Origin of the sequence: Kitasatospora sp. NPDC052868 (assembly GCF_044547105.1) — a bacterium.
Taxonomy (GTDB): domain Bacteria; phylum Actinomycetota; class Actinomycetes; order Streptomycetales; family Streptomycetaceae; genus Kitasatospora.
Genome location: NZ_JBITZW010000010.1, coordinates 125,284 through 182,954, shown reverse-complemented (window position 1 = coordinate 182,954; position 57,671 = coordinate 125,284). Strand labels below are relative to the sequence as shown.

General features: G+C 72.2%; 46 protein-coding genes and 1 tRNA gene (1 of these 47 running past the window's edge). 16 read left to right on the top strand and 31 right to left on the bottom strand.

The features are described 5' to 3' along the window. From ACIGZJ_RS19230 to ACIGZJ_RS19215, 4 genes are all read right to left on the bottom strand, one after another. Positions 1 to 1,110, bottom strand: partial view of an MFS transporter gene (locus tag ACIGZJ_RS19230; RefSeq protein WP_396458310.1) — the 5' portion only. 231 nt of this gene lie to the left of the window's left edge; 1,110 of the gene's 1,341 nt are visible here — the first part of the coding sequence; the start codon lies at positions 1,108 to 1,110; its stop codon lies off the left edge, out of view. A gap of 106 nt (positions 1,111 to 1,216) precedes the next feature. Beyond that, positions 1,217 to 2,686, bottom strand: a complete 1,470-nt coding sequence (gene mycP, locus ACIGZJ_RS19225; protein ID WP_396458309.1) for a type VII secretion-associated serine protease mycosin — start codon at positions 2,684 to 2,686, stop codon at positions 1,217 to 1,219. A 101-nt stretch (positions 2,687 to 2,787) separates the two neighbouring features. After that, complete coding sequence (locus ACIGZJ_RS19220; protein ID WP_396458308.1) at positions 2,788 to 4,434, bottom strand: WXG100 family type VII secretion target; 1,647 nt, start codon at positions 4,432 to 4,434, stop codon at positions 2,788 to 2,790. Between the two features lie 43 nt (positions 4,435 to 4,477). Further along, the gene (locus ACIGZJ_RS19215; RefSeq protein WP_396458307.1) at positions 4,478 to 5,050 is read right to left on the bottom strand and encodes a hypothetical protein; all 573 of its coding nucleotides are present in this window, start codon (positions 5,048 to 5,050) and stop codon (positions 4,478 to 4,480) included. Between the two features lie 506 nt (positions 5,051 to 5,556). On the opposite strand from ACIGZJ_RS19215, the gene ACIGZJ_RS19210 reads away from it, so the two are divergent. Further along, on the top strand, positions 5,557 to 7,395 hold the full coding sequence (locus ACIGZJ_RS19210) for an FUSC family protein (RefSeq protein WP_396458306.1): 1,839 nt from the start codon (positions 5,557 to 5,559) through the stop codon (positions 7,393 to 7,395). Positions 7,396 to 7,409: 14 nt separating this feature from the next. Here the strand turns inward: ACIGZJ_RS19210 and ACIGZJ_RS19205 are convergent, their stop codons facing one another. The 7 genes from ACIGZJ_RS19205 to rsmI form a co-directional block, all read right to left on the bottom strand. Next, positions 7,410 to 9,212: an ABC-F family ATP-binding cassette domain-containing protein gene (locus ACIGZJ_RS19205; RefSeq protein WP_396458305.1), complete on the bottom strand. Its 1,803-nt coding sequence runs from the start codon at positions 9,210 to 9,212 to the stop codon at positions 7,410 to 7,412. A gap of 153 nt (positions 9,213 to 9,365) precedes the next feature. Next, entirely contained in the window at positions 9,366 to 10,298 is a 933-nt protein-coding gene (locus ACIGZJ_RS19200; RefSeq protein WP_396458304.1) for a 4-(cytidine 5'-diphospho)-2-C-methyl-D-erythritol kinase, read from the bottom strand. Then, entirely contained in the window at positions 10,295 to 11,176 is an 882-nt protein-coding gene (gene rsmA / locus ACIGZJ_RS19195; protein ID WP_396458303.1) for a 16S rRNA (adenine(1518)-N(6)/adenine(1519)-N(6))-dimethyltransferase RsmA, read from the bottom strand. Before rsmA ends, ACIGZJ_RS19200 begins: the two co-directional genes overlap by 4 nt. A gap of 200 nt (positions 11,177 to 11,376) precedes the next feature. Next, positions 11,377 to 12,255, bottom strand: coding sequence for a TatD family hydrolase (locus tag ACIGZJ_RS19190; protein ID WP_396458302.1), 879 nt, complete (start codon positions 12,253 to 12,255; stop codon positions 11,377 to 11,379). Next, positions 12,255 to 13,874 carry a methionine--tRNA ligase gene (gene metG / locus ACIGZJ_RS19185; protein WP_392928528.1) on the bottom strand — a complete coding sequence of 540 codons (1,620 nt, stop codon included), beginning with the start codon at positions 13,872 to 13,874 and terminating at the stop codon, positions 12,255 to 12,257. Before metG ends, ACIGZJ_RS19190 begins: the two co-directional genes overlap by 1 nt. Positions 13,875 to 13,992: 118 nt before the next feature. After that, positions 13,993 to 14,418 carry a hypothetical protein gene (locus ACIGZJ_RS19180; RefSeq protein WP_396458301.1) on the bottom strand — a complete coding sequence of 142 codons (426 nt, stop codon included), beginning with the start codon at positions 14,416 to 14,418 and terminating at the stop codon, positions 13,993 to 13,995. Between the two features lie 276 nt (positions 14,419 to 14,694). After that, the gene (gene rsmI, locus ACIGZJ_RS19175) at positions 14,695 to 15,594 is read right to left on the bottom strand and encodes a 16S rRNA (cytidine(1402)-2'-O)-methyltransferase (protein WP_396458300.1); all 900 of its coding nucleotides are present in this window, start codon (positions 15,592 to 15,594) and stop codon (positions 14,695 to 14,697) included. Between the two features lie 106 nt (positions 15,595 to 15,700). On the opposite strand from rsmI, the gene ACIGZJ_RS19170 reads away from it, so the two are divergent. Beyond that, positions 15,701 to 17,527, top strand: coding sequence for a phospholipid carrier-dependent glycosyltransferase (locus ACIGZJ_RS19170; RefSeq protein ID WP_396458299.1), 1,827 nt, complete (start codon positions 15,701 to 15,703; stop codon positions 17,525 to 17,527). Positions 17,528 to 17,689: 162 nt separating this feature from the next. After that, on the top strand, positions 17,690 to 19,456 hold the full coding sequence (locus ACIGZJ_RS19165) for a penicillin-binding transpeptidase domain-containing protein (protein WP_396458298.1): 1,767 nt from the start codon (positions 17,690 to 17,692) through the stop codon (positions 19,454 to 19,456). A gap of 34 nt (positions 19,457 to 19,490) precedes the next feature. On the opposite strand, the gene ACIGZJ_RS19160 is transcribed toward ACIGZJ_RS19165, so the two are convergent. From ACIGZJ_RS19160 to ACIGZJ_RS19130, 7 genes are all read right to left on the bottom strand, one after another. After that, the gene (locus ACIGZJ_RS19160) at positions 19,491 to 20,906 is read right to left on the bottom strand and encodes a glycosyltransferase 87 family protein (RefSeq protein ID WP_396458297.1); all 1,416 of its coding nucleotides are present in this window, start codon (positions 20,904 to 20,906) and stop codon (positions 19,491 to 19,493) included. A gap of 124 nt (positions 20,907 to 21,030) precedes the next feature. Further along, a complete protein-coding gene (locus ACIGZJ_RS19155; protein ID WP_396458296.1) occupies positions 21,031 to 22,518 on the bottom strand; it encodes an amino acid permease in 1,488 nt (495 codons plus the stop codon). A gap of 247 nt (positions 22,519 to 22,765) precedes the next feature. Continuing rightward, the gene (locus ACIGZJ_RS19150; RefSeq protein ID WP_396458427.1) at positions 22,766 to 24,226 is read right to left on the bottom strand and encodes a peptidoglycan D,D-transpeptidase FtsI family protein; all 1,461 of its coding nucleotides are present in this window, start codon (positions 24,224 to 24,226) and stop codon (positions 22,766 to 22,768) included. Positions 24,227 to 24,288: 62 nt separating this feature from the next. Then, on the bottom strand, positions 24,289 to 25,623 hold the full coding sequence (locus tag ACIGZJ_RS19145; RefSeq protein ID WP_396458295.1) for an FtsW/RodA/SpoVE family cell cycle protein: 1,335 nt from the start codon (positions 25,621 to 25,623) through the stop codon (positions 24,289 to 24,291). Positions 25,624 to 25,753: 130 nt separating this feature from the next. Continuing rightward, on the bottom strand, positions 25,754 to 26,266 hold the full coding sequence (locus ACIGZJ_RS19140; RefSeq protein ID WP_396458294.1) for a DUF1269 domain-containing protein: 513 nt from the start codon (positions 26,264 to 26,266) through the stop codon (positions 25,754 to 25,756). Positions 26,267 to 26,418: 152 nt separating this feature from the next. Continuing rightward, complete coding sequence (locus ACIGZJ_RS19135; RefSeq protein WP_396458293.1) at positions 26,419 to 27,102, bottom strand: ABC transporter; 684 nt, start codon at positions 27,100 to 27,102, stop codon at positions 26,419 to 26,421. After that, a complete protein-coding gene (locus ACIGZJ_RS19130; protein ID WP_396458292.1) occupies positions 27,099 to 27,971 on the bottom strand; it encodes an ATP-binding cassette domain-containing protein in 873 nt (290 codons plus the stop codon). The genes ACIGZJ_RS19135 and ACIGZJ_RS19130 overlap by 4 nt, the downstream gene beginning before the upstream one ends. Positions 27,972 to 28,182: 211 nt before the next feature. Here ACIGZJ_RS19130 and ACIGZJ_RS19125 point away from each other — a divergent pair, with 211 nt between their 5' ends. The 3 genes from ACIGZJ_RS19125 to ACIGZJ_RS19115 all read left to right on the top strand — a co-directional run bounded on the left by ACIGZJ_RS19125 (position 28,183) and on the right by ACIGZJ_RS19115 (position 30,963). Then, on the top strand, positions 28,183 to 29,499 hold the full coding sequence (locus tag ACIGZJ_RS19125; protein ID WP_396458291.1) for a VWA domain-containing protein: 1,317 nt from the start codon (positions 28,183 to 28,185) through the stop codon (positions 29,497 to 29,499). A gap of 11 nt (positions 29,500 to 29,510) precedes the next feature. Then, a complete protein-coding gene (locus ACIGZJ_RS19120; protein WP_396458290.1) occupies positions 29,511 to 30,395 on the top strand; it encodes a peptidase in 885 nt (294 codons plus the stop codon). Between the two features lie 133 nt (positions 30,396 to 30,528). After that, positions 30,529 to 30,963 (top strand): universal stress protein, encoded by a 435-nt coding sequence (locus ACIGZJ_RS19115; protein ID WP_392928507.1) that lies wholly within the window; start codon positions 30,529 to 30,531, stop codon positions 30,961 to 30,963. A gap of 663 nt (positions 30,964 to 31,626) precedes the next feature. On the opposite strand, the gene ACIGZJ_RS19110 is transcribed toward ACIGZJ_RS19115, so the two are convergent. Next, positions 31,627 to 32,688 (bottom strand): DNA cytosine methyltransferase, encoded by a 1,062-nt coding sequence (locus ACIGZJ_RS19110; protein ID WP_396458289.1) that lies wholly within the window; start codon positions 32,686 to 32,688, stop codon positions 31,627 to 31,629. Positions 32,689 to 32,840: 152 nt separating this feature from the next. Here ACIGZJ_RS19110 and ACIGZJ_RS19105 point away from each other — a divergent pair, with 152 nt between their 5' ends. Both ACIGZJ_RS19105 and ACIGZJ_RS19100 read left to right on the top strand, forming a co-directional pair. After that, positions 32,841 to 34,022 carry a restriction endonuclease, SacI family gene (locus ACIGZJ_RS19105; protein ID WP_396458288.1) on the top strand — a complete coding sequence of 394 codons (1,182 nt, stop codon included), beginning with the start codon at positions 32,841 to 32,843 and terminating at the stop codon, positions 34,020 to 34,022. A gap of 509 nt (positions 34,023 to 34,531) precedes the next feature. Next, the gene (locus tag ACIGZJ_RS19100; RefSeq protein ID WP_396458287.1) at positions 34,532 to 34,885 is read left to right on the top strand and encodes a hypothetical protein; all 354 of its coding nucleotides are present in this window, start codon (positions 34,532 to 34,534) and stop codon (positions 34,883 to 34,885) included. 137 nt (positions 34,886 to 35,022) lie between these two features. On the opposite strand, the gene ACIGZJ_RS19095 is transcribed toward ACIGZJ_RS19100, so the two are convergent. Beyond that, entirely contained in the window at positions 35,023 to 37,533 is a 2,511-nt protein-coding gene (locus tag ACIGZJ_RS19095; RefSeq protein WP_396458286.1) for an AAA family ATPase, read from the bottom strand. Between the two features lie 271 nt (positions 37,534 to 37,804). Here ACIGZJ_RS19095 and ACIGZJ_RS19090 point away from each other — a divergent pair, with 271 nt between their 5' ends. Next, positions 37,805 to 38,524 (top strand): hypothetical protein, encoded by a 720-nt coding sequence (locus ACIGZJ_RS19090; RefSeq protein ID WP_396458285.1) that lies wholly within the window; start codon positions 37,805 to 37,807, stop codon positions 38,522 to 38,524. 235 nt (positions 38,525 to 38,759) lie between these two features. Here the strand turns inward: ACIGZJ_RS19090 and ACIGZJ_RS19085 are convergent, their stop codons facing one another. Beyond that, positions 38,760 to 39,131: a helix-turn-helix domain-containing protein gene (locus tag ACIGZJ_RS19085; RefSeq protein WP_396458284.1), complete on the bottom strand. Its 372-nt coding sequence runs from the start codon at positions 39,129 to 39,131 to the stop codon at positions 38,760 to 38,762. A gap of 54 nt (positions 39,132 to 39,185) precedes the next feature. Between ACIGZJ_RS19085 and ACIGZJ_RS19080 the strand changes: the two genes are divergently transcribed. Continuing rightward, positions 39,186 to 40,097 (top strand): hypothetical protein, encoded by a 912-nt coding sequence (locus ACIGZJ_RS19080; protein WP_396458283.1) that lies wholly within the window; start codon positions 39,186 to 39,188, stop codon positions 40,095 to 40,097. Beyond that, positions 40,094 to 41,902 carry a hypothetical protein gene (locus tag ACIGZJ_RS19075; protein ID WP_396458282.1) on the top strand — a complete coding sequence of 603 codons (1,809 nt, stop codon included), beginning with the start codon at positions 40,094 to 40,096 and terminating at the stop codon, positions 41,900 to 41,902. The genes ACIGZJ_RS19080 and ACIGZJ_RS19075 overlap by 4 nt, the downstream gene beginning before the upstream one ends. Positions 41,903 to 42,161: 259 nt before the next feature. On the opposite strand, the gene ACIGZJ_RS19070 is transcribed toward ACIGZJ_RS19075, so the two are convergent. From ACIGZJ_RS19070 to ACIGZJ_RS19035, 8 genes are all read right to left on the bottom strand, one after another. Next, a tRNA-Ala gene (locus ACIGZJ_RS19070) sits at positions 42,162 to 42,235 on the bottom strand. A gap of 72 nt (positions 42,236 to 42,307) precedes the next feature. Then, positions 42,308 to 43,405 (bottom strand): gephyrin-like molybdotransferase receptor GlpR, encoded by a 1,098-nt coding sequence (gene glpR / locus ACIGZJ_RS19065; protein WP_396458281.1) that lies wholly within the window; start codon positions 43,403 to 43,405, stop codon positions 42,308 to 42,310. 150 nt (positions 43,406 to 43,555) lie between these two features. After that, entirely contained in the window at positions 43,556 to 44,182 is a 627-nt protein-coding gene (locus ACIGZJ_RS19060; RefSeq protein ID WP_396458426.1) for a GNAT family N-acetyltransferase, read from the bottom strand. Next, positions 44,179 to 44,685, bottom strand: coding sequence for a molybdenum cofactor biosynthesis protein B (locus ACIGZJ_RS19055; RefSeq protein WP_396458425.1), 507 nt, complete (start codon positions 44,683 to 44,685; stop codon positions 44,179 to 44,181). The genes ACIGZJ_RS19060 and ACIGZJ_RS19055 overlap by 4 nt, the downstream gene beginning before the upstream one ends. Before the next feature lie 11 nt (positions 44,686 to 44,696). Beyond that, positions 44,697 to 45,137, bottom strand: a complete 441-nt coding sequence (gene moaC / locus ACIGZJ_RS19050) for a cyclic pyranopterin monophosphate synthase MoaC (RefSeq protein WP_396458423.1) — start codon at positions 45,135 to 45,137, stop codon at positions 44,697 to 44,699. A gap of 171 nt (positions 45,138 to 45,308) precedes the next feature. Then, positions 45,309 to 46,655: a gephyrin-like molybdotransferase Glp gene (gene glp, locus ACIGZJ_RS19045; RefSeq protein WP_396458280.1), complete on the bottom strand. Its 1,347-nt coding sequence runs from the start codon at positions 46,653 to 46,655 to the stop codon at positions 45,309 to 45,311. 26 nt (positions 46,656 to 46,681) lie between these two features. Further along, entirely contained in the window at positions 46,682 to 47,602 is a 921-nt protein-coding gene (gene galU, locus ACIGZJ_RS19040; protein ID WP_396458279.1) for a UTP--glucose-1-phosphate uridylyltransferase GalU, read from the bottom strand. A gap of 51 nt (positions 47,603 to 47,653) precedes the next feature. Beyond that, positions 47,654 to 48,523, bottom strand: coding sequence for a GGDEF domain-containing protein (locus tag ACIGZJ_RS19035; protein ID WP_396458278.1), 870 nt, complete (start codon positions 48,521 to 48,523; stop codon positions 47,654 to 47,656). Positions 48,524 to 48,584: 61 nt separating this feature from the next. Between ACIGZJ_RS19035 and ACIGZJ_RS19030 the strand changes: the two genes are divergently transcribed. Continuing rightward, positions 48,585 to 49,160: a 5-formyltetrahydrofolate cyclo-ligase gene (locus ACIGZJ_RS19030; protein ID WP_396458277.1), complete on the top strand. Its 576-nt coding sequence runs from the start codon at positions 48,585 to 48,587 to the stop codon at positions 49,158 to 49,160. Between the two features lie 78 nt (positions 49,161 to 49,238). On the opposite strand, the gene ACIGZJ_RS19025 is transcribed toward ACIGZJ_RS19030, so the two are convergent. Beyond that, the gene (locus tag ACIGZJ_RS19025; RefSeq protein ID WP_396458276.1) at positions 49,239 to 51,956 is read right to left on the bottom strand and encodes a penicillin acylase family protein; all 2,718 of its coding nucleotides are present in this window, start codon (positions 51,954 to 51,956) and stop codon (positions 49,239 to 49,241) included. Positions 51,957 to 52,296: 340 nt separating this feature from the next. Here ACIGZJ_RS19025 and ACIGZJ_RS19020 point away from each other — a divergent pair, with 340 nt between their 5' ends. The 4 genes from ACIGZJ_RS19020 (at position 52,297) to mscL (ending at position 57,109) form a co-directional block, all read left to right on the top strand. Further along, entirely contained in the window at positions 52,297 to 53,781 is a 1,485-nt protein-coding gene (locus tag ACIGZJ_RS19020; RefSeq protein ID WP_396458275.1) for a potassium/proton antiporter, read from the top strand. A 363-nt stretch (positions 53,782 to 54,144) separates the two neighbouring features. Continuing rightward, on the top strand, positions 54,145 to 55,569 hold the full coding sequence (locus tag ACIGZJ_RS19015; protein WP_396458274.1) for an MFS transporter: 1,425 nt from the start codon (positions 54,145 to 54,147) through the stop codon (positions 55,567 to 55,569). 181 nt (positions 55,570 to 55,750) lie between these two features. After that, positions 55,751 to 56,083, top strand: a complete 333-nt coding sequence (locus ACIGZJ_RS19010) for an FmdB family zinc ribbon protein (protein WP_396458273.1) — start codon at positions 55,751 to 55,753, stop codon at positions 56,081 to 56,083. Positions 56,084 to 56,689: 606 nt separating this feature from the next. Beyond that, complete coding sequence (mscL, locus tag ACIGZJ_RS19005) at positions 56,690 to 57,109, top strand: large conductance mechanosensitive channel protein MscL (protein ID WP_396458272.1); 420 nt, start codon at positions 56,690 to 56,692, stop codon at positions 57,107 to 57,109. 72 nt (positions 57,110 to 57,181) lie between these two features. Here the strand turns inward: mscL and ACIGZJ_RS19000 are convergent, their stop codons facing one another. After that, positions 57,182 to 57,454 carry a hypothetical protein gene (locus ACIGZJ_RS19000; RefSeq protein ID WP_396458271.1) on the bottom strand — a complete coding sequence of 91 codons (273 nt, stop codon included), beginning with the start codon at positions 57,452 to 57,454 and terminating at the stop codon, positions 57,182 to 57,184. Between the last annotated feature and the right edge of the window lie 217 nt (positions 57,455 to 57,671).

Genomic DNA, 57,671 nt, shown 5'->3' with positions numbered 1-57,671 from the left:
CGTCAGCGCGGCCCCCGTGTACCGCACCCGGGTCGGGAACAGCTCCGGCAGATACGCCGCCAGCGGCCCCAGCAGACCGCCCAGCACCACCATCGACCCGGCCAGCGCCACGAACATCAGCGGTCGGCGCACCGTCTCCAGCAGCGGGAACAGCACCAGGGACCAGAGCATCGCCAGACCGGTCGCCAGCTGCAGCATCCGCCGGCGCCCCCACCGGTCACTGCGGCGGGCGCTCACCCAGACCGTCACGCCCTTCCCCACCGCGCCCACCAGCAGCATCGACAGCACCAGCGTGCTCGGCACCCCCAGCCCGGTCGTCGCGTACGCCAGCGCGTAGGTGGTGGTCAGGTAGAACAGCGCGTACCCGACGGTGATCGCACCGCATCCGAGCAGCACCGTCCGCCAGTGCCCGCGCAGCACCTCCGCCACCGGCGGCCGCTCCCGCCGCTCCCCCGCCCGGAACAGCGGCGTCTCGGTGATCCGCAGCCGGACGAACAGGCCCACCGCCACCAGCGCCAGCGAGGCCAGGAACGGCACCCGCCAGCCCCAGGTGTCGAACGCCCGCTGGTCCAGCACCAGTTGCAGGACCAGGAACACCCCGTTGGCGAGGACGAACCCGCTGGTCGGTCCGAGCTGCAGAAACGCCCCGTACCGCCCGCGCCGCCCGGCCGGCGCGTTCTCCGCGATGAGCAGCGCCGCCCCGCCCCACTCCCCGCCCAACCCGACGCCCTGGCACACCCGCAGCACCACCAGCGCCACCGGCGACCACCACCCCCAGGCCTCGTACCCCGGCAGCACGCCCACCGCGGCCGTCGACAGCCCCATCAGCAGCAGCGACACCACCAGCGTCACCTTGCGCCCCAGCCGGTCCCCGAAGTGGCCGAACACCACCGCCCCCAGCGGGCGCGCCAGAAACGCCACCGCGTACACCGAGAACGCCGCCAACAGCGCTCCGACCGTGCCCAGTTCGGGAAAGAACACCTTGCCGAAGACCAGCGCGGCCGCCGTCCCGTAGATGAAGAAGTCGTAGAACTCGATCGCCGTGCCGATCAGCGCGGCCGCCGCCGCTCGGTGCAACTGTGGTGCCTGCCGGGCTTCCTGCGTATCCATACCGCCACAGTGCCGACCCGGCCACCCGCCGCACAGCGCCCACCCGAGTGACACGGTCGCACCCCCGGGGCGCGCGCCCCCTACCAGAGCGCCCGGCTCCTCCCTGCTACCTCGCGTACGGGTTGTCGCTCGGCGGAGCCGGCGGCTCGTACGACGGCGGCCCGTACCCCGGCGGCGGCGGAACCCCCGGCCCAGGCTGCTGCGGCGCCTGCCCGGGCACGTTCGGATACCCCGCCGGAGCCGGCGGCACCACACCCGCAGGCAGCCCGACCGGCACCTCCCGCGAGGCGGACCGCCGCCGCAGGACGAAGAACACCACACCCGCCACCAACACCAACCCGACCACCACAGCGGCCACGACCGGCACCAGACTCCCGGAATCCGACCCCTCATCGGCCTTCGGCTGCGCAACCGGCGACCCGACCGGCTCACCACCCTCCGACGGCACCGGGGACGCAGAAGCGGAAGGGGCCGAGGTGGGCGCCGCACTCGACGGCTTCGGCGACGCCGCCGAAGCCGAGGGCGCGGGCGTCGCCACGACCGGCTCCGGAATCGGGCTCACATCCGCAGGCCCCGGGTCACCGGGCTCCGTCACCGCCACTCGGGGCCGGACGATGCCGTACCCGACGACGTCATTGCGGTTGGAGCCGTCCGTCGGCTTGCCGGCCGTGTTGACGAGGACGCGCGTGATCTGGTTCGCCGTCCACTCGGGGTGCACCGACCACACCAGCGCCGCCGAGGCGGAGACGAGTGCGGTGGCATCGGACGTTCCGTGTCCCTTGCAGTAACCCGACGCCGCAGTACAGGCGTTGTAGATCTCGATACCCGGCGCGGCCAGGTCGACCTGCGGCCCCTGCTCCGACTCCGCGGTCACCGTTCCGTCGCGACCGACCGCACCCACGCCGACGACACCGGGGAGTGCCGCCGGGTACTGCAGCGGATTGCCCGACTGGGCCGCGTTCCCGACGCCTGCCACGACCAGAGAGCCCTTGGAGGTCGCGTGCGCCACCGCGGCCTTGAGGGCGGTGACGTCATCGGCCGACACCCGCGCCGCCGAGGTCGCCTGCGAGATGCTGATCACCTTCGCGCCCTGGTCGGCCGCGTAGACGATGCCCTGGTCGATCTGGTTGAGGAACTCCGAGGAGCTCACGCCCGTCGCGTTGTCATTGTTCTTGATCTTGATCGGCAGGACCTTGGCCCCCGGGGCGAGACCGTAGGCACCGCTGCCGTTCATGCCCTTTCCGGACCCCGCGACGAGCGCCGCCATCTCCGTGCCGTGGCTCTCCGTGAAGGCTCCGACGCCGCCTGGGAGACCACTGAAGTCCTTGCCCGGCAGCAACTGCCCGACCAGGTCCGGATGATCCAGCTTGAACCCGCTGTCGATCACCGCGACGGTGACGCCCTGGCCCTTGGTCTTCTGCCAGATCTCGGACGCCTTCATGACGTCGAGATGCCATTGCTGATCCCGGATGGAGTCCGCCGCAGCCGGCACCACCGCCGGCCCCGCAACGACACCGGCCGCCAGCAGTAGTGCGGCGAACCCCCGCCCGCGCGCCAGTACGTCCGTCCGCCGCATCCCAGCTCCCTCGTCAGTCTCCCCGTCGGCCGAGGACCGCGCCCCGGACAGGTCTGCCCGGCCACCGGGGTGCACCCAGTGGCCGGGCAGTTGTTCCAGTCCTACTCAATCACGCCCGGGTTGCTCTGCGGCGTTCCGTTGGTCCAGGTCTCATCGTCCTCGTGCAGGTAGTCGGCGCGCTTGCGCCGGTCGCGCTCGCTCTTGCCGGCGCCACCTGCCGCCCCGCCGCCCATCATGCCGTTCTGGCCGGAACGAGACCCGCCCTCGGGACCGGTACCACCGGCACCACCGGCGGCACCCGCACGGTTGCGCAGACCGCTGCCGCCCGGAGTGAACTCACCGCCGGCCGTCGGCCCCTTGCGTCCACCGACCGTACCGCCGCCGGTGGAGGTGAGACCCCGACCGCGCGAGCCGCCGGCGGCACCGCCGCCACCCGCACCGCCGTGCATACCGCCGGCGCCCATGCCGCCCGGGCCACCGGGCGCACCGCTCCGACCGGACTGGGCCTCGCGCGAGCCGAAGACCGGCCCGCCGCCCGTCGCCGGCGCACCGTTCTTCGACGAGGCCGGGCCACCACCGAAGGTGCTCGGACGGCTCGGGTTCACGCTGCCGGTCCTGCTCTGGGTCGACCCGCCGCCCCCGCCGGGGAATCCGGGGAAGACCGTCGGACCGGTACCGGGGAAGCCGGGACCGCCACCGGGACCACTCGGAGTGCCCGGGACACCGGGACCGCTGGGCGGCACGATGCCCGGAACGCCCGGGGTGGTCGGCCCCGGCACGGTCGGCAGCGTCGGCACACTGTTGATGTCGGTACCGGGCAGCGGCGGAAGGCTCGGGTGCGTCGGCACCGGCCCGGGCACGACACCCCCGGGATCGGTCGGCAGCGGCGGCAGGGTGCGCGGCGGAACCGGACCCGGAGTCGGAGTGGGTCCGGGATGAACCGGATACTGCGGGCCGGGCGTGGGCGGCACACTCGGCGGGGGCAGACCCGGGCCCCGGTTGCGGTCGCCGCCGCTGGGCGGTCCGTAGCTTCCACTGCCTCCGTCGACCTTCGGGCTGCGGACGCTTCCGCCACCCGAGCCACGGCCTCCAGACCCCCCGACAGCGACCTCCTCGCTGCCACCGACGCCGCTGCCGTCCCCGGGCGTACCCGGCAGCTCAGGCAGCTTCAGCCCGTTCAGCTTGGTGGTCGCGGCCTCGTACGCCTGCCCCAGCTTCTCCATCTGGTGGATGGCTTCCTGGTGCGCGACCTCGACCCGCTTCTGCGCCGCCTGGGCCTCGGCGGAGGACACCCAGGTGGGGTCCTCCTTCTTCATGATCGCGTCGGTGATCGCGGTCGGGTTCCCGATGCCGAGCAGACTCATCGACGACGGCTTCAGGCTCGGCTGCTTGCCGTGCCGGTCGACGGTCGCGATGTCGGTCTTCGGGACCTCGGGCACACCGGTCTTGGCGCTGCTGAGCGCCTCGCCCGCCTCGACCATCGCCTCGCCGGCGCCCTTGGAGTACTCGCTGATCATCGCGGCCGACTTGTTCAGGTCGGTCGCCCAGGCCTTGAAGTTCTCGGCGGCCGGGCCCTCCCACTGGATCTGGCCCAGGTGAGCGGCCAGTGCACGGCTCAGGTCGTCCAGGACCCGGCCGGCGGCCTTCAGCTGCGTACCCCGGCCGGTGACCTTCCCCGGATCCGTGGTCGCGACCATGGACTTGAGCTTGCCGTGCTCAATCCCCTCGAAGTTCGTCCCGCCTGCCATCACTTACTCCCCGTGTCGCTGAAACCCGCTCCCTGGACCACCATCAGAAAGTGCCACCACTACTGCTCGGCGCCGGCCCGTTCGGCCCCGCCGCCGGGGTGTACGTGCCCGCGTTCTTGGCAACGGTCTTCGAGGCGGCGGTCTGGTGCTCCTCGTTGCTCCCGTAGTTGACCGCCGTCTGCGCGACCGCCTCGCTCATCTTCGCGATCTGGTCAGCAAAGCTCTTCGACAGCTGGGCGATCGCCGCATGCGTCTTGTCGTACGCGGCCATCAGGTCCGTGGACTCGCTGAAGCCCGTCCCGAGGTTGCCCGCGTTGAGCCGCTGCTCCTTGAGCTTGTCCTGGGCCGCATCCGACCCCTCAAGCGAGGCCAACAGCGCGTCGACCTTCTTCTTGAAGGCGGTCAGCGTCTCCAGCTCGATCTTGACGTCCGCGCTGCCGAAGGCGGACACCAGCGCCGAGGCGCTCACCTCCGTCTGAACCGCACTGATCGCGTTCTCGACGAACCCGAAGATGCCGTGACCAGTGCTGAGCACGAACGGTGAGTCGTCCAGAGGCTGCGTCGTCGCGCTGCCTGTCGTCCCCGCCGCGCCGCCGCTCTGAGCCGCGTCTGCCACCGCAATCCACCTCTTCCCCCGTGTGCGGGCGCCGCCGGGGAGACGCCCCGGCCACTGCACCGCAACACACCGTCAACTTCTCGGTCGTACAGTCTGATCGACGTACCGTCCGCCCTGTGGGACAGCCGCCGCCACGACCATCGTAGCCACCACCCCTGACGGACGGGCAGGGCCCATGGCAGGACCGAGCCCGATCGGTACGAACTTGACACGTACAGCCCGGCCCGGGCACCAACCGGGCCCCACCGACCAGGCCCGACCAGGCCCGACCCACCCCACCGCCCCGCCCCGCCCCACCGGACAGGCCCTAGACTGGCCCGGTCCGGTTGAACCCGGTACGACCTCATCTGCCGCGCAATGTCGCACAGCAGCGACCCCCGCCCCCGTTCACCCACCGGGGCGGCCTGCAGCGGGACGGACGTGATCAGGTGTCATCCGGGCAGTCCAGCACCCCTTGGTGGGCCAGGGCCGCCCGCCCGGCCCGGCCCCCGCTCCCCCTCGCGCCGATGCTCCGCGCCGCCGTCGGCATGGCGCTGCCGCTGGCCCTCGGGCTGCTCACCCACCGCCCGGACCTCGGTGTCTTCGCAGGCCTCGGCGCGATGCACGCCACCATGAACGACCGGACCGAACCGACCCGCCTGCGCGCCCCGCGGATCGCCGCCGCGGTGCTCGCCTCCGCCCTCGGCATGCTGATCGGCACCGCCCTCCAGGAGGCCGCGCTCCCGGACACCGGCACCACCCTCGCCGTGGCCGCCGCCCTCACCCTCACCGCCTTCGCCTCCGGCGCACTGAGCGCCACCGGCCCGCGCGGTTCGGCGGCGGGCCTGCTGCTGCTCGTCTCCGCCGCGCTCGGCAGCGGCATGCCGCTGCCGCACCCGTGGTGGGCCGCAGCGCCGATGATGCTGGCCGGGGCGGCGCTCGTGATCGCACTCGGCCTACCCCACCGCAGCCACCGCCGCCCGCGGGCCGACCCACGCGGCCGCGCCCTGGCCGCCGCGTACGACGCACTCGGCCGCACCCTCGCCGATCTCGGCACACCGCGGGGCGCCGCCTCCCGCCAGGTGCTGACGGCCCGTCTGAACCAGGTCCAGGACCTGCTCCCCCGCCCCCGCGGAGCCGAGCCGCCCCGCACCGCCGGGCTCCGCCGGATGTACGCGGCGGCACTGGCCGCCACCGAGGCCGCCAGCGGACTGCTCTGGGCCTGGCGGCCCGTCCCGCCCGAGGTCGCCGCCGTCCCCGGTCTGCTGGCCCGCGCGGTGGAGCTCGGCGGCGGCGAGGTGACCGTGCCCGACTGGCATCCGGACACGCCGTCCCGCCAGGCCCTGGACGTGGCCCTGCGCGCCGCCGCCGAGACGGTGGCCGGCCGGGAGGCGGAGCTCGGCACCGCGCCGCCGCCCCCGCCGGACCCGTGGCGGCTCCGGGTCCGGCTGCTCTCCCGCGGCTCGGTCCGGTACGGCCTGCGGGTGGCCCTCTGCATCGCGGTGGGCGAGGCCGTCACGGCCGCGCTCCCGCTCAGCCGGAGCTACTGGGTGCCGATGACGATCGCGTTCGTCCTCAAGCCCGACCTCGGCTCGGTGTTCCTGCGCGCGGTCAGCCGCTCGATCGGCACGGTGCTGGGGGTGGCCGTCACGGCGGCCGTGCTGTCCGCCACGACCGACGCCTGGGTGCTGACCGCCATCGCCGCGCTCTGCGTGGCGCTTCTCCCCTATGTCACGGCGGCGCACTACGGCCTGAACACCGTGGCCATGACGCCGATGGCGCTGATCCTGCTCCAGCTGGGCGGCCGGAGCGGCGCGGCCGAGTTCTGGCCCCGGGTGCTGGACACCGCGCTCGCCAGCGCCATCGTGCTGCTCTTCGGCTGCCTGCTCTGGCCCGACCGTCCGCGCCACCGGATAGAGCCCCGGCTGGTGGACGCGACCACCGCCCTGCGGTCCTACCTCTCCTCCGTCACCCGGACCGCCGGGGACGCCGAACCGGTCGCCGAGGTCTGGCTGCGCCGCACCGCGTACCGGGCGCTGGCGGACGCCCGCCAGGAGGTGCGGCAGGGGCTCAGCGAACCGCCGCCGACCGGGCGGCTGGCCGAGCAGTGGCTGCCCGCGACCGCCGCGCTGGAACGCCTCAGCGGCGCGGTGGCGGCCTACGCGGCGCAGCTCCGGTACGGCGGCCGGGTGCCCGACCCGGTCGAGGTGGACCGGGTCCGGCGGGCCCTGGACGAGCTCACCCGGGCCGCCCGCGAGCACCGGCCGCCGACCCGGTCCGCGGCCCGCCCGACCCGGCCGCACGACCCGACGCGCAGTGCGCTGGGCCGTGCGGCGGACGAACTCGAAACGCTGCTGCGGACCTGACGCCCGGACGGTCCTCAGACCTGCTCGGCCAGCTCCATCCAGCTCATCTCCAGCTCCTCCTTCTCCTCCCGGACACCGCGCAGCTGCGTGTCCAGCTCGGCGACCTTGGAGAAGTCGGCGGCGTGCTCGGCGAGCTGGGCGTGCAGCTTGGACTCCTTCTCGTCCAGCTTGGCGATCTGGCGCTCCAGCTTCTGCATCTCCTTCTTCGCCGCCCGCACGTCCCCGGCCGACATCCCCGCGGACTCCGCCACCGGGGCGGGCGCCGCCGGCGCCGCCACCGCGGCCATCCGGGCCCGCCGCTCCAGGTACTCGTCGACGCCGTTCGGCAGCATCCGCATCTTCTTGTCGCCGAGCAGGGCGTGCACCACGTCCGTGGTCCGCTCGATGAAGAAGCGGTCGTGGCTGATCACGATCATCGAGCCGGGCCAGCCGTCGAGCAGGTCCTCCAGCTGGTTGAGCGTCTCGATGTCCAGGTCGTTGGTCGGCTCGTCCAGGAACAGCACGTTCGGCTCGTCCATCAGCAGCCGCAGCAGCTGCAGTCGGCGCCGCTCGCCACCGGACAGGTCGCCGACCGGCGTCCACTGCTTGTCCTTGCCGAAGCCGAACTGCTCGCACAGCTGGCCGGCGCTCATCTCCCGGCCCTTGCCGAGGTCGACCCGCGAGCGCACCTGCTCCACGGCCTGCAGCACCCGGGTGGTCGGCTCCAGCTCGACGACCTCCTGGGACAGGTAGGCGAGGCGCACCGTCTTGCCGACCTTGATCACGCCGGAGACGGGCTGCACGTCCCCCTCCGAGGCGTACGCGTCCCGCAGCGCGCGCAGCAGCGAGGTCTTGCCCGCGCCGTTGACGCCCAGCAGGCCGATCCGCTCGCCGGGGCCGAGCTGCCAGGTGAGGTTCTCCAGCAGCAGCTTGGGGCCGGCCTTGACGGTGACGCCCTCCAGCTCGAAGACGGTCCGCCCGAGCCGGGCGTTGGCGAACTTCATCAGCTCGCTCTTGTCCCGCGGCTCCGGCACGTCGGCGATCAGGGCGTTGGCGGCCTCGATCCGGTAGCGCGGCTTGGAGGTGCGGGCGGGGGCGCCGCGGCGCAGCCAGGCGAGCTCCTTGCGGGCCAGGTTCTGGCGCTTCTGCTCCTCGGTGGCCTCGATCCGGGTGCGCTCGGCGCGGGCGAACACGTAGTCGGAGTAGCCGCCCTCGTACTCGTGCACGGAGCCGTGCTGGACGTCCCACATCCGGGTGCAGACCTGGTCGAGGAACCAGCGGTCGTGGGTGACGCAGACGAGGGCCGAGCGCCGGGCCTGGAGGTGCTTGGCGAGCCAGGCGATGCCCTCGACGTCGAGGTGGTTGGTGGGCTCGTCGAGGACGATCAGGTCGGGCGAGCCGAGCAGCAGCTTGGCCAGCGCGATCCGGCGGCGCTCGCCACCGGAGAGCGGGCCGATCACGGTGTCCAGGCCGTCGGCGAAGCCGGGCAGGTCGAGGCCGCCGAAGAGGCCCTCGATGATGTCGCGGATCCGGGAGTCGCCGAGCCACTCGTGGTCGGCGCGGCCGGCGATCACCTCGTGCCGGATGGTGGCCTCCGGGTCGAGCGAGTCGTGCTGGGTGAGGACGGCCATCTCCACCCCGCCGACGTGGGTGATCCGCCCGCCGTCCGGCTCCTCCAGCTTGGCGAGCATGCGGATCAGGGTGGTCTTGCCGTCGCCGTTGCGTCCGACGACGCCGATCCGGTCCCCCTCACTGACGCCGAGGCTGACCCCGTCGAGAAGGGCCCGGGTGCCGTAGACCTTCGTGACGGACTCGATGGTGGCGAGGTTGACGGCCACGTGTGCTGCGCTCCTGGGGTTCGACGTTCTCGGGGAAGGCCCCGATCTCCCCAGCCTAGTGGGCCGCCCTCACCCCGGCCGCCGAGCGCCCACCGGCCTGAGCCCCACCGCCCCGAGCCCCCGCCCCCCAGCCGCCAAGCCCCTGCCCCCGCCTCAGCCCCCGAGCACCTCGGCCCCCGGGACCGGCCCGTACGTCGCGTGCGCGGTCCGGCAGGTGCCGGACCGCCGCAGCGCCTCGGCGACCGCCGCGGCGGCGTCGGCGTCCTTGGCGAGGAAGGCGCAGGTCGGGCCGGAGCCGGAGACCAGGGCCCCGATCGCCCCGGCCTCGGTGCCCGCCCGCAGGGTGTCCGCGAGCGCGGGCCGCAGCGAGAGGGCGGCCGGCTGCAGGTCGTTGGCGAGCGCACCGGCCAGGGCGACCGCGTCGCCCCCGGCCAGGGCGGCGAGCAGCCCGGGGTCGGCGTCGGGGGTGGCCACGTCGGTGTCGGAGGAGCCGGTGCCGGCCTCCTCGCGCAGCCGGTCGCACTCGCGGAACACGGCCGGGGTGGACAGCCCGCCGTCGGCGACGGCGAACACCCAGTGGAAGGTCCCGCCGACCGGCAGCGCCTCCAGGATCTCCCCGCGCCCGCGGCCCAGGGCGACGCCGCCGAGCAGGGCGAAGGGCACGTCGGAGCCGAGTTCGGCGGCCAGCTCCAGCAGCACCCCGACCGGCGTGCGCAGTCCCCAGAGGGCGTCGCAGGCGACCAGCGCGGCCGCACCGTCGGCGCTGCCGCCGGCCATGCCGCCGGCCACCGGGATGGCCTTGGCGATGTGCAGGCGGAGGTCGGGCTCGGCGAGGCCGTGGTGGGCGGCGAGCAGCCGGGCGGCGCGGGCCGCGAGGTTGCCGTCGTCCAGCGGGACGGCGTCCGCGTCCGGGCCGGAGCAGGTGAGGGTGATCCCCGTACCGGGCTCGCCGTCCGCCGCCGTGACCTCGTCGCCGAGGGCGACCGCGAAGAACACGTTGGCCAGGTCGTGGAAGCCGTCGGCGCGCAGTCCGCCGACTCCCAGCTGCACGTTGACCTTGGCGGGGACGCGCACGGTGACGCTCACTCGGACTCCTTCGGCGGCTTGTGCTCGGCGATCGCGGCGAACTGCTCCACCGTCAGCATCTCGCCGCGCAGCTTGTGGTCGATCCCGGCGGCGGCGAGCGCCTGCTCGGCCCCCGCCGGGGAGCCGGCCCAGCCGGACAGCGCGGCGCGCAGGGTCTTGCGGCGCTGGGCGAACGCGGCGTCGACCACCGCGAACACCTCGGCACGGCTGGCCGTGGTCTTCGGCGGCTCGTGGCGGATCAGCGAGACCAGCCCGGAGTCGACGTTCGGGGCGGGCCAGAACACGTTGCGCCCGATGGCACCGGCCCGCTTGACGTCGGCGTACCAGTTCGCCTTGACCGAGGGGACGCCGTACACCTTGTTGCCGGGCTTGGCGGCGAGCCGGTCGGCGACCTCGCTCTGCACCATCACCAGCGTCCGCTCGATGCTGGGGAAGGTCGCCAGCATGTGCAGCAGGACGGGGACGGCCACGTTGTAGGGGAGGTTGGCGACCAGCGCGGTGGGCGCCGGACCGGGCAGCTCGGCGACCTCCATGGCGTCGCCGAACACCAGGTCGAAGGCCTCGGCCCGGTCGGGCATCCGGGCGGCGACGGTGTCCGGCAGGTGCCGGGCGAGCACCGGGTCGATCTCGACGGCGGTGACGTGCCGTGCGACCTCCAGCAGCCCCAGCGTCAGCGAGCCGAGCCCGGGGCCGACCTCCACCACGGAGTCCTCGGCCGTCACCCCGCCCGCCCGGACGATCCGGCGCACGGTGTTGCCGTCGATGACGAAGTTCTGCCCGCGCTGCTTGGTCGGCTTCACGCCGAACGCGTCGGCCAGCGCCCGGATGTCCGCGGCGCCGAGCAGATGGCTGTCAGGGGTGGGGTCGGTGGTGCTCACCCGCCAAGGATACGGGCGGGGCGGCCGCTCAGAGTTCGACGACCGCCGCGAGGTCGATCTCCACGGGGTACGGCAGGGACGTCCGCAGCACGCCTTCGTGCTGGGCGACGGGCAGGATCCAGCCGGCCTAGGAGCACCGGTGGAGTGCCGAACCGTTCCTGCACTCTCCGGCATTCGTTCGACCGGCGGGCCCGCCCTGCTCAGTAGCCGAAGGCCCGCGCCGTGTTCGCCGCGATGGCGGTGGCCAGCTCGTCCTCGTGCAGGCCGAGCGTGGCGGCCATCGACCGCACCGTGACCGGGATCAGGTACGGCGCGTTGGGCCGTCCGCGGTAGGGGTGCGGGGTGAGGAAGGGCGCGTCGGTCTCGACCAGGACGCGGTCGAGCGGGGTGGCCGCGAGGGCGTCGCGCAGCGGCTGGTTGGCCTTGAAGGTGACCGGCCCGGCGAAGGAGAGGTACCAGCCGTGCTCGGCGCAGACCTTGGCCATCTCGGCGTCGCCGGAGTAGCAGTGGAAGACGGTGCGCTCGGGGGCGCCCTCCGCCAGCAGAACGGCGATGACGTCCTCATGGGCGTCCCGGTCGTGGATCACCAGGGCCTTGCCGTGCCGCTTGGCGATCTCGATGTGGCGGCGGAACGACTCCTTCTGGATCTCCACCCCCTCCGGACCGGTCCGGAAGTAGTCCAGGCCGGTCTCGCCGACGGCGACGACCTGCGGCAGCGCGGCGAGCGCGTCGATCTCGGCGAGGGCCGCGTCCAGCGCACCCTGCCCGCCGGCCTGGCGCTGCTGCCCGGACCAGCCGTCCGGGTCGCCCAGGAAGATCCGGGGCGCCTCGTTGGGGTGCAGCGCGACGGCCGCGTGCACCTGCTCGAACCGGGCCGCCAGCTCGGCGGCCCAGCGCGAGCCGGGCACGTCGCAGCCGACCTGGACGACGGTGGTGACCCCGACCGAGGCGGCGCGGGCCAGGCCCTCGTCGGGGGTACCGGACTGCATGTCCAGGTGGGTGTGCGAGTCGGCCACCGCCACCGCCAGCGGGGCGGGCAGCGGCGGTGGGGTCGACCGGTCGTCGTCCTTCTTCGGCATCAGGAGGCCGGCTTCTCTTCCAGGCGGGGGAACAGGATGTCGCCCTTGGTGACGGTGGCACCGGCGGGCAGCCGGCCCCAGTCCGCCACGGTGGCGATGGTCTGCGCGGACAGCTCGCCGAGGCCCTCGGCGGCCCCCAGCGAGGTCCAGAGCTTCTCGGCGGTGCCCGGCATCACCGGGTTGAGCAGCACCGCGGTGGCCCGCAGCGCCTCGGCGGCGGTGTAGAGGATGGTCGCGAGGCGGGCGCGGCCCTCCTCGGAGTCGTCCTTGGCCACCTTCCACGGCTGCTGCTCGGTGAGGTAGCCGTTGACCTGCTTGACGAACTCGAAGACCGCCGCGAGGCCGCCCGCGAAGTCCAGCTCCTCGCCGATCTTCCGGTCGGCGGTGGCGGCCGCCGCGGTGAGCCCGTCGGCGACGGCCTGCTCGGCGTCGCCGTGGTCCGCCGAGGCCGGCAGCGCACCGTCGAAGTACTTGCCGACCATGGCCGCCACCCGCGAGGCGAGGTTGCCGAAGTCGTTGGCCAGCTCCGAGGTGTACCGGGCGGTGAAGTCCTCCCAGGAGAAGGAGCCGTCGGTGCCGAACGGGATCGCCCGCAGGAAGTAGTAGCGGTACGCGTCCACGCCGAAGTGCGAGGTCAGGTCGGTCGGGGAGATGCCCGTCAGGTTCGACTTGGACATCTTCTCGCCGCCGACCATCAGCCAGCCGTTGGCGACGACCCGCTTGGGCAGCGGCACGCCGGCGGCCATCAGCATGGCCGGCCAGATCACCGCGTGGAACCGCAGGATGTCCTTGCCGACCAGGTGCACCGAGGCGGGCCACAGCTCGGCGAAGCGCTCCGGGTCGCTGCCGTAGCCGGCCGCGGTGATGTAGTTCTGCAGCGCGTCCACCCACACGTACAGGACGTGCTTCTCGTCCCAGGGCAGCGGCACGCCCCAGTTGAAGGTGGAGCGGGAGATCGAGAGGTCCTTGAGGTCCTGCTCGACGAAGCGCAGCACCTCGTTGCGGGCCGCGGCGGGCTGGATGAAGTCCGGGTTGGCGGCGTAGAACTCCAGCAGCTTCGGGCCGTACGCGGAGAGGCGGAAGAAGTAGTTCTCCTCCTCCAGCCACTCGACCGGCCGCTTGTGGACCGGGCAGAGCTTCTCGCCCTCGGTGGCGCCGTCCAGCAGCTCACCGGGGAGCTTGTACTCCTCGCAGCCGACGCAGTAGGGGCCGGAGTAGCCGCCCTTGTAGATCTCGCCCTTGTCGTAGAGGTCCTGGACGAACTCCTGCACCCGGTCGGTGTGCCGCTGCTGGGTGGTCCGGATGAAGTCGTCGTTGGCGATCTCCAGGTGCTCCCAGAGCGGCTTCCACTCCTCCTCGACCAGCTTGTCGCACCACTCCTGCGGGCTGACGCCGTTGGCCTCGGCGGTGCGCAGGATCTTCTGACCGTGCTCGTCGGTGCCGGTCAGGTACCAGACCTTCTCGCCGCGCTGGCGGTGCCACCGGGTGAGGACGTCGCCCGCCACGGTGGTGTACGCGTGGCCGAGGTGCGGGCGATCGTTGACGTAGTAGATCGGGGTCGAAACGTAGTACGCCGGGGTCTGGTCCCCGGTGGTGCTGTGTTCTGCAGTGGCCGCCATGGTCGGAAAGCTTAGTCGCGCGCCCGGGCCGCCCTCGACCGATTACCTCGGGGGCGGCCCGGGCCGTGCAGCCGTTCGCGCCGGCGCCCTGCGGTGCCCCGTCCGGCCCGGGCGGCGGTCAGCCCGCCAGCCGCGACCGGATCCGGGCCCAGAGTCCGCGCGGCCGGTCCACCCCGGCCATCGCCGGGGGGTCGGCGGGCTCGGCGTGCGCCGGGAAGCCGGGGGCGTGGTGCCAGGACTGGTCCGCGATGGCCACCCGGCCCTCGCGCATGATCCGGACGGTGTGCCCGCCGCAGCCCGGGCACGTCGGCTTGAGCAGCGGGGACGGCACCCGGACACCGTTGGCGTGGTACTCGATCACGACGTGCCCGTCCCGGGCCGTGTGGTGCTCGATGTCGTACGCCTGCTCCCACCCGTACCCACAGCTCAGGCACGCGAAGGAGTAGGCCTCCCGGACGGTCTCGACGGGAGTGTGCACCCGGCCCGCCGGGCCGGGGTCGCTCAGCGCGTTACCACCGAGGGGGCTACCGATCGTCTCGCTCATAGCCGTCTCCCAGCGCCCGCCGGACGCTCGCCCGGCTGGGTCTTTCCATCCCAGGGAATGCCCGAACCGCCCCGGCCGATACCCGTCTTGTGAAGACTTGGACGCGGGTTGGGAATCCCTATACGAAAGGTGGGTTCCTGTCCGGAAAGCGCGACCAAGACTTCAGCTCAGCGGGTGTTTAGCCCGGGCCTTCTCTCCAAGGTACGCGCCGTCGCCGGGCCCGGCACCCCCGATTTTCACCCGCTTTTCGCACCCGCTCCCCCAACGGTTTCCCGCCTACTTCGCGGGTCCGGCCGCGGCCCCGTCCTTCGCCTCGTTCTTGGCCTCGTCCTTCGCCTCGTTCTTGGCCGCGACGACCGCGTCGAACACCTCCCGCTTGGGCAGCGCCAGCTCGGCCGCCACGGCCGCGATGGCCTCCTTGCGACGCTCGCCCGCCTCCTCCCGGACGGCCACCCGGCGGGCCAGCTCGGCCGGGGTCAGTTCCGCCGGGCCGGCCGGCGGGGCGCCCGCGACCACCACGGTGATCTCGCCCCTGACCCCCTCGGCGGCCCAGGCCGCCAGCTCCCCGATCGGGCCGCGCTTGACCTCCTCGTAGGTCTTGGTCAGCTCGCGGCAGACGGCGGCCGGCCGCTCGGCGCCGAACGCCTCGGCCATCGCCGCCAGCGCCTCCGCGATCCGGTGCGGCGCCTCGAAGAAGACCATGGTGCGCGGCTCGTCGGCGACCGAGGCGAGCTGGCGGGCCCGGTCCCCGGTCTTGCGCGGCAGGAAGCCCTCGAAGGTGAAGCGGTCCACCGGCAGGCCGGACAGCGCGAGCGCGGTGAGCACGGCGGACGGGCCGGGCACCGCGGTCACCTTGATCCCGGCGGCCACCGCGGCGGCGACCAGCCGGTAGCCCGGGTCCGAGACCGAGGGCATCCCGGCGTCGGTCACCAGCAGCACCCGGGCGCCGCCGAGCAGCGCCTCGACCAGCTCCGGGGTCCGGCCGACCTCGTTGCCCTCGAAGTAGGAGAGCACCCGGCCGGCCGGGGCCACCCCGAGCGCCTGCGTCAGCCGGCGCAGCCGCCGGGTGTCCTCGGCGGCGATCACCTCCGCGGTGGCCAGCTCGGTGAGCAGTCGGGGCGGGGCGTCCGAGACGTCGCCGATGGGGGTGCCTGCGAGAACGAGTACTCCTGTCACGGGCCCCATCCTCGCAGCTTCCGGAGGCCCGGGGCTTTTGGTGACGATTCGGGCAGCTTCGGAGGGAGCCGCCGCCCGCTCATCACCCGCCCCTACGATGTGGCGGATGAACGGCGACACGGCGGCGCAGACGCCCACTGGTACAGACCACACCCCCCAGGGTGGCGTCGGCGTGCCGGTCCTCACGGACCAGCCGTCCCCCCCGGTCCCGGGTCCGCGCGAGCCCGCGCACGACAGGCCGCAGCCGCCGCGCCCGGCCTGGCTGCGCGTCCTGGCCCGGCACGGCTACGCCCCGCCCGAGCCGGCCCCGCTGGCCGAGCGGCTGGTGCCGCCGATGCCGGACGGCCGGCGGGTGACCCCGCGCCGGGTCGAGCCCTCCGCGCTGCTGCTGCGGCTCGGCATAGCCCTGCCGGCGGGCCTCTGGTCGTGGCTCTGCCGCTGGGCGGGCTGGCTGGGGCCGCTGGCGGTGGCACTGTTCGGCGGGGCACTGCGGTTCACGAACCTCGGCGAGCCGCACGCGATCATCTTCGACGAGACGTACTACGCCAAGGACGCCTACGCGCTCTGGCACGGCGGCTACGAGACCAACTGGTCCGACAACGCCAACCAGCTGATCATGACGCCCGGCGAGGCGGTGCCCTACCGAAGCGACGCCTCGTACGTGGTGCACCCGCCGGTCGGCAAGTGGATCATCGGCTTCGGCGAGCAGCTGTTCGGGATGAACCCCTTCGGCTGGCGCTTCGCGGTGGCACTGCTCGGCACCCTGTCCATCCTGATGGTGGCCCGGATCGGCCGCCGGCTGTTCCGCTCGACCCTGCTGGGCTGCGTGGCCGGCCTGCTGCTGTCGGTGGACGGGCTGCACTTCGTGCTCAGCCGGGCCGCCCTGCTGGACCTGGTGGTGATGTTCTGGATCCTGGCCGCGTTCGGCTGCCTGCTGCTGGACCGCGACCACACCCGGGCCCGGATCGCCGCCCGCCTCGACGGCGTCCAGGACGCGGTGCTCGCCCGGCGGATGAACCTGGGCTGGCGCCCGTACCGGATCGCCGCCGGCGTCTGCGTGGGCCTGACCTGCGCGACCAAGTGGAGCGGGATGTACGTGGCGGCGGCCTTCGGCGTGCTGACCGTGCTCTGGGACGTCGGCTCGCGCCGTCTGGCGGGCGCCCCCCGCCCCTACCTGTGGACGCTGGTCCGGGACGTGGTGCCGGCCTTCGTGTCGGTCGTGGTGGTCTCCGTGGCCGTGTACATCGCCTCCTGGTGGGGCTGGTTCGCCAGCAGCACGGTGCCCGGCAAGGGCGGCTACGGCCGCGACTGGGCGGTCGGCCGGGACGGCGCGACCTGGCTCCCCGAGGGCCTGCGCGCGCTGTGGCACTACCACTCCACGGTGTACGACTTCCACACCCACCTGACCAGCCCGCACACCTACCAGTCCAACCCGTGGAGCTGGCTGCTGGTCGGCCGGCCCGTCTCGTTCTTCTACGAGTCCCCGAAGGCCGGCCAGAGCGGCTGCACCGCGAACGAGTGCGCCCGCGAGGTGCTCGGCATCGGCACCCCGCTGCTCTGGTGGACGGGCGTGCTGGCGCTGGCCTACTGCCTGTGGCGCTGGGCCGCCCGGCGGGACTGGCGGGCCGGCGCGGTGCTCTGCGGCCTGGCCGCCGGCTACCTGCCGTGGTTCGCCTACCAGCAGCGGACGATCTTCCTCTTCTACGCGGTGGCCTTCGTGCCGTTCCTGGTGCTCGCGGTGACCATGCTGGTGGGCGCGCTGATCGGCCCCGCACACGCCTCCCGGGACCGCCGGATCATCGGCTCGGCGGTGGCCGGACTGCTGATTCTGCTGATCATGTGGAACTTCCTGTTCTTCTACCCCCTCTACACGGGGCAGACGATCCCGATGGACGACTGGCGCAAGCGGATGTGGTTCAACAGCTGGATCTGAGGGCCTGATCCGTCCGTACGTGGTGCGCGACACGTACCAGATCCGTCACAAGACCCCGGCATTTCGTCGGCGCACGGAGCTCGTCTGCCTAACCTGAATGCCGAACGCGTATCCGGCACCTCCGGCTGCGGCCAGTCGTCAGACCCTTGGGGGAGCAGCACCATGCGCAGAGGCGCGAAGATCGGCATCATCACCGGCGTGTCCGTCGCCGTGCTCGCGGGCGGCGGCTACGGGGCCTACAGCCTCGTCGGCGGGTCCGACGACTCCGGCGCCGCCAAGGCCCCGAAGCCGCGCACGGTGGTCTCCGAGCCCCCCAGCGCCGAGCAGGCCGCGGCCGGCGCCAAGGACTTCCTGGACGCCTGGGCCGCCGGTGACATCGCCAAGGCCGCCGCGCTGACCGACGACCCGGCCGCCGCCACCACGGCGCTCACCGACTTCAAGGACAAGGTCAAGCCGAGCGGGCTGACCCTGGCGCCGTCCGGTCCGGCCACCCCGGCGGCCTTCGCCTCGGCCACCGGCACCCCCTCACCGGCGGCCGCCGCCAAGCCCTCGGCCTCCGGTACGCCGGCCGCCACCGGCTCCCCGGCCGACACCGAGACGCCGCCCGCGGGCCCGACCGGGGTGCTGATGGGCTTCAAGGCCAAGGCCGAGTTCGAGGGCACCAACAAGGCCTGGGACTACAACGGCTTCCTCAGCGTCGTGAAGATGAGCGACAACACGCCGTCCGTGCACTGGGCCCCGTCGGTGATCCACCCGCACCTGGGCCCGAACGAGGTGATCTCCACCCAGCCGGTCTTCTCCCCGCCGAGCAACGTGGTGGACCGCAACAACCGGCCGCTGCAGGGTGCCTCGATCACGACGGCGCTGCTGGCCACCCTCCAGGACAACGCCCGCAAGATCCTCCAGGCCGACCCGACCAAGGACCAGAGCGACGCGGGCAGCGGCGTGGTGATCACCGACGCGGCCGGCAAGGGCACCACCGACAAGCTGTTCACCATCATCGAGCCCAAGCCGGCCAAGCCGTTCAAGGTGACCATCGACAACGCGGTGCAGGCCGCCGCCGAGAAGGCGATGACCGACCTCGGCGGCAAGCAGGGCTCGATCGTCGCCATCGAGCCGAGCACCGGCCAGGTGCTGGCCTTCGCCAACGCCCCGGCCACCGGTCAGAACCGGGCCTTCACCGGCCTGCTCGCCCCCGGCTCCACGATGAAGATCGTCACCTCGGCCGCCCTGCTGGAGGCCGGGGTCTCCCCCGACACCGTGGTGGCCTGCCCGGCCAAGAGCAGCAACCCGCAGGCGATCCCGAACTCCTTCACCGAGGTGTACCCGAACAACACCCTCCAGCAGGACTTCATGATCTCCTGCAACACCGCCTTCATCGACCAGGGCCTGGCCAGCCTCAAGGGCGGCACGCTCTCCGCCACCGCCAAGGACGTCTTCGGCGTCGGCCTGGAGTGGAAGACCGGCCTGCCCAACGCCGACGGCCGGGTGCCGGACGCCGGCTCCAACAAGGACGAGCAGGCCATGCAGTCGATCGGCCAGGGCAAGGTCCAGATGAACCCGCTGGCGATCGCCTCGGTCACCGCCACCGTGCAGAGCGGCGAGTTCAAGCAGCCGATCCTGGTCGCCGAGCTGCCGCAGCAGAAGGCCGCCCGCAACCTCGCCCCCGATGTCGCGGGCAAGCTGCGCTCGATGATGGCCGCCACCGCCAAGGACGGCACCGCCAAGGCCGCGATGGCCGGGATCGCGGACAACGCGGGTGCCAAGACCGGCTCCGCCGAGGTGGCCGGCATGGCCACCACCAACAGCTGGTTCACCGCCTACCGGGGCAACATCGCCGTCGCCGCCGAGGTGCAGGCCGGCGGCCACGGCGCGGACGCGGCCGGCCCGGCCGTCGCCGCCGTCATCAAGGCCGCCGGCAACCGCTGACCCGCCGGTACCGCCCCTGCCCCTGCCCCGGTGCTCAGCGCCGGGGCAGGGGCACGTTGGGCACCGCCCGGGCCAGCAGGCAGTTCGTCGGAATCCGCGGGCGCCCGCTCCACCGGTGGGCCGCCAGCCGCGGCCAGATCACCAGCACGACCGGCAGCGCCAGGTAGCCGAAGCGTCCGGCCGGCGCCAGCATGAAGGCGATCGCCAGCCCCGCCGCCAGCAGGTCGGCGGCGGCGATCGCGGAGACCGGCGGACGGGCCAGCAGCCAGATCGCCACCCCGACCCCGCCGACCGTCATCAGCGCCAGCGAGACGGTGTGCCCGGTCGGCCCGAACCCGGCCAGCACCTTGCCCGGCAGCGGGCTCCCGGCCGGGGTCTGGATCGCGGTCAGCCCCAGCGGGAACCGCACCACCTGCTCGCGCAGCGCGTCCGCCCGGGCCAGCGCGGACGGCAGGATCACCGCCAGCCCGGCGCCGAGCGCGGTCAGCCCGGCCCGGGCGGCCGGCCGCCGCCCGTAGAGCCGCCAGAGCAGCAGCACGGCCACCGGCAGCGCCGGCCAGGCCGTCCACTTCAGGGTGCAGGCCAGCGCCAGCACCAGCCCCGCCTGGATCGTGCGGTCCCGCTCGGCCAGCGCCATGGCCAGACAGCAGACCCCGATCAGCGGCAGGTCCACCCCGCCGACCGCCAGCGCCAGCGCTATCAGGGGCGAGGCCGTGAGCACGGCCAGCGGCAGCAGCGGAGCGCGGTCCCGGGAGGGCCGCAGCAGCCGCCAGCTCACCAGCAGACAGCTCAGGAAGGCCAGCGCGAACCAGATCCGGGCGTCCCCGAGCAACTGCGTCACCGGGCTCCCGTTGCCCAGCAGCGCGCGCGGCATCCCGAACAGCGTCATGGCCGGCAGGTACGGGTTGTAGTCGGTCACCACCACCGGGTGCGGCAGGTACGGGCTGCCGGTGGTGAGCAGCAGGTGCGCCGAGCGTTCGACCACCATCACCTCGGACTGGTGGCGGCCCTGCAGGGCCAGCACCACCAGCGGCACCAGGACGGCGCCCAGCAGGGCGACCCCGGCCGCCACCCGCGCCGCGAGCCGGCGGGGCAGGACGAGGCAGAGCAGCCCGGCGAGGGCGTACGCGGGGGCCGCGACGGCGCCCCAGAGCCGCTGGTTGGGCAGGTCGGAGACGACGGGGAAGGCGGCCGCCCAGACTGCGGCGATCGCACAGCCGAGCAGTTGGACCCAGCGCTGCGAGGCGAGCCGGGCCTGCATCAGCCTTTCGGGCGGGGGGAGCCGGGGGCCCTCGCCACGCTGGCGGGGGAACGGACGGGGGGCCAGTCCGCGGCGCAGGCGCTCGCGTCTGGTCGGCGGACCGGCCGCCACAGGCGGGGTCGGCGTGCCGCTACGGCCGGTGAAGCGGCCGCGTGGGCGGGACGGGCCGGGCGTGCGGGTGCTCACCATGGAGGAAGGTTATGGGTGGGGGCCGCGCCCTGTCGCCATGTCGGGGCAGGGAGTGTCCGGTGGGCTTGGCGGGGCCGCCGGGGCGTGGTTCCGGCCGGCGGCCCCGCGAAGCGGGGGTCGGGGCTCAGCCCCTCGGGGCGTCGGCCGACTCGGCCTGCTGCTCCTGGTTCAGCTTGGAGTGCTTGATGCTGTAGCCGAAGTAGACCGCCAGCGCGACGACGAGGGCGATCGCACCGGCCCGGAAGGTGTCGGCGTGCAGGCCGGTGATCAGGTAGATGCAGAAGCCCACGCTGATCAGCGGGACGACCGGGTAGCCGGGCACCTTGAAGCCGCGCGGCAGGTCGGGCTGGGTGCGGCGCAGGATGATCACGCCGACCGAGACCACCGAGAAGGCGATCAGGGTGCCGAGGCTGGTGATGTCGGCCAGCACGTTCAGCGGGATGAAGGCGGCCAGCAGGCCGACGCCCACGCCGACCACGATGGTGTTCCAGACCGGGGTCCCGGTCCGCGGCGAGAGCTGGGCGAAGCGCTTGGGCAGCATGCCGTCGCGGCCCATCGAGTACAGGATGCGGGTCTGGCCGTAGATCACCACGAGGGTGATGCTGAAGATCGAGATGATCGCGCCGATCGCGAAGACCATCGCGGGCCAGCTCTGCCCGGTGATGTCCTGCAGGATCTGGGCCAGGCCGGCCTCCTGGCCGTCGAACTTCTCCCAGGGCTGGGCGCCGATGCCGACCAGGGCGACCAGGATGTACAGCAGGGTGACCACGACCAGCGAGATGATGATCGCCAGCGGCAGGGTGCGCCGCGGGTTCTTGACCTCCTCGCCGGCGGTGGACACGGCGTCCAGGCCGATGAACGAGAAGAAGATGCTGGAGGCCGCGACCTGCACGCCGCCGATGCCCAGCGGCATGAACGGGGTCAGGTTGCCGGAGTGGAACCCGGTCAGGCCGACGCCGATGAAGAGCAGCAGGATCAGGATCTTGACGGCCACCATCGCCGCGTTGACCTTCACCGACTCGCTGACGCCGCGGATCAGCAGGATGCAGACCAGTGCGACCAGGATCAGCGCCGGCAGGTTGAACCAGTGGGTGCTGTCGGGCGCGCCGGAGACCGCCTCGGGGATCTGCACCCCGAAGGCCAGGTCGAGGAACTTGTTCAGGTACTCGGCCCAGCTCACCGCGATCGCGGAGGCCGAGACGCCGTACTCCATCAGCAGGCAGATGCCGACGCCGAACGCGACGCCCTCGCCGAGCGTGGCGTAGGCGTACGAGTAGGAGGAGCCGGAGACCGGGATCGCGGAGGCCATCTCGGCGTAGCAGAGCGCGGTGAGGCCCGCGGTGACGGCCGCGATCACGAAGGACAGGATGACGGCCGGTCCGGCCTCCGGGACGGCCGTGCTGAGCACGAAGAAGATCCCGGTGCCGACGGTCGCGCCGATGCCGATCGAGGACAGCTGCCAGAGACCGATCGAACGCCGCAGGTGGATGCCGGAGCGTCCGCCCTCCTCGGGCGCACCGGCGGGGAGGGCGTCGCGGCCCTCGCTCTCGGCGATCAGGGTGGATACGGGCTTGCGTCGCAGCAGACGCGCGCCGAGGGTGTTGCTGGCCAAAACCTGATCCTTCTAGGCGGGGGAGGGTGTCCTAGCGGCCGGTCACCGAGGATGCCGTGGGGTGTCATCGGGGACCAACCGAACAAAGATGGGACAGTACCCCGCGAAAGCACCAGTGTCGCAAACGAACAGTCACGTCGCGCGCATTGTACGAATCGTCGCACCGCCCGGCACAAACCGGACACTTCGCAGGCGGCGGATCCCCCCACCGAAGGGCTAAGCAGCAGGTCAGAGCCGTCCTGGCGGCTCAGCCGCCGAGCACCGCCTGCATCACCGAGCGCGCGATCGGGGCCGCGAGCCCCCCGCCGGTGACATCGGTGGCGTCACTGTCGGCGATCACCACCGCGACCGCCACCGGCGGCGCCTTGTCGGAGCCGGCGGGCTTCGCCCAGGAGATGAACCAGGCGTACGGCGTGCCGCTGTTGTCCACCCCGTGCTGGGCGGTGCCGGTCTTGCCGCCGACCACCGCCCCGGCGATCCGGGCGTTGCGCCCGGTGCCGTTCTCCACCACGTCGGTCATCAGCCGCTGCACCTGCCCGGCCACCGCCGGGCTCATCGCCTGCCGGTACACCGAGGGCTTCATCAGCTGCACCGTGGTGCCGTCGCTCCTGGTCAGCCTGTCCACAAGCTGTGGACGCAGCACCGTGCCGCCGTTGGCGACCCCGGCCGCGACCATCGCCATCACCAGCGGGGTGGCCGCGGTGTCGAACTGGCCGATCGAGGACAGCGCGAGCTGCGACGTGTTCATCTCGGTGTCGAAGTTGGAGCGCGCCGCCCGGACGGGTGTGTCCAGCTTCGCGTCGTTGAAGCCGAAGTTCCCGGCCATCGCCGCCATCCTGTCCAGCCCCACCTGCACCCCGAGGTAGCCCATCACGCTGTTGCAGCTGCGGACCATGGCGGCGTCCAGCGACTGGCCGGGCTCGTCGCACGCGGAGGTGTCGTTGACCAGCGGGGTGGTGGTGCCCGGCAGCACGTACGGATAGGGCGCGTTCGTCGGCGCGTCGATATCGGTGACCACACCGTTCTCCAGCGCCGCCGCCGCGGTGACCACCTTGAAGGTCGAGCCGGGCGGGTAGGTCTGGCGCAGCGCCCGGTTCAGCATCGGCTGGTCGGGGTCGGCCTGCAGCCTGTTCCAGGCCGCCTGGTCGGCCGCGGACGTGCCGGCGAAGGACCCGGGGTCGTAGGAGGGCGTGCTGGCCAGCGCCAGGATGCGGCCGGTGGCGGGCTCGATCGCGGCGACCGCGCCCTGCTGCCCGCCCAGGCCCCGCATCGCGGCCTGCTGGGCGGCCCGGTCGATGGTGGTGTAGACGTCGCCGCCCGGGTTCTGCCGGCGCGCGACGGCGTCCCAGACCGCCCAGCTCGCCAGCCGGCTGTCCGTCCCGGAGAGCAGCTCGTCCTCCGTCCCCTCCAGCTGGGTGTTGCCGTAGGTCTGCGAGGAGTAGCCGGTGACGGCGGCGTACAGCGGGCCGTCGGTGTAGGTGCGCTTGTAGTCGTAGCGCCCGCCGGTGGGCGTGGAGCCGGTGACGCTGTCGGCGCCGACCAGGATGTTGCCGCGCGGCTGCGAGTAGCGCTCGATGGTGAGCCGCTGGTTGGCGGGGTTGTGGTCCAGTTCCTCGGCCTGGAACACCTGCACCCGGGTGGCCTGGACGCACAGCGCCACGATCAGCAGCAGGCAGAAGGTCCCGGCCCGGCGGCCGGTGACGGAGATCCCGGGCCGGCCCTGCGGGCCGTTGGTCGAGCCCTTCGGCCGGTCCGGCCGGTCGCGGCGGATCACGGCGCCTCCTCGGGGGGCGGGCGGCGGGCGAGGTCGCTCATCCGGACCAGCAGCGCGACGATGATCCAGTTGGTGACCACCGAGGAGCCGCCCTGGGCGACGAACGGAAGGGTCATCCCGGTCAGCGGGATGAGGTCCAGCACCCCGCCCGCCACCACGAACACCTGGAGGCCGACGATCGCGGCCAGCCCGATCGCCAGCAGCCGCCCGAACGGGTCGCGCAGCGCGATGCCCGCCCGGAAGCCCCGGGAGACCAGCAGCGCGTAGAGCAGGAACAGCGCGATCAGACCGGTCAGGCCCAGCTCCTCTCCGATGGTGGCGAGGATGAAGTCCGACTTGGCGGCGAAGCCGATCAGCACGGAGTGCCCGTTGCCGAGGCCGGTGCCCAGCTCCCCGCCCCAGGCGAAGGCGAACAGCGACTGGGCGATCTGGTTGGCGCCCCTCCCCGCGGCGATCGAGCCGAGCGGGTCCAGCCAGTCGTTGACCCGGCTGTGCACGTGCGGCGAGAGCCAGCCGACCCCGACCGCCGCCACCGCGGCCAGGAACAGCCCGATGGCGATCCAGCCGCTGCGCGCGGTGGCCACGTACAGCATCACGACGAAGAGGCCGAAGAACAGCAGCGAGGTGCCGAGGTCGGTCTCCAGGACGAGGACCCCGACGAAGGCCGCCCAGATCAGCAGCACCGGTCCGAGCACCCGCCCGCGCGGTAACTGGAACCAGAGCACCCGGCGGCCGGTGAGCGCCAGCGCGTCGCGGTGCACCGCCAGGTAGGCGGCGAAGAAGACCGCCAGCAGGATCTTGGCGAACTCCCCCGGCTGGAAGGAGAGCGGCCCGATGGTGATCCAGATCCGCGAGCCGTACACCGGCGGGAAGAAGATCGGCAGGACCAGCAGGACCAGGGCGACCAGCGCCCCGCTGTAGGCGTAGCGCTGGAGCCGCTTGTGGTCGCGCAGCAACAGGACGACGGCGGTGAACAGCCCCACCCCGAGGGTCGACCAGAGCAGCTGGGTGGGCGCCGCGCCGCCCCCGGCGGTGGCCCGGTCCAGGCGGTAGATGACGACCAGCCCGACCCCGTTGAGCAGCACCGCGATCGGCAGCAGCAGCGGGTCCGCGTACGGCGCCTTCCAGCGGACCACGGCGTGCGCCAGCAGCGCGAGCACGCCGAGCGCCGCACCGTACCCGCCCGCGTCGGCGGGCACCGTGCCGTCGATGTTGACGCCGACCTCGGCGTAGCCGAACACGGCGAGCACTACCGCGCCCAGCACCAGCGCGAGTTCGGTGTTGCGCCGGGTCCGCACCGTCCGGCGCGGCCGGCCTGCGGTTCTCGTCACGGCGGAGGGAGTGGCCACGGACCGTCCTGCGGGATTGTCGCCGACCGGGGGATGGCGATCGGGGCGGACGGGCCGCGAGCCCCGTCCGCCCCGACGTGAGCGGCTGGTCTGGTCAGACCGGTACGGCGCCTCAGGCGGGGGTCGGGGCGCCCTGCGCCCGGGACGCCTCGACGGTCGCCTTCAGTTCGGCCTCGGCCTCGGCGGAGAGCGAGGTCTGGATGATCTTGCCGCCGTAGCTCGCCAGCGCGGGGACGACCTTGTCCGCGGTGGCCTTGCGGACCAGCAGGAACACCGCGGCGGTGCCCGGCTGGAGGTGCTCGCCGACCTCGCGCATGAAGTTGTCGTCCACCCCGATGTCGGTGGAGGCGCCGACCGCCGCGCCCGCCGCACCGCCGACCGCCGCACCGAGGAACGGCATGAAGAACAGCAGCCCGATGACGCCGCCCCAGAGCGCGCCCGACGCGGCGCCCGCGCCCGTGGTGCTGACCTGCTGGTGCAGCTTGATCCTGCCGTCGTCGCGGCGCTCCACGACGACGGCGTCCTCCAGGTCGATCAGCTTCTGCGTCTGCAGGCCGACCGCCTCGCGGCGCACCGCCTCGGCGGTGGCCAGGTCCGGGTAGGCGATCGCGAAGAGGTTGCTCACGTGTGGGTCCTTCCAATCAGTCGGACATGCCGGCCGGGCGCAGGCGCCGGTGCGTCGTCACCCTGCCCCGTTCGTCACCCTAACGAGCGCTATCCATATTTATTGGCTCTTCCATCCGGTGTGTCCTGTATTGACCGGGTGGCCCGCGATGGTCACCCGGGGCGGCGGCCGGCCAGCGCCGAGGAGCCCGCCGCCACCGCGGCCAGCAGCCCGGCGGCGAGCAGCAGTTCGAGCCAGGGGTAGCCGACCCGTCCGCTCCGGGCACCGGTGATCAGCCCGCGCACCGCCGCGTTGGCCGGCGAGGCGCCCGCCGCCAGGACCAGGACGGACAGCCCAAGGGCCGTCGGGATCCCGTACTGCGGACGCAGCAGCACCGGCCGGTTGCACACCGCCCCGACCGCCGCCCCCAGCAGCACGCAGACCACCGAGGCCAGCAGCCCCTCCAGCACCGCCGGACCCTCCGGCGGCTGCGCCGCCACCCCGGGATCGGCCACCCGCCCGCCGACCGCCCAGAGCGCCGACGTGCCGCCCGCCGCGAGCACCAGGCCCGCCGTCACCGCGGCCAGCAGCGCCGCCAGCTGGACCCTGAACGCCCCGGCCGCGGCGACCAGACAGGCCCGCGAGGCGGCCGGCTCCGCCGTCACCGCGCAGCGCACGTACCAGGCGGTGACCGGGAGCAGCACGGCCGAGCCGTAGCCCAGGTCGTCCAGCAGCGGATTGCCGCCGCTCACCCCGACCACCAGCAGCAGCGCGTACGCCAGGAAGGGCGGTAGCCAGCCGGGCGAGCGCAGCAGCAGCTCCAGGTGGTAGCGGGTCAGCGCCCCGAGCCGGCTCACCGGGTCCCCTCCAGCACGTCGGCACCGGCCTCGCGCCGGGTCACCCCCAGCACCCGGACGGCCGGACGCCCGGTCAGCAACCGGCGCAGCAGCGCGTCCGAGTGCGCGGCCGGGACGGTCAGCCGCACCGCCGTCCCCGCCAGCGGCGTGCGCACCGGCGCACCGGGCAGCCAGGGCGGCAGCGGCCCGGCGGGCACGTCCACCTCGATCTCCATCACCGGCCCCGGCCCGGCCGGCGCGCCCGGCCCGTCCACCGGTGCGGTCGGCCGCAACGAGCCGTCCTCGGCCACCCGGTAGGCGGCGGTGGTCGGCCCGGCCAGCCGGTGGGGGTCGTGGTCGACGAACAGCACCGCGGCGCCGAGCGCCGCCCGCTCGACGGCCGCCTCGTCCAGTACCGTCCGGGCCTCCTCGTCCAGCCCGGTCCAGGCCTCGTCCAGCAGCAGCACGTCCGCCTCGGCGAGCAGCGCCTGGGCGGCGGCCACCTTCTGGCAGGTCCCCTTGGAGAGGCGGCCCAGCGGGGTGCCGGCCCGGTCCGCGATGCCAAAGCGGTCCAGCCAGTCCCCGGCCCGGCGCCGCGCCTCGGCCGCCGGCAGGCCGTGCACCCGGCCGATCCGCAGCAGGTACGTCCGGGCGTCGAAGGGCAGCGCGGGCGGGAAGCGCTCCGGCACGTACGCCGCCCGGCCCGCCCGCCCCACCCGGCCGGCACTCGGCCGCTCGATCCCCGCGACCAGCTTCAACAGCGTCGACTTTCCACTGCCGTTGGTCCCTTCGACCCGGACCAGCTCCCCCGGACCGACCGTCAGGTCCACCCCGTGCAGGACCCACCGCCCGCCCCGCCCGTACCGCTTGCCGACCCCGGCCAGCTCCATCCGCGCGCTCCCTCCGCATCGCCCGCCCGGCAGGCTAGCCCGACCTCCGCAGGACCGGCGTCAACATCCCCCGCCCCCAGGGACGGGCCCCGCCTCCCGGCTGAAACCCAGCCGCCCCGCACCCCTGCGCCGGACCTCGGCGAACTGTTGACCCCCGGAGGGCGCCTGACGATGCGCCCGGCCGAAAGGTGCGGGCCCTAGGATTCGGCGGGTGACTACCGGACGACGACCAAAGGCCAGGCTCGGCAGCCTGCTGGCCGCCCTGGCGATAACAGGCGGTGCGCTGCTCAGCGGACTGCCCGCCCATGCCGACGAACCATCAGCCGGCTCCACCGGCAAGGAGGCCCCCCGGGTCGACCTCGTACTGGACGTCAGCGGCTCCATGCGGGCCGCCGACATCGAGGGCAAGAGCCGCATCGCGGTGGCCCAGCAGTCCCTGAACGAGGTGATCGACGCCCTGCCCGCGGAGACCGACTTCGGCATCCGCACCCTCGGCGCCAACTACCCCGGCGACGACAAGGCCCAGGGCTGCCAGGACACCAAGCAGCTCTTCCCGGTCGGCAAGACCAACAAGGTCGAGGCCAAGACCGCGGTGGCGACCCTGCGCCCGACCGGCTGGACCCCGATCGGCCTCGCCCTGCGCGGCGCCGCCCAGGACCTCGGCAAGGGCGAGACCACCCGCCGGGTGGTCCTGATCACCGACGGCGAGGACTCCTGCGCCCCGCCGGACCCGTGCGACGTGGCCCGCGAGCTCGCCGCCCAGGGCATCCACCTGGTGGTCGACACCCTCGGCCTGGCGCACGACGACAAGACCCGCCAGCAGCTGCTCTGCATCGCCAACGCCACCGGCGGCACCTACACCGACGTCCGTTCGCAGGACCAGCTCACCGAGAAGGTCAAGCAGCTGGTCGTCCGTTCCAGCGACACCTACGCCGTGACGCCGGTCAAGACGGCGGGCACCGACAAGTGCGAGAGCGCACCGGTGCTCACCCCCGGCGTCTACAGCGACCGGGAGAAGTTCTCCGAGCACCGCGTCTACCGCATCCCGGTCAAGGCCGGCCAGGAGCTGCGCGCCTCGGTCAGCGTCTCGCTCGACCGGCCGGTCGCCCGCGACTACGGCGTCCTGCTCCAGGCCACCAGCACCAGCGGCCAGGAGCTGGTCCGCGGCACCGACGCGGGCAGCGGCCGCACCGACGTGGTCTCCACCGGCCTGCGCTGGTCCACCGACGACTCCAAGGGCTACGCCTCCGCCACCCCGTCCGGTTCGCCGAGCGGCAAGCCGGAGACCACCGTCTGCCTGGTGGTCAGCAACTCGCTCGCCGCCCAGGCCGGCGTGCAGGCCGACCCCGGTCTCCCGCTGGAGCTGACGGTCGACCTGGCCACCGCCTCGCCCGCCCCGGACGGTCCGGCGATGGGTCTCGGCCGCGGCTGGATCCTGCTGCTGGTGCTCACCCTGGCCGGCCTGCTGACCGGCCTGCTGTTCGGCTGGATCGCACGCTGGCGAATCGCCGTCTGGCGGGAGAACTGACGATGCCCACCATGACGACCCACCGCGCCCTGCGCGCCGCCCTGGCCGCGTTCGCCGTGCTCCCGGCCCTCGCCGTGGCGGCGCCCGCCGCCTCGGCCGCCTCGCCGTCCCCCTCGCCGACCACGAGCGGCAAGCCCGCCCCGGCCACCAAGGCCGGGACGTCCTTCCTGACCGCCATCAACCTCGCCGCCGGCCAGGACGCCAACGTCGCCGCCTCCACCGGCGACTACCTGTACTGGGCGTTCGGCGCCTCCGAGGGCCAGACCCCGACGATCGGCCTGACCGTCAACCTGGCCCCCGCCGCCGACCGGCACGGCCCGCAGACCTGGAGCGTCGAGGTCTTCGACGGCCTGCGCCGCCGCCAGTCCTGCACCGCCGGCACCCAGAACGCCACCGGCGACGCCGCCGCCTCCTCGCTCACGCTGAGCTGCACCATGCGCGAGGTCCGCTCCTGGGCCGAGCCGTGGTCCGGCGACCCGCTGCCGGGCACCTACTACGTCCGCCTCGCGCTCTCCGACGCCCCGCAGCCGGACCTCGGCCTCGCCGCCTCCGTCCAGCTGCACGTCGGCGTCAAGGGCGACGCGGACAACGCCCAGCCCGAGGGCGGCGAGCTCAAGGCGCCGCTGGTGCCCCCGGTGGGCGGCGGCGCGGCGAACGCCGCCCAGGCGGCCGCACCGGAGGAGGCCGAGGACCACTGGTACTCGGGCTGGTTCTCCGGCTGGAACAGCCGCTGGTTCTGGACCGTGGCCGGCGGCGCGCTGGCCGCCCTCGCGGGCGTGGCCGGCTACACCCTGACCCGCCACCCGCGCGGCGGCCGTCCGACCCGCTACGGCAGCGTCCCGCCGCAGGCCGGCGCCCCGCAGCCGGGCCCCTACGCGGGCTCCGGGCAGCCCTGACGGTACCCGCCCCTCCCCCAGGACGGGCCCGAGGGCCGGCCGGACACCTCCGGCCGGCCCTCGGTCGTCCCGGCGCCCGCCGCCGACCACCGCCGCCCCGGCGCACCGGCCCGGCAGGCCCTACGCTCGAACCATGGCCCGGCAGCCGGACGGCAGGATCGTGGTGGGCGTGGACGGCTCACCGCTCTCCCACGCGGCCGTCCGCTGGGCGGCCCGGCTGGCCGCCCAGAGCGGCGGCGTCCTGGAGGCGGTGGCGGTCTGGGAGTTCCCCGGCCTGTACGGCGAGCGGGGCCTCGTCCCGCCCGCCCTGGACGGCTTCGAACCGGAGCGGTACGCCGCCCGGATCCTCGACGAGGCGCTGGCCGCACTCCCCGGCGGCGCTCCCCCGGTCCGGCGCCATCTCAAGGCCGGCCCGCCCGGACCGGCCCTGTCCGCCGCCGCCGAGGGCGCCGACGCCCTCGTCCTGGGCAGCCGCGGCCGCCACGCCCCGCCCGGCGCCGCCCTGGGCTCGGTCAGCCACTACTGCGTCCACCACGCGCCGTGCACCGTGGTGATCGTCAGACACTGACCGCGGTCGACACCCCGTCAGCGTGCCTTCCCCGTACAACGCAGAAGTCCCGCCCGATCTGAACGATCGGGCGGGACTTCCGTTGGGTGGGCCGTTCACGAGTGCGGCTGACCTGCATCGTTGAGCGCTCTCGCTGCGACGCTTTCCACGCCCACGAAGATCACTTCCCAAAAATTCATGGACACGACAAGCGATGCCCTGGCGGATCCCGCTGCTCAACCAGGCTGGGCGGCGCTGCGCTGCCCCGCACAGGGCCGTGGACGTCGCCTCAGGGTAGCGGTAGCCGTAAAATGTCCCGCCGCAGCGCGGACGAAGCGGTGCGCCACAGGCCGGGAGCAGGGCTGCCAGAACGGTCGCGTCGACGGGTTCTCATGCCTTCAACGAGCGCAGCCATCGCCCACCGGACACACCTCGATCAAAGCCCAAGCTGCTGAGCCCCTGCCCTTCATCGCCCTGCTCTGACTATCCCCGGCGGCCTGGCACGGCCGCCGGGGACAAGGGCTGCTCGCCCGATACGACTGGGCCTTTTACCACGCGACCATTGCACACTCATAAGCACAACAAACATCGGCACACAGGCTCAATACACTAGCCTGCCGCACAATTTTACCCAAGCACCCAGATCCCGCCACGAGTAGACAGCATCCCGATCACGCAAAAGAATCAGCCAACCTGTTCAGCAACCGCTGAGACCACCTTTTGGGCCAACAGCGGGGGGACGCAATTTCCAAGCTGCGCCTGAACAGAGCTGCGCTTGCCAGTGAACTCAAAATCATCCGGGAATGTGAAAAGACGCTTGAGTTCCGGGACGCGCAGACGACGGTTTTCCCAGTGGAACGGGCCGATATATGGACCGGGTTGAGCTTGAATAGTCGGCGAAGGTCGGTCGGGGTCAAGCTTGAGCAAGAACGACCAGTACTTAGATCGCCATTTGAATTCGGGACTAACGTGTCCACGCTCTTCGGTGTAGTGAAGGTAATTATCTCCAGGAGGCACTCCGGGCAGGAGGTGGCCGTACTTGCCACCAACCACCTCACCAGGCTCGGGCTCAGTCACCAAGCCCTCTAGAGCTTGCCCAGTAGTAACGTGTGGTTGCTCCGCAGTTCCCGTTGCGCGCCGCTCCCATCTTCCACCATGAGTTGGCTCCGGATGCTCAGGAACTACCTTTCCCTTTGGCACTCCAATCAGAAAAAGCCTTGGACGTGCCTGGGGAACACCATAATCTGCGGCATTGAGCACCTTCGGCACGCATTCGTATCCAGCTTCGTCGATCTCCCTAAGGAGGCGCTCGTACGCGGGGCGCGATGCGGCGTTATTGAATGTTAGAGCATAGACGTTTTCCAGGACGAACGCACGGGGCTTCGCCTCGCGAAGAACTCGCGTATAGGACTGGAGAAGAGAAGCTCCGGGATCGAGACCCTTTCTCTTGTACTCAAGCCAAAAGCCGGACTTAGAGAAAGGGGTGCAAGGGGGGCCACCTACCAGCAGGTCCGGGCGCTCTTTCCCCTTAAGGCCAGCCGCAGCCAAAAGGTCCTTCGTCGAGACTTCAAGGATATCCTTCTGAATTACCTCAGATTGGAGATGCGAGAAGTTCTTCTCCATGGTTGCCACGGCGTCGGCGTTGTGCTCAACCGCCGCACGCACCTCGTAGCCGGCCTGTTCCACTCCGAGGTCCAGGCCGCCAGCGCCGGAGAACAGTGAGATTGCGATGCCATGACTCGTCACAAGGACAGGGTGCCATGCTGGACCAACATCGTGGGACGAGACCCGCGACAAACGGCCCCAACGTGACGCCCTGCTGCCAGAGAGTAGCCACCAGAGTGCTGGTGTGCGAGCCTGGGCGCGTCAGATGAAGCGATCACAGATTCGAGCAAGCCATGGTGCAAGGCGGGGGACAGAAGATCACTCTGAGGGTAGCCAAGGAGCCTGCGCGCAGGAGGTTCCTTGAGGCTCTCACCTTGGCAACGTCAGACGACGAGGAGCTGCCTGCGGAGTGGATCGACCGCAGTCGCCAGGTCGGGCGGGCCCAGAACGCCACGAACACCCCGATGCTCGGCACTGCCCTGCTGGCCAAAGCCACCAACAAGGAGGTCACTGCCCTCGCTCTGCAAACTAACGTCCACCGCGGGTACTCGGCCCGTGGTGTCGCGAAGAACATCCTCGTACCGCTCTGCGTTGAGCATGAAATCGATCTCAGGACAACCGGTGCCGAGCCGCTGAATAATCAGCCGTTCTTCGCAAAGCAGATGGTCGTCAAGACCCTCATCCCTGAGAGTCGACCTGTAGCTAGAGCAGAACTTGAGCACTTGATTGAATGCCTTCAGGCGGCTGATTACCTGGATGAGGAAAATGCAGTCAGAGCGCTGGCAGCATTTCTCCGAGTACGCATCGAGGATGGCAATCAGGCGACGGTGCTCCAGCTTGATAAAAACTCGCTAACACTGCCAGATCTCTGCAAAATCGCAGCAGAGTTTATCAATGTAAATCGTGAGGGTGGACGGCGCGGGCAGGCCCTAGTGGCAGCTTGCCTCGACCTTGTTCACCCCGGCATGGTCTACGCTGATTCCATCAACGATCCGAGCCGAAATATCCCAGGCGATGTTTCTGTAAAGATCCCGAAAGTTGATCATAAGGCGACTCAGGATGGACTCTTCGAAGCAAGCGAACTGGTCGACCCCACGGATTTCACAGTAATTCTAAGCGCCGAAGCGAAACAGAAGCCAGTCTCGCAGAGTGAGGTTCTCCAGTTTGTCGAACGGTTGGCTGTGGCGGGAATTGGGAAGGGGATTTACGCGGCAATAGAACCCAACCAAGACTACCTCGAGCCAGACAAGCTGGCTGAAATGGCACAGAAGCGAAATGGTGTCCTCCTGGGGGTTGTCAGCGATCCAGCAGAGCTGATTAAAACCGCGATGCAATGGTCGCCAATCCCACTGGCTGACTGCCTGGCGAATTTCCCACAGTTGCTCGTGCAGCGCCTGAAGGACTTCCACTGCGGCGCCGACAGCCAGCAAGAGTGGGCGCAAATCCTAAACGGCGCGACATCAGATCATAAATAACTATCACTCTAACGTCGGGGTGACTGCAGCACGGCTATGCGGTTCCCCCATAGTGGTTCCAGGGGGCACCGCATAGTAGTCAGCAGTACCGGTCTCATGCCGGCGCGATACGGATGATGGACAGTGCCGGATTCTCGCCGCGGGCTGCCACCAAGGGCAACAACCCGCGAGGGCGTCTGCCACACAAAGAGCCGGAAGGTACCTGCTCAGCCGCAGCTGAACTGCAGCCAGGGCGGGCCCCGGCTGAGCCGGGCCCACTGCAGGGGCGGTGGGCCCGGCCCAGCCCCTGGTCCTCCCGAGCACGCGTCCAACTCGACCTCGTACGTTCCCGGCCCTGCAGGCGCGCTCACCCGAGCGGATCAACGAGTGGCTACTTGACCGACCATTCAGGGAATGGTCGGCTCATGGACTGCATTCCTGTACCTCGATTGCTGCGGCGTGTCTGCGTCGTGGCCGTCGACGCCGACGCGCGAGTCGCGCTTGTCCCTTTTGGGCCATCGAGTTCAGCCATGTGGACGCTGCCACGCGCCGCAGTACGTGGTACAGAGTCCTACTGGCCAGCCGGTGAGCGATTGGCGGTGCGGGTGACAGGCTGGCCGCAGGTGCGGCAGGGTTTGGTCGTCGGCCACCGGTGGGCGACGCCTCCGTGGGGGATCGCGGGGGCGGTGAGGGTGGAGGAACGGGTCCTGATCGTCCGCTGCGCGGCGGGCGCCGACGCTTCGGATCCGGTCGCAGAAGTGGCGTGGACACATCGTCGGCACCTTGCGCTGCATCTGTCGGGTGAGGACCTCAAGACAACCCGCGACTTGGTGGACGGCTACCTCGACGGTTGGCTGCTTGACGGCAGCATCACACTCGACTGACCGTCGCCCGCACCTACTGCCCCCGAACCCCCTGAGGCTGCGCCACTGGTCATGGTCCGCAGGACCCCAACGGGCTGCATGGTTCACTGAAACTGGTCCCACAGCGATGGAGGGCCCGCTGGCGCAAGAGCGTGCGATCACTGGGCGATTCGCAGGAGGAGTCCTTCGGTGATCTCCTCGCTGCCGTCGATGACGGCTTGGATCGCGGCAGTGCGGACCAGGCGGATCGCCGCAGCCGGCAGGCCGCCGGAAACGGTGTGGAGCAGGCCGCTCAACTCGATTAGCCGACCGCGCGGTTGGGCGCGCAGGAGCACCGCTTCGTCGAGTTCGGCAAGGATGGCGTGCCATGTCGGCCCGTTGTCCAGTGCGGTTGCACGCACTCGGGTCGCCCGGCCGAACGTCTCGGAGTCGTCGACGGCGGCTGCGAGGACGAGGACGACACCGGAACGGGCGGCGAGGTAGCGCAGGTGCTCGATGGCGTTCGAAGCCTGTGGGGCCGGGGTGAGGAGGTGTTGGGCGTCGTCGATGACGACGACCTCTGCAGCGCAGGCCACAAGTGCGGCGGACAGCTGGTCTGCGAGCGCGTGGGCGGTCTTGCGGGCCGCCGCGGGCACCTCGAGGAAGCGGGCCAGATCGGCCAGGAGCATGCGGGTGCCGCCACCGGGGCGGGCGATGACGTAGGCGGACGGGAGGACTTGGGCAGCGGGCAGCCGGGCGGCGCGGTGGTGGTGGCGGAGCGCTTCCAGGATGGCGGTGGTCTTGCCACTTCCAGGCGGGCCCGCGATCAGCAGCAGCCCCTCGGCAGTGGACGTGTAGCGCTTGCTGGCCAGCTCCCCGCGCAGTGCGACGTCGACCTGGCGAAGGAGGGGAAGGCCGGGGAGGGTGAGCCTCGAGTGGTAGGCGAGTCGTTGGCTGTCGTCAGCCCCGAGGTCCGGAGGAGGGGAGGCAGAGAGGAGGTAACGACGCCATCCTTCGAGGGTGTCCAAGGGACGGGGGCCCGACCGGTGGGCTGGGTCTGCCGGCGGGAGGAGTTCAGGGGCGACTCTGGTGGTGAGGGCGCGGTCGAGCGCGCAGGACAGGTGGCTCGTTGCAAGGGCTGGGTGGCGGCCGACTGGCGCCACGGCGGGCAGAGAGGTCCAAGTGCTGTCGGGTCTGCGCAGCCAGGTCCGGTCCGGGTCCCGTTCGTCGAGGTGCACCTGGACGGGCCTGTGCCGATGGCGCACGGCATCGAGAGCGCTTGCGTCGTAGCGGCGGCCGTGCACACGGACGCCGTGCTCCCCGGCCAAACGGTGGACGTGCGGAAGCAGGGCGAGGTACTCCTCCGCGCTGATCGGCAGGTCGATGCTGCCGCTTCGCGCGGTCAGGTCCGCGTAGCGGGTCGCAGGGGTATGGGGCGAGGTGTTGGGGGACCCAACTGACAGGTTGGTCTCGGGGAGGTCGTACCAGACCTCGCTTACCCAGTCGTCGACCGCGTTCTGGAGAACGGAGAGCGGAACTCGGGGGGCCGAGAGCGTGACCCGGGTCAGGTGGCGCTCAATCAGGGGACGAAGGGCGCATGCGACCGTGGAGTCCGCGACCACTGGGCTTCGCCACTGGAGTTCGATGCCGAAGGTGCGTGCGTATTCGCCCAGTGTCCATAGCCCCGGGCGCGTCGCCCGCTCGGCAACCAGGCATCGCGGACGGATGACCGGAACCTCCATCCCCGTGGTCAGGGTCCAGCCGATCACGCCGCCGCGGTGAATGACGCGAAGGGGTCTGGGGGCGAGCAGCCGTGCCATCAGGAGGGCGGTTTCGGGTGGGGTATCGCAACGGTGAACCACAGCCGCGGTGACACAGCGTGTCGCCTCGTCGATGGCGACCGTGACGGACACCTGGTCGGGCGTGCCCGCACCGGTGTTCAACCGGAGCGTGTCGAGGACGACCCGGCCCCCCGGAAGTGCGGGCTGCCGCCTGGACTTGCGGTCATGTGCTGACGATGGGACGCGATGGGCGATCAGCCGGCGGAACGTGGACAACGAGGGCACCGGGATCTCCTGGGAGGAGAAGTGTTCCTCCAGCAGGGCTGCGGTCCGGCACCGGATGGTGGCGGCGGAGCGCCCTCGGCTAGCTTCCTGGAGCGCTAGTTCCAGGCAGTACAGCACGCGCGGGTCACTGCGTGACCCAGGTGCGGCACCGCGCGACGTACGCCCGTCCGTGAGCGCGGCCACGCCCCTGGCCTGGTAGTGCTGGCGCTTACGGCGCACGGTACGGGCGGAGGTGCCCGCCGCGTTGAGTTCGGCGAGTTCGGCGGCCTTGGCGGCCTCCCGCTGCGCAAGGGTGGTGTGGGAGGGGTCGTATGGCGGGCGGGGGCTCTGATCCGGAGGGGCTCCGGACGGCAGGCCGGTGATGACCTCCACGATGTGCCGTTCCCACCAGTGGGCGCTGTCTGTATCCAGTCCGTTCCCGCCAGGCGGGCGGTCCGGGGAGACGGTGGTCAGGATCTCGGCCTCCGGGTCGCTCACCAGGGCGAGCGGGCTCAGCTCCGCGCATTCGCCCAGCGCATCGACCAAGAGGATCTTGCCCCCGGTAAAGCCCGTGACAGTCCAGGCCCGCCGATGCAGGCGGATCCTGTCGCCGACTCCGAGGCTGGCCGGCCATCGTGTGCCCACCCAACGCCTCCTCCGATGGGCTTGCCTTCGGCCAGTTTCGAGCGGGCGTTCGGGAGCACCGCTCAATCGAGAACCTTGCGCAAGCCTGGGCCAACTCAATTAATTTACAACGACGTTGACGTTAAGACAGCGAGATTGGCGACTCCCTGCCGGGCACGCAGTCCGGGGCGCGATGTTGTGCCCCGTGATTCCCCTGTTCTGCTTCGGCAGGCCCAGTCATGCCTCTAGGCTGTGCCCGCAGGCTAGAGGAGCCGACTTCCCAGGGGGTGCAGTGAGCGGGTTGCGCTCATCGCTGAGAACTGCTGCGGCGGAGGCCAGACAGGAGCTGTCCAACCAGCAGGCTCAGCGCGAGTCCCTGCGTCGGCAGCTACGGGAGACACAGCAGGCCCTAGACTCGACCGATCGGTGCATCGAGGACCTGGAACAGCTGTGGAACTACCTCCACGGCTTCCTCGGATCCTTGCTCGAGGATGGCCCCGCCCCCGCCGACGGCCGCGATCAGGACTCTGGCACGGCCCAGGACGAGACGCGGACGGTTGCCACGAAGCAGGACGGCGGTCCCGCCTGCCCCGCACCCGCGGTACCCGGCACGACTCCTTCAACCCGGCCGTTCAGCGAGCCGGATGCGGATCCCGGCCCGGCTGCCGAGAGCACGCAGAGCCCGACTCAGGGCGATGACGCACTCGGCGAACCCCACCCGGCGCCAGTCTCGCAGGACACGACCCGGACGCTCCAGGAGCTTTGCCTGCAGATCCTCGCCACCGCGCAGGCTCCTATGCGCAGTGGCGACGTCCTGGCCGTCATCCTGCACCTGCAGAGCCTCGGCCGGACCACCAAACTCCTCAAGGTCGTCCACCAGAAGGAGACCGTCCGCACGGCGCTCAAGCGGCTGGCGGGGAAGGGCCAACTGGTCAAGACCGAGCCTGGGCTATACGCGGTCGCCCGCGGCGAAGCGCCGTTCGGTCCGGCGCAGAAGGCAGAGGCTGCCTAAGGAGAGGCCGAGCAAGAAGTCCCCTGATACGAGACGTCAGAGGGGAGAGGTGCCGCCGGCTTAGGCCCCGGCGGCACCGAACGGTCCCCTGATACGTGGTCCGCACGCCCGAGCGTAGCCGAGGGAGGTTCCGCTCGGGGCCCGTGCGGCCTAATTCGCGTTGCCCGGGTTCCGGTGGCCCCAAGTCGGCCACCCGCCCGGGCGCGCGGGAAGGCGCTTTCCAAGCATGCGTTCCTCACATTCCCGGTCCGAGCGCGGCGACGGACGCGCGGGTGCCAGCCCCCGGCCACAGCACCGCGTCGAGTCCGTCCTCCAGCAGGCTGACGGTCACCACGTCCACCCAGCTCCGGCCAGCCAGCAGGTTGGCGATCACCTGACGGTTCACCCCGGTGAGCACCGACACTTCCCGCAGGCTCCAGCCCCGCTCGTCGATGTGCCGCTGGAGACTGCGCGCGATGGCCAGCACGACGCGGGCCTGCGCGTGGGTGGGCGCGACCGTGTCGGGCCACAGGTGCGGATCTCGGGAAAAGTCCCGCGGCGGGGTGCCGCGCAGGGTGCCACCGGGCATCGGGATGCGCTCCTCGGGGTTGATGTGCACTATGTCCATAAAGGCGGCTACTTGATCAGCCGCTTCACGTGGTGTTCGGCGCTGGAGGCCCCGATGAGCCAGGCGATCCTGCGCTACCGCCCCAAGGACGAACCCCCGGAATGGGCGGCGGTCGCCGATGGCGTGCGCATGCTGGTCGCGGCCGTCGCCGAGCACGTCAGCTACCCGCTGCCCCTTGTACTGCGGGTGACGGCGGCACTGGCGGTCAGCGCCGAACGTGCCGGGCTGCCACGCGACCCGGCCCTCTGGCTGGACCAGAGCACCATCAGCCGCCACCTGGTGAGTGCCATCGACCTGGAGCCCTCCAGCATCCAGAAGTACGCGAGCGTGCTGGCCCGCATCCGCGAGGCACTGGTCTGGGTCGAGCGCGGCGAGGCCGCTCGCCCTCGCCTGCGGGCCGACCGCACCCGCGCCACCCCGTACGACGTCAGCGAGCTCACCCGGCTGGACGTGTGGGCACGCTCCCTGCCGAACACCACCACCGGCCGGCGCAGCGCGCAGGCACTGATCGCGCTGGGGGCCGGGTGCGGGCTGATGCCCGGCGAGATGGCTGCCACCCGCGGCAGCGACATCGTGCCACTGCCCAGCGGGGCGCTCGCGATCGCGGTGCCTGACTCCCCCCGTCTGATCGTGTGCCGCTCGCTGTGGGAGGAGAACCTGTCCGACCTGGCCCAGGCCGCCGGCGACGACTACTTGTTCGCGCCCGGCCGCAAGGTCAGCGGCGCGAAGAACCTCATCAGCAACTGGACCAAGCGCAACGAGTCGGCGGACCCGAGAGTGCCGCGCCTGGACGCCCAGCGCCTGCGCTCGGCCTGGATCGTGGCACTGCTGCGCGACCGAGTCCCGGCGAACCTCATCGCCAGCGCCGCCGGCCTGAAGTCCACCGCCGCACTCGCCCCGTACCACCGGTGGGTACCCGCCCCCGGCAAGGACGCCGCGATCCGCCTGCTGCGGGGGTGGGCATGACCCGGCCCCACCGCCCGCCGCGCAGGCCCGTACATCACCCGCACCCGGTGCACCACGCCGAGCGCCTGCGGCGCCGACCGGCCCCCTCACCGTTCCCCACCAAGATCGCGGACGCCCATGTGCGCCTGGCCTACGACCTCGTGCGCACCAGCGGCGCCCTGGAGAAGCTCGACATTCTGGAAGCAGGCCGCCCAGGGCCCGTCGGCCTGTCGGCGAAGGTCGTGCTCACCGGGCTGTTCCTGGCAGCCCGCGAACGTCGCAGCACGAACATCGACGACGCGTGGGAGATCATGACGTTCCGTCTCGGCAGCACATGGCGAGACGTCTTCGACCTCGCGGTCGTCGACCCGCTCGACCTCAAGGCAACCCACGCCTCCGCCCAGCGCTTCTACCGCGCATGGGACCGGATCACGACCCTCCTTGACCCCGCCCGCCACGACCGCCGCATCCGCCTGCTCCCTGCGGAGGCCGGCCGGTTCAAGGCTGTCTGGGACACCGCCTCCGACAGCCACGACCCGGCTCCTTGCCTGAGCGAGATCGCCAACCGGCTCGTCCTCGCCCCGGTACGCGTCGCTGTGCAACGCGGTCTGATGGACAACTGGCAAGGCGACCTGTCCGTGGACGGCACCAGCGTCCCGGTCTGGGCCCGCGAGGGCACCCGCAGACACGCCTCGCTGGAGGTCAGCGCCGGCACCCACGTCTCCGGCGACGGCACCGAGACCTTCGGCTACAGCGCCACATTGCTGGTCGCCGGACACGCCGACCCTGCGCTCGCCGGCACCTACCCGCAGCTGTGCATGGGCATGGCCGTGCATGCCCCCAGCAAACAGATCGGTCCCCAGACCGTGCGCCTGCTGGCCGTCACCAAGCGGATGCTGCCACGCACCGGCTACCTCGCCGGGGACCGTGCCTACACCCACGCCCGCGCGGAGACCTTCCACCAGCCCGTTCGCGCGCTCGGCTGGGACCTCGTTCTCGACTATCGCACCGACATGATCCGCAAGCTCCCCTGGCACGGAGCCACCGCCCTGGGCGGCGACCTGCTCTGCCCCCATACCCCACAGCGTGTCCTGAATACCTACCACCTGATGGCCGCCGCAAGGACCAGCAAGGACCGCGAGGCACTGCTCCCCCGCATGGAGGAAGCTAATCCATTCGTCCTGCCGCTCAAGCAGCGGGCGAACGCCAAGGGTGTCGAACGCCGGCAATGCCCGGCCGCTGGCACCAGCCCCAGGGTCCAGTGCCCCTGGGCCGCCGAACGCGACCAGCGCCCCCGCCACCGCAGGCGCGCCAATCCGCCCCGCCCCGTCATCGACCTGGACAACCGGCGCTCCCGCCGCTCCCACCCGGCAGCCAAGCCCACCGTTCGCGTTCCCGGCAAGCCCATGCACCAGCGGCCGGACATCTGCCAGCAGACCACCATCGGCGTGCCCGTCGACCTCACGCCGAAACTGCGTCAGGGCCTGCCCTGGGGCCGCGCAGCCTGGCAGCGGGCCTTCCGGAGCCTGCGCAGCCACGTCGAGGGGCTCAACGGCCGTGCCAAGAACGCGGATTCCTTCCTCGACAAGCGGGAACTCCGCCAGAGCCGCGGACGCGTCGCCCAGACGCTCCTCAGCGCGGTCCAGCTGATGGTCGAGAACCTGCGCACCATCGAGGTCTACCTGCGCGAGCGCCGCCTGTGGGCCGAGGACCGCTACACGCTCGCCGACATCACCGACACCCCGGACCCGCACGTGCCGCCGAACACAACTGGCCCCGGCGCCAGCCGCGAAGGCCCCGGGACGGACCCACCGGAACCCAGCTAGCCCTCCGCCCGCCAGGGCAGCCATAGAGCACGCGACGCCGGCTCGTGGGACCGCACACCCTCCGGTCCCACGGTCGCTTCGCCATGCCCGCATCCGCACCGCCAGCTCCGCTCAGCCATCCTGCGGGGCAGTGTGATTCACCCCACAGATCGCAGCCAGACTCGACCAGACCCGCAAAGCACGAAATCCCGCCCAGAGTTGCCTACTGGACGGGATTTCGCGAACCGTTCACGACCGAAGTCGTGAACGGCCCGTTGGGTGGAGCTGAGGGGATTCGAACCCCTGACCCCCTCGATGCGAACGAGGTGCGCTACCGGACTGCGCCACAGCCCCAACGAGATGAAACTCTAGCACCCTTTGGAGGGGGTCCGTGACCACCCCCGCTGGTGGGGGGTCCGGCGCGGACTACTCGTTGGCGGCGCGGGGCCGCAGCTCGGAGGCGGGCGCCTCCGCGTACTGGTCGAAGAGCGGGGTGTTGCGGGCCTCGGTCGGGTGCGCGTCGACGGAACGGCCGGCGGTCCAGGTGCCGGGGGCCGACAGGTCGAGGCCGCGGGTGACCCGGGGGGCCACCGGGGCGGTCACATAGGTCGGCAGCGGGACGGGCACCGGCTCCCAGGAGTCCGGGCCGGCCGCACCGCGCTCGCGCATGCCGTCGACCCACTCCTCGTGCTCGGTCACCTCCGCCACGGCGGAGGCCGAACCGGTCCGGCGCGGGACGCCCTGGGCCGGGTCGGTGGCGAGCCTGAGGTGCGGGCGGCCGCGACCGGCGGGCGTGCTCGGCGCCGGGGCGGGCTCGACCTGCTCCGCGGCCTCGGCCTCCCGGGCCTCGGCCCGCTGCCGCTCCCGCTCGCGCCTGCGCAGCCGCTCGGCGGCCTGGGCGGCGCGGGCGCGGTCGAGCTTCACCTCGTACCGCTGGCGCTCCAGCTTGCGCAGGTGGCCGATGTAGAGGGTCAGCAGGGCCGCCGGAACCGCCGGGACCCAGAGGAAGGCCAGACCGGCCACCGCCGCGACGACCGCGCCGAGCGCGAACGCCAGGAAGAGCAGGGTGACCATCCGGCGGCGCCGGGCCAGCAGCCGCGCCCGGCGCTCGGCCCCGGCCCGCCGCTCGGCGGAGTCCTCGGCCGCACGCTCGGCGGGGTGGTCGACCGAGTGGTCGGCCGGGTGGTCGTCGGCGGGCCCGGCCGGGCGGTCGTCGGACCGCGCCGCCGCATGCCCGGGGGCCGGCTCGACCGCCGCACCGTCCGCGGGGTCGCCGGAGGCGGCCTCGTCCCGTACGGGAGGACCGTCGTCACTGCTCTGCTCGTCGTCACGCAGGTCGTCGCCCAGGGCCCGGGATGCCCGCCGCTCCAGCGCCGAACGCCCGGCCAGCAGGCGGATGGCGGTGCTGAAGCGCTCGGTCGGACGGGCCTCGTTGAGCTCGTCCTGCCTGCGGAGCCACATCGGCACCAGATAGGCGGCCCAGGCCCCTACGATGACGGCGTAGATAAGGCCGCTACTGCTCACGTTTCACACCGTACGGGCGCCGGGGAAGGCCTGGCAGCAATTTGGCACGGCGTGTCGTGTGATCAAGCTGATTCTCCGACTATTTTGCCGGTATTTGTGCCTGTCCGTCGCCACGCCGATGCCATATCGATATTTCTTTCGAACATATATTCAATTACGAGGTCTGCGGCTTGAACTGAGCGTCCGCCACCGCTCCAGCATCCCCTCGGGGACCTCCTCGGCGGTGAGTGCGTACACCAGGTGGTCCCGCCAGTCCCCGTCGATGTGCAGATAGCGGGGGCGCATTCCCTCCGACCGGAAGCCCAGCTTTTCCACCACCCGGCGGCTCGGCCCGTTCTCCGGCCGGATGCACACCTCGATCCGGTGCAGCCCGAGGGTGGCGAAACAGTGGTCCACCGAAAGGGCCACGGCCGTCGGCATGATGCCGCGCCCGGCCACCGCCTCGTCGACCCAGTAGCCGACGTTGGCCGAGCACATCGAGCCCCAGGTGATCCCGCCGACCGTCAGCTGGCCGACCAGCCGGCCCTGGTGGAGCACCACGAAGGGCAGCATCCGCCCGGCCGAGGCCTCGCCGCGCAGGAAGCGGACCATCTGCCGGTACGTCGGACGCGGGCCGGCGCCGTGGCCGGCCGGGCCGGGCGGCACGGTGGCCTCCCAGCGCCGCAGCCAGTCCCGGTTGCGGCGGCTGACCTCCTGCCAGTCGCGCTGGTCGCGGGCCCGGATCGGGCGCAGCGCGACATCCCCCTCGTGGAGCTCTACCGGCCAGCCGGCGTTCAGTGCGCACTCCCAGGGGCAGGCGGGGTGTCGGGCCGGGGGTGGTCCCCGCCGCCGAGCTGGTCGACGGCGTGGGCCAGCAGCGGCTCCAGGACGGCCAGGCCGTCCTTGACGCCACCGGTCGAACCCGGCAGGTTGACGATCAGGGTACGTCCGGCGAGGCCGGCCAGCCCCCGGGACAGCGCCGCGGTGGGGACCTTCTCGCGGCCGTACGCCCGGATGGCCTCGGCGATGCCGGGGATCTGCCGGTCGATCACCCGGGCGGTCATCTCGGGGGTGAGGTCCATCGGCGAGATGCCGGTGCCGCCGGTGGTGAGCACCACGTCGTAGCCGGCCGCGACGGCCTCCCGCAGGGCCGCCTCGACCGGCTCGCCGTCCGGGACGACCCGGGGGCCGTCGACGGTGAAGCCCATCGCGTGCAGGCCGGCCGCCAGCAGCGGGCCGCCCTTGTCGGCGTAGACGCCGGCCGAGGCGCGGTTGGAGACGGTGACGGCCAGCGCCCGCATGGCCGGCGCGCTCACTCCGGGCTCCCGGGGGCGAACCAGTCGCCGCTCTTGCCGCCGGTCTTGGCGACCACCCGGACGTCCTCGATGGCGGCGGCCTTGTCGACGGCCTTGACCATGTCGATCACGGTCAGGCCCGCCACCGCGACGGCGGTGAGCGCCTCCATCTCGACGCCGGTGCGGTCGGCGGTCCGCACGGTGGCGGTGATCTCGACCGCGTCGTCGGTGACGGCGAGGTCCACCTGCACGCCGGAGACCGCGATGGGGTGGCAGAGCGGGATCAGCTCCGGGGTCTTCTTGGCGCCCATGATCCCGGCGATCCGGGCGACGGCGAGCGCGTCGCCCTTGGGCACGCCCTCCCCGCGCAGCAGCTCGACCACCCGGGGGGCGACCCGGACCCGGCCGGCGGCGACGGCGGTGCGCACGGTGGCGGTCTTCTCGGACACGTCGACCATCCGGGCCGCGCCCTGCTCGTCGACGTGGGTGAGGCGGTCGCCGGGGGGTGAGGTGCTCACGGGGTGCTCCAGGGGGCGCGCAGGTCGAATACCGCGCTACCGTACCCCCCGCTCCGGCCGGTGCGTGGGACGGGCCGTGTCAGTCTCCGAGACGGCCCGCCACGCCGTGCGTCAGTCGCCGAGCAGGACGACGTCGACCGCGCTGCCCGCGGGCAGGTCGACGACGTCCTCCGGCACGGTGATCAGGCAGTCCGCCCGGGCCAGGGCGCCGACCAGGTGCGAGTCCGCGGCGCCGACCGGCTCGACCACGCCGTCGGCCGCCGAGTACCGCCCGCGCAGGAACTGCCGCCGCCCCGCGGGCGAGCGCAGCGCCACCGGGCAGACGGCCCGGACCACCGGGCGGTGCACGTCGGCGGCGCCGAGCATGGTGCGGATGGCCGGGCGGACGAACAGCTCGAAGGAGATGTACGCGCTCACCGGGTTGCCGGGCAGCGCCATCAGCGGGACGCCCGCCCCGGCGCCGATCCGGCCGAAGCCCTGCGGCTTGCCGGGCTGCATCCGCAGCCGGCGGAAGTCCACCCCGCCGTAGGACTCGAAGACCTCCTTGACCACGTCGTACGCGCCGACGCTGACCCCGCCGCTGGTGACGATCAGGTCGGCCCGGCCGAGTTGGTCCTCCAGGACGGCGCGCAGCCGGTCGGCGTCGTCCGGCACGCCGCCGACCCGGTAGGCGATGGCGCCGGCGTCCCGGGCGGCCGCGGTGAGGGTGAAGCTGTTGGAGTCGGAGATCTGCCCGGGACCGACCGGCTCGCCGGGCTGGACCAGTTCGCTGCCGGTGGAGAGCACCACCACGCGCGGTCGCGGGCGGACCCGGACGGTGGCCCGGCCGATCGCGGCGAGCAGGCCGAGCTGGGTCGGGCCGAGCCGGGTGCCGGCCTCCAGCACCCGGGAGCCGGCGGCGACATCGCTGCCGCGGCGGCGGATGTGGGCGCCCTCGGCGACCGGGCGCCGGACCCGGACCTCCTCGTCCTCGACGGGCGCGGTCATCGCGTCGGCGGCCTCGCCGGTACCGCTGCCGCCGTCGGTCCACTCGACCGGGGCGACGGCCTCGGCACCGGGCGGCACGGGTGCGCCGGTCATGATCCTGGCGGCCTGGCCGGGGCCGACCCGGGGCAGTTCACCGGCGCCGGCGGCGATGTCGCCGACCACCGCGAGCACCGAGGGGTACTCGGCGGTGGCTCCGGTGGTGTCGGCGGTGCGGACGGCGTAGCCGTCCATCGAGCTGTTGTCGAAGGGCGGCAGGTCGCCGTCGGCGACCACGTCCTCGTCGAGCCGGCAGCCCTGGGCGTCGAGCAGTTGGAGCTCGATCGCGGGCAGCGGGCCGACGGCCGCCAGGACGTCGGCGAGGTGCTCGTCGACGGTCCACAGACGGGCCTGGCGAGCGGCCGGTGCCGGGTCCGCGGATCCGTCGCAGCAGGCTGCGGCGGGGGTGGTACTGCTCTCCGTGGACCCGGTCATCGGCGCACTCGCTCTCTGTCGGTGTGTCAGTCCTGCATCTCGGAGGCGACGAACTCCTTGAGCCAGGAGCGGAACTCCGGGCCCAGGTCCTCGCGCTCGGAGGCCAGTCGGACGATAGCGCGCAGGTAGTCCGCCCGGTCGCCGGTGTCGTAGCGGCGGCCCTTGAACAGCACGCCGTGCACCTGGCCGCCGGACTCCGCGTCGCGGGTGGTCAGCTCGCGCAGGGCGTCGGTGAGCTGGATCTCGCCGCCGCGGCCGGGCTGGGTCTCGCGCAGGACGTCGAAGACCGACGGGTCGAGGACGTAGCGGCCGATGACCGCGTAGTTCGACGGGGCGTCGGCGGTGTCGGGCTTCTCGACCAGGTCGGTCACCTGGAAGACGTCCTCGCCGAAGCCGTTGGCCTTGACGGCCGCGCAGCCGTAGAGGTGGATCTGCGACGGCTCGACCTCCATCAGGGCGACCACCGAGCCGCCGAGCTCCTGCTGGACCTCGATCATGCGGGAGAGCAGCGGGTCGCGCGGGTCGATCAGGTCGTCGCCGAGCAGGACGGCGAAGGGCTGGCCGGCCACGTGCTGCTCGGCGACCGAGACGGCGTGGCCGAGGCCCTTGGGGTCGCCCTGGCGGACGTAGTGCATGTTGGCCAGGTCGACGGACTCGCGCACCCGGCGCAGCCGGTCCTGGTCGCCCTTGCGGGCGAGCAGCTCCTCCAGCTCGTACGCGCGGTCGAAGTGGTCCTCAAGGGCGCGCTTGTTCCGGCCGGTGACCATCAGTATGTCGGACAGCCCGGCGGAGGCGGCCTCCTCGACGACGTACTGGATCGCCGGCTTGTCGACGACGGGCAGCATCTCCTTCGGCGTGGCCTTCGTGGCCGGCAGGAAGCGGGTGCCCAGTCCGGCCGCGGGCACCACGGCCTTGGTTACCGGAATTCGGGAGTTGGTCGTCGTCATGCGTTTACCTTACTAAGGCATGTTTTCGCCCGGCCGAGCGCATGGAAGCGGCTATGACAGCACGTCGCGTGGCCCGGCCACAGTGGCAGGCGTATGGGCAGTGGCGGGCGGGCTGAGGGGGTCCCCACCGACACAGGGCGACAGACTACCCGGCTTTTCCGAACGGTCATGTTCAGCCTCCGGACCACCGTCCGACCTGGGGGAAAAGGCTCCGTGCCAGCGGTCGCCGCCCGCCGCGCGGGCCGCGGCCAGGGCCCGGTCGGCGGCCCGCAGCAGCACGGCGGCGTGGGTGCCGTCCTCCGGCAGGACGGCCAGGCCGACTGCGGCGGTCAGGCCGTTCCCGTGCGGGCGGCGGTCCTCGCGCGAACCGGAGGACCAGTCCAGCAACAGGTGGCGGCGCACCGACCAGACCAGGCGCTCGGCGACCTGTGCGGCGCCCTCGGCCCCGGTGTCCGGCAGGACGATCAGGAACTCCTCGCCGCTGTACCGGCCGAGGGTGTCCGAGCGGCGGATCTCCATGCCGAGGCGCTGGGCGAGGTCGCGGAGTATCGCGTTGGCCCGGGCGCGGCCGTGCTCGGCGATGACCGCCTCGAAGCCGGTGATCTCCAGCAGCAGGACGGCCAGCGGGCGCGGTGCGTCCTGCGGTTCGGCCTGGTCGGCCCGCCTGGCGCGCTCGATCTCGCGGTCCAGGGTGAGCTGGAGGTGGCGGTAGTTCCAGACCCCGGTGAGGGGGTCGCAGGAGGCGGTGCGCTCCAGCTCCGCGCAGCGCTCCTCCAGTTCGGCGACCCGCTCGCGCAACCGGGCCTCCCGGTCGGCGGCGGCGCCCTCGCCGCGGCGCAGCCGCCACCCGAGCAGGGTGGCGCCGGCCAGCGCGGGAGCGCTCAGCACGGCCAGGGCCTGGACCAGCAGCGGGGTGGACATCGGGGCGCCTTCCGCATGTCAGGCTCTGAGCGTGACGGGGCACAGAGCCGTGGAGGATCCCATGCACAACGAGAAGAGCGCGCTGAGGACACGGCTGCTGGCCGAGCGGCGTGCGCTGACCCCGGCGGACCGGGAGGCGGCCGCGCTCGCGCTGGCCGGGCACGCCGGGGAGCTGGCCGCGCCGGGGGCCACCGTGGCCGCCTATGTGTCGGTCGGCGGCGAGCCGGGCACCCGGCCGCTGCTGGACGCGCTGCTGGCGCGCGGCGTCCGGGTGCTGCTGCCGGTCCTGCTGCCCGACAACGACCTGGACTGGGCGGTGTACACGGGCTCGGAGGGGCTGGCACCGGCCGGGCGCGGCCTGCTGGAGCCGGTCGGCGAGCGGCTCGGGCCGGAGGCGGTCTGCGCGGCCTCGCCGGTGCTGCTGCCGGGTCTGGCGGTGGACCGCCGGGGGCTGCGGCTGGGCCGCGGCGGCGGCTCGTACGACCGGGTGCTGGCCCGGCTCGGCCGGGCCGGGGCGCGGCCGCTGCTGGCCGTCCTGCTGTACGAGCACGAGCTGCTGGAGAGCGTGCCGGCCGAGCCGCACGACCTGCCGGTGGACGTCGCGCTCACCCCGTCCGGGCTGCACCGGCTGGGGTGAGGCCGACCGCGGCACGGACGGCGACGGCCCCGCTCCCCCGGTGTTCGGGGGGAGCGGGGCCGCGTCGGCGAACGGGTGTCAGCCGGTGGTCAGCACCAGTCGGTGCTTGGTCGCCTTCTCCACCGCGTCCGGGGAGTAGGCCCAGCTCAGCAGCTCGCCCTTGAGCCAGAGGTCGGTCTGGTCGTTGTAGTTGGGGTGGAAGGCGTGGCCGGAGGCGCCGCCGACGTTGACCCAGCGGGAGGCGTCGAGGTCGCTGAGGTCGACGACCATCCGCATCGAGGGGATCCAGTCCACCTCGTAGCCGGCGGCGGCGTTCCAGCCCGCGGCGTCGACCGCCGCCGAGCCGCCGGAGAGCCGGTACGGGCCGCGGTTGAGCAGCCGGTGGACGAGGCCGGAGGCGATCGAGGAGTCGTCGGTGCCGAGGGTCTGCTCGCGCAGCGTCAGCTTGTGCAGCCGGCCCCAGCTCCAGGTGGAGACGTCCTTGCTGAGCTTCGCGGTGAGCTCCTGGCGGGCGTTCTTCATCGCCTCGGCGAGCAGGTTGTCGAGGCCCTTCTGCTCGTGGTGCTCCGAGTCGATGTACGTCCACCAGCTGCTGTCGGGCTTGTCCAGCTGGGCGCGCACCACCTCGGTCCAGCGGTCGCCGCCGTCCGGCTGGGCCTTGCCCGGGTCGCGGGTGCCGCACTCGGTGACGATCGAGGCGGTGCGGCCGCTGTCGGGCTTGGTCGGGTCCGCCTGCTGGCGCACCAGCAGGCAGTTGTCCTTGGCCCGCAGGTCGGCCGGGAACTTCTGGCCGAAGGAGAGGCTGAGCAGCTGGCTCCAGACGCCGTTGTAGTAGGCGGCGGCGGCCGAGTCGGCGTCCTGGTGGTAGTTCCAGTCCTTCAGCAGGTTCTGCGCCTCGCGCACGTACGGGTCGTCGATCTGGACCTTGAGCAGCAGCGGGACCAGGGTCCGGGCGAGGACGCTGGTGTTGTCGAGCTGCATGTCCTTCATGTCGTCCGGCGAGATCTTGCCGTTGTTCTTGAGCTTGAGGTCGATCTGCTCGGTGATCTCCTTGGCCCGGGTGCCGTACTCCCAGTCCTTGGTCAGCGAGTACTTGTACGACGGGTCGACGACGGCCTGGTTGGCGGTGACGATGTACCCGGCGGACGGGTTCTGGCTGTAGGGCAGGGCGGAGAAGGGGATCGAGCCCTTCCACTGGTAGGCCGAGTCCCAGCCGGGCGCCGGGTAGGTGCCGTCGCCCTTGCCGCGGACCGGGATGTTGCCGGGGGCCTGGTAGCCGATGTTCTTCGCGTCGGCGTAGATCAGGTTCTGGGCGGGGACGGCGAAGTCCTTGGCGGCGCCGCGGAACTCGTCCCAGTTCCTGGCGCGGTCCAGGGCGAAGACGGCGTCCATCGTCTTGCCGGGGCTGAGCGCCGTCCACTGCAGGGCGACGCCGTAGCCGCCGGTGCCGCGGTCCGGGGCGGCGTTGCCGTTCGGCGCGTACTTGCCGACGTTCTGCTGCTCGGTGCTCGGGTCGGAGATCAGCGGGGCGCCGGTCTGGGTGGTGCGGACGGTGATGGTGCGGTCCTCACCGCCGGCCACCTTGATGGTCTCCTTGCGCAGCTCGAACCTGGTCTCCTTGCCGTCCACCAGGTAGGTGTCCGGGCCGGTGACCTTCTCCAGGAAGAGGTCGGTGACGTCGGCGCCGAGGTTGGTGAAGCCCCAGGCGACGTCCTTGTTGTGGCCGATCACCACGCCCGGCAGGCCGGCGAAGGTGAAGCCCGAGACGTCGTACTGGCAGGCGGGCGAGGAGGTGCGACAGTGCAGGCCCATCTGGTACCAGACCGAGGGCAGGCCGGGGCCGAGGTGCGGGTCGTTGGCCAGCAGCGGCTTGCCGGTGGTGGTGTTGGAACCGGCGATCACCCAGGAGTTGGAGCCGATGCCCTGCCCCTGGCGGCCGAGCAGCTGCGGCATCCCGTCGATCCGGTCGGTGACGCCCTTGAGCAGTGCCTTGGTCGCGGCGGCGCCCTGGGCGGTGGCGGTGCCGGCGTTGGCCTGGCCGGAGCCGTCGGCGGGCCGGTAGGTGTCGCCGACCACGGTGCCGGTCTTCACGATCGTGCCGTTGCGCGCGTACGGGTACTCCGGGTACAGCTCGGCGATCTTCTCCGGGCTGAAGTCCTGGGCGAGCAGCGAGCGGTCGATCTCCTCCTGGAGGTTCCCGGAGAGGTTCCAGGCCATCGCCTTCAGCCAGGACACCGAGTCGACCGGGCTCCACTGCTCCGGCTTGTAGTCGCCGTTGACGACGCCGAGCAGGGAGTACTCCAGCGAGGCGCTCTCGCCGCCGGGGTGCTCGGCGAGCCAGGCGTTGACGCCGTCCGCGTAGGCCTGCAGGTACTTCTTGGTCTCGGGCGCGAGCTGGGAGTCGTACTCCTTCTGCGCCACCTGGCGCCATCCCATGGTGCGGATGAAGGAGTCGGTGTCGACCTGGCCGTCGCCGAACATCTCCGAGAGCCGGCCCGCGGTGATGTGCCGTCGGACGTCCATCTCCCAGAACCGGTCCTGGGCCTGGACGTAGCCCTGGGCGCGGAAGAGGTCCTCGCTGGTGTCGGCGTAGAGCTGCGGGATGCCGTTGGCGTCGCGCTTGACGTCGACCGGCGCGCTCAGGCCCGCCACCTTGACGCTGCCGTCGACCTCCGGGAAGGACGCGCGCACCGCGGCCACTCCCCGGTAGCCGCCGTAGCCGGCGCCGGCCACCAGCAGCACGACCAGCACGATCACGATCAGACGGGCGCGCCGGAACTTCTTCGAGCGGGGCATCTGGGTCCTTGCGGTCCTCGACTGGGGGGCGGGCGGGCATGTCCAGGGCACTCGGCCATGACAGGGCACCACATTAGGCCGACTCGGCTGGCGGGCGTGCACGGGGGACGCCCACGGTGGGATCGGACGAGGTCGGCAAAGGGGCCTCGGGGGCCGGTGGGAGGCCCTGAGACGGAGCGAACCTAAAGATATGGCAAAATGTTAGACTGAGTAACGATCCGCTAGGGGAGCAACCGGCGATCCGTCATCGTCCGCCGCCCCTCCTCCCGTCGGCTCGCCCCTTCGGCCCCACCGCCGTCGGACACCCCGCCCGCCCCCAGCCTGCTCGAGGTGCCCCTGCGTGAATGTCGACCACCTGAACCAGCTGCTCCTTGAGTTCTCCGTGATCCTGCTGGTCGCGGTGGTCGCCGTGCGCATCTCGACCCGGTCGGGGCTGCCCAGCCTGCTGATCTACCTCGGCATCGGTGTCGCACTCGGCCAGAACGGCCTCGGCGTCTCCTTCAACAACGCCGCGCTGACCCAGGTGATCGGCTACGCGGCCCTGGTCGTGATCCTGGCCGAGGGCGGCCTCAAGACGAGCTGGCGCGAGGTCAGACCGGTGATGCCGGCGGCCACCGTGCTGGCCACCGTCGGCGTCGGGGTCAGCGTCTTCGTCACCGCCGCCGGTGCGCACTGGCTGGTCGGCCTGGACTGGCGGACTTCGATGCTGCTCGGCGCGATCGTCTCCTCGACCGACGCCGCCGCCGTCTTCTCCGTCCTGCGGATGGTGCCGCTGCCGCACCGGCTCACCGGCCTGCTGGAGGCCGAGTCCGGATTCAACGACGCGCCCGTGGTCATCCTGGTCGTCGCCTTCGCCACCGCCGGCGAGCTGGACTCCTGGTACGTCCTGGTCGGCACGATCATCGCCGAGCTGGCGATCGGCGCGGCGGTCGGCTTCGCGGTCGGCAGGATCGGCGCGTACGGCATCAAGCACGTCGCCCTGCCCTCCTCCGGCCTCTACCCCATCGCCGTCATGGCGCTGACCGTGCTCGCCTACGCGGGCGGCGCGCTGCTGCACGGCTCCGGATTCCTCGCCGTCTACATCAGCGCGGTCATCCTGGGGAACGCCAAGCTGCCGCACGGCCCCGCCGTCCGCGGCTTCGCCGACGGCCTGGCCTGGATCGGGCAGATCGGCATGTTCGTGCTGCTCGGCCTGCTCTGCACCCCCGAGACGATGGGCTCGGCCGTGGTGCCCGCGCTGGTGATCGGCGGGGTGCTGGTCTTCCTGGCCCGGCCGCTGTCGGTGGTGCTCACCCTGACGCCGTTCAGGCTGCCCGGCCGCGAGCAGGCGCTGCTGAGCTGGGCCGGGCTGCGCGGGGCCGTGCCCATCGTGCTGGCCACCATCCCGATGGTGTCGGGCGCGCCGAGGGCCCAGGACGTCTTCAACATCGTCTTCATCCTGGTCGTGGTCTTCACACTGCTCCAGGGCCCGACCCTGCCCTGGGTGGCGAAGCGGCTGCGGATCTCCGAGGGCTCGATGGGCCAGGACCTCGGCATCGAGTCCGCGCCGCTGGAGAAGCTGCACGGGCACCTGCTGTCGGTGGCGCTCTCCCCGACCTCCCGGATGTCCGGCGTGGAGATCGGCGAGCTGCGGCTGCCGGCCGGCGCCGCGGTGACCCTGGTGGTGCGGGAGGGCAGCAGCTTCGTCCCCGACAAGGCCACCGTGCTGCGCGGCGGCGACGAGCTGCTGGTGGTCACCACCGACGAGGTGGGCGAGGCGGCGGAGCGGCGGCTGCGGGCCGTGGACAAGGGCGGCAAGCTGGCCGGCTGGCTGCACGGGCGGTAGTCCTGCCCGGGCTCCGGGTGCGGCCGGCACTCGGCCCCGCTCGGCCGCCGCGCGGCTTGGCGCTGGCTTCCTACGGCCTTCGCGCGGTGTTCACCTTTCATTGGCAGGACATTTTTGATGTCGCCCTGTATTGTGGAGGCAGGCGCGACATCTACGCGCGTATAAGTATGATGGTTGATACACACCCAGCATCTGCCTGAAGCAGAGTTGGCGCGACCGCTCGGCGGCCGCGGCCCGGACCTCGGCAACCACGCCGATCCGGCCCGGTAACTACCCCGGTCGACGCGCGAGAGGACGACTCTCGGCGCCGTCGGGGCCCCACCATGCCCCTTCCGCGCTACCAGGCAGCAGGAAGGACCGACCGTGACGGCCCGCCGAACGGTCGACAACAACGGCGTCGCGAAGGACGCCGGCGCCGACGCGCCCACCCGGGTCGGGTACGGCACGCTGCTGCGCACACCCGGCGCCCGGACGTTCCTGGTGCCCGCGTTCGCGGCGCGCCTGCCGTACGCCATGCTCAGCCTGGGGATCGTCCTGCTGGTCCTCGACACCCACGGCTCCTACGGCACCGCCGGCACCGTCGCCGCGGTCTCGGCCGTCGCCCAGGCCCTGATCGGCCCGCAGACCGGCCGGCTGGCCGACCGGTACGGCCAGGCCGCCGTGCTGGTGCCCAGCGTCCTGGTGCACGCCGTCTCGGTCGGCGCGCTGATCGCGCTGGCCCTGGGCCACGCCCCGGTCTGGGCGCTGCTGCTGGCCGCCGCGCCGGCCGGCGCCAGCGTGCCGCAGGTCGGCGCGATGGTGCGCGCCCGCTGGGTGGCCAAGCTCTCCTCGGAGGGCGCCTCCACCCCCGTGCTGAACACCGCGTTCGCCTTCGAGTCGGTGACCGACGAGTTCACCTTCGTGATCGGCCCGGTGCTGGCCGGTGCCATCGCCACCTCGCTCAACCCCTCGACCGGCCTGATCGCCGAGGCCGCGCTGACCGTCGTCGGCGGGCTCGCGTTCGCCGCCCAGCGGCGCACCGCCCCGGCCCGGCACCCGCACCAGCCCGGTGTCCGCCGCGCCTCCGCGCTCGCCTCCCCTGGCGTTCGACTGCTGGCCGGCGCGTTCCTGGGCGTCGGGACCGTCTTCGGTGCCATGCAGGTCTCGGTGACCGCCTTCACCGAGTCGGTCGGCCAGCCCGGGGCCAACGGCGCCGTGTACGGGATCTTCGCCGGCGGCTCGATGCTGGCCGGTGTGCTGTACGGCATGGTCGCCTGGCGGCAGGCCGCGCGGCACCGGCTGCTGGCCAGCTACGCGCTGCTGGTGCTGGGCTGCTCCACGCTCTGGGCGATGCCCAACCTGGTCGCGCTGGCGATCGCCGGACTGGTCTGCGGCCTGGCCATCGCGCCGACCCTGATCACCGGGTACACGCTGGTCGAGACGCTGGTCTCGGACGGCGCCAAGACCGAGGCCTTCACCTGGCTGACCGGTGCGATCGGCCTCGGCCTGGCGACCGGGTCCACGGTGGCCGGGCAGCTGATCGACGGGCACGGCCCGTCGGCCGGGTTCCTGGTGCCGGTGGCCGGGGCCGGGCTGGGCCTGATCGCGCTGGTCGCGCTGCGGCGGTTCCTGATCGCGCCGGGCGCGCCGAGCCGGACGGTTGCGTCCGGTGCGGCGGCTGCCGGCGGTGTGGTGGCCACTGGCGGCTCGGCGGTCGCGGGCGGTTCGGCGGTCGCGGGCGGTTCGGCGGTCGCGGGCGGTTCGGAGCGGGGTGCGGCGCCGCAGCTCGTGGGTGCCGCCAAGGCCTGACGGAGGCGGTGCGGGCGCCGCTCCGAGCACGGGGTGGGCGCCGGTTCCGGGTGGGGTGGGCGGCGGCTCGCGGCCGTCGCCCGGTTCATCTCACACCGGAGTCGCTGGACTGATCCAGCGGAATGCCGCATCATTGAACATCGTTAGCACTCATCAGGCGAGAGTGCCAGGAGGAAGACAAGTGCCCACGTACCAGTACCAGTGCACCGAGTGCGGCAACGGCCTGGAGGCGGTGCAGAAGTTCACCGACGAGGCGCTGACCACGTGCCCCGGCTGCCAGGGACGGCTCCGCAAGGTCTTCTCGGCCGTGGGCGTGGTCTTCAAGGGCTCGGGCTTCTACCGGACCGACAGCCGTTCGTCGTCCAGCAGCTCGGTGGGCGCGAACGCGTCCTCGGGCTCCTCGTCCTCGGGTTCGGCGGCCTCGGGTTCGTCGGCCTCCTCGGCCGCGTCCTCGTCCTCGGGCGGCTCGACGCCCGCCGCCAGCTCCGCCCCGGCGGCGAAGCCGGCCGGCTGAGCAAGGCCGAAGGCAGCACCAGAAGCATTCGAAAAGGCCCGGTGGCCCCGCTTTTCGGCGGACCACCGGGCCTTTTCGTTGGCCCGGGGCACACCGGATTAGCCCGGACGGGTGTACGAAGTTATCCACACCCCCGGGTTTTCCACAGGCTGCGGGAAAGGACTTCCACGGGCTTTGCGATGGGCGCAGAGTGTGCGTCACGGAGACCGGCCGATTCGGGGCCGGGCTCGTGCGACCACAGGTGGTGTCCCACATGACCGCGACGTTTCCCCTCCCCCTTCCGCTTCCCCTGGCCCAGCGACCGGCGCCGACCCGGCGGTACGCCGTGCCGCTCCCGGCGCTCGCCGTGCCCCCGGGCCGGGAGGTGCCCTCGTTCCCGCCGATCAGACGCGGCGGCACCGGGCGGTACCGGCTGACCCAGGCCGTGCGCCGGCGGCCCGCCGTCCTGGCCGTAGGCCTGCTCCTCGCGGCGGCGGCGCTCACCGCCGGGGTGCCGCGGGCGGGGCTGCCACCGCCGGGGGCCACCCCGATCCACCATTCGGGCTGTCAACCGGGAGAGCTCGAAGATCACCCGTGACCTGGAGACGACTTCGTCGTTCACGCGGCATGAAAGGCTTCAAGGAATTCCTGCTGCGTGGAAATGTCGTCGATCTGGCCGTCGCCGTCGTCATCGGTGCGGCTTTCACCAACATCGTCAACGCCTTCGTCAAGGGCGTGATCAACCCGCTCGTCGGCCTTTTCGGAGCCAAGGATCTGGCGTCCTACAGTTCCTGCCTCAAGGGCCCCTGCGAGGTGAACGCGGCCGGTGAGGTCACGTCCGGCATCTACATCCTCTGGGGCTACGTGCTCAGCGCGGCCCTGCAGTTCCTGATCACCGCTGCCGTCGTCTACTTCTTCCTGATCCTGCCCATGACCAGGTTCACCGCCAAGCGCAAGACCCTCGACGAGGAGATGGCGGAGGCGGAGGCCAAGGAGGTCGCCCTGCTCACCGAGATCCGCGACGTGCTGGTCACCAGCCAGCGCTGAGCACCGGCCGGCACTGAGCACGCCCGGCCGCGCTCCGGGATTCAAGGCTCCGGGCTTCGGCTCAGGCCGGTCTCAGCCCCCGTGGTGCGGCGGGCGCTGGCTCAGGTACCAGTCCAGCCCCCGTGCACCGCTCTGCCCCGCTCCGGGTCGGTCGCCCCAACCGGAGTCGGTGTCGTCCCGGGACTGCTGGTCCAGCGGATCCCGGAACACCAGCCGGGCCTTCGGTGTCGGCTTGTCCCCGGCGCCTCCGGTGGCCCCGGTACCCCCGGTGCCGTCCGTGGCGCGTTCCGGCCCCTTGACGCCCTCGACACCTTCCGTGCCCCGTACGGGGTTCTGCTCGCCCACCGGTCCGCCTCCGTCGTCCTCTGCCGTTCCGATCCCCTGCATCTGTCCCTACAGCCTAGAAGCCCCCTGGCCGGCCGCCGCCGACGCACAGCGGGCCCGGGGGGGGGGCGCGCCCCCCCCCGGCCCCCCCGGGGGCCCCCCCGCGCCCCGCGGCCCCCCCCCCGCCCGCCGGCCGCCCCGCGGCCCCCCCGGGCGGCCCACCGCGGCACCGCGGGCC

Excerpts from the sequence above, each read along its gene's own strand:
- mycP (WP_396458309.1), bottom strand. The coding sequence starts at position 2,686 with ATGCGGCGGACGGACGTACTGGCGCGCGGGCGGGGGTTCGCCGCACTA.
- ACIGZJ_RS19220 (WP_396458308.1), bottom strand. The coding sequence starts at position 4,434 with ATGGCAGGCGGGACGAACTTCGAGGGGATTGAGCACGGCAAGCTCAAG.
- ACIGZJ_RS19210 (WP_396458306.1), top strand. The coding sequence starts at position 5,557 with ATGCTCCGCGCCGCCGTCGGCATGGCGCTGCCGCTGGCCCTCGGGCTG.
- ACIGZJ_RS19190 (WP_396458302.1), bottom strand. The coding sequence starts at position 12,255 with ATGCCGAAGAAGGACGACGACCGGTCGACCCCACCGCCGCTGCCCGCC.
- metG (WP_392928528.1), bottom strand. The coding sequence starts at position 13,874 with ATGGCGGCCACTGCAGAACACAGCACCACCGGGGACCAGACCCCGGCG.
- ACIGZJ_RS19180 (WP_396458301.1), bottom strand. The coding sequence starts at position 14,418 with ATGAGCGAGACGATCGGTAGCCCCCTCGGTGGTAACGCGCTGAGCGAC.
- ACIGZJ_RS19170 (WP_396458299.1), top strand. The coding sequence starts at position 15,701 with ATGAACGGCGACACGGCGGCGCAGACGCCCACTGGTACAGACCACACC.
- ACIGZJ_RS19165 (WP_396458298.1), top strand. The coding sequence starts at position 17,690 with ATGCGCAGAGGCGCGAAGATCGGCATCATCACCGGCGTGTCCGTCGCC.
- ACIGZJ_RS19160 (WP_396458297.1), bottom strand. The coding sequence starts at position 20,906 with ATGGTGAGCACCCGCACGCCCGGCCCGTCCCGCCCACGCGGCCGCTTC.
- ACIGZJ_RS19130 (WP_396458292.1), bottom strand. The coding sequence starts at position 27,971 with ATGGAGCTGGCCGGGGTCGGCAAGCGGTACGGGCGGGGCGGGCGGTGG.
- ACIGZJ_RS19120 (WP_396458290.1), top strand. The coding sequence starts at position 29,511 with ATGACGACCCACCGCGCCCTGCGCGCCGCCCTGGCCGCGTTCGCCGTG.
- ACIGZJ_RS19115 (WP_392928507.1), top strand. The coding sequence starts at position 30,529 with ATGGCCCGGCAGCCGGACGGCAGGATCGTGGTGGGCGTGGACGGCTCA.
- ACIGZJ_RS19105 (WP_396458288.1), top strand. The coding sequence starts at position 32,841 with ATGGTGCAAGGCGGGGGACAGAAGATCACTCTGAGGGTAGCCAAGGAG.
- ACIGZJ_RS19100 (WP_396458287.1), top strand. The coding sequence starts at position 34,532 with ATGTGGACGCTGCCACGCGCCGCAGTACGTGGTACAGAGTCCTACTGG.
- ACIGZJ_RS19085 (WP_396458284.1), bottom strand. The coding sequence starts at position 39,131 with ATGGACATAGTGCACATCAACCCCGAGGAGCGCATCCCGATGCCCGGT.
- ACIGZJ_RS19080 (WP_396458283.1), top strand. The coding sequence starts at position 39,186 with ATGAGCCAGGCGATCCTGCGCTACCGCCCCAAGGACGAACCCCCGGAA.
- ACIGZJ_RS19075 (WP_396458282.1), top strand. The coding sequence starts at position 40,094 with ATGACCCGGCCCCACCGCCCGCCGCGCAGGCCCGTACATCACCCGCAC.
- ACIGZJ_RS19055 (WP_396458425.1), bottom strand. The coding sequence starts at position 44,685 with ATGCGGGCGCTGGCCGTCACCGTCTCCAACCGCGCCTCGGCCGGCGTC.
- moaC (WP_396458423.1), bottom strand. The coding sequence starts at position 45,137 with ATGGTCGACGTGTCCGAGAAGACCGCCACCGTGCGCACCGCCGTCGCC.
- glp (WP_396458280.1), bottom strand. The coding sequence starts at position 46,655 with ATGACCGGGTCCACGGAGAGCAGTACCACCCCCGCCGCAGCCTGCTGC.
- galU (WP_396458279.1), bottom strand. The coding sequence starts at position 47,602 with ATGACGACGACCAACTCCCGAATTCCGGTAACCAAGGCCGTGGTGCCC.
- ACIGZJ_RS19035 (WP_396458278.1), bottom strand. The coding sequence starts at position 48,523 with ATGTCCACCCCGCTGCTGGTCCAGGCCCTGGCCGTGCTGAGCGCTCCC.
- ACIGZJ_RS19030 (WP_396458277.1), top strand. The coding sequence starts at position 48,585 with ATGCACAACGAGAAGAGCGCGCTGAGGACACGGCTGCTGGCCGAGCGG.
- ACIGZJ_RS19025 (WP_396458276.1), bottom strand. The coding sequence starts at position 51,956 with ATGCCCCGCTCGAAGAAGTTCCGGCGCGCCCGTCTGATCGTGATCGTG.
- mscL (WP_396458272.1), top strand. The coding sequence starts at position 56,690 with ATGAAAGGCTTCAAGGAATTCCTGCTGCGTGGAAATGTCGTCGATCTG.